Here is a 57671-nt window from a genome sequence, read left to right on the forward strand (position 1 = left end):
CGGTTCCCTTTTAATGTCAACGATTTAATTTATTTTTCTTTTCAATTAAATCTTGCTACATCCCGCACCAAATATACGTTTACCGTATAAGCAACAAATTAGGAAATCCTGTTTGTTGCGGTTGACCTAACTGGTCTCCCTTGAAGCGAGGGCGCATTATAGAGAGAACACATTCCTATGCAACCCCTAATTTGAAATTATCGGTTAAGTGTCTATTAAACAGTCAAAATTAATAAAAAGACTGTCTTAATCGAAAGATTTAACAAAAGGATCACTGATACTTACCCTTACTATTTGCGAAAACAATATAAATGAGTAACATAAGGATGCTTTTATTCTTATAACCATATAATTCTTTTAGGTAGAGCCATATGAATACATCTTTTATCACAAATATTTTTGCCACCGTTATTTTAGCTATTGTCCTTTATTTTTTCTTACCCATCTTAGCTTCTGATTTACCCAATCAATTGTCAGCAGCTGTTGGCGTTTTAGTGGGTGGCTTATTTGTACCAGCCTTGTTAAAGCTTTTTTCATCTGCTAATTCATCTAGCGATAATGATGGAACATCAGAAGTATCCACATTGTATGTTGGTAACCTTCCTTATCGTGCAGACGAGGAAGCAGTTCAAGAGCATTTTGAGCAACAAGGCAATGTTGTATCAGTTCGTCTTATGAAAGACCGACGCACCGGAAAAAGGAAAGGGTATGGTTTTGTTGAAATGCATCCTAAAGGCGCTGCTAAGGCAATCAAAAATCTGAACGATTCAACATTTCAAGAACGGACTTTAAAGGTTAGATTAGCCAAAGAAAAAATTGAAGAAGAGTGATATCAAATCGAACATAAAAAAGGCCAGCTAAAAGCTGGCCTTTTTTATTTGTTCAGCGCACTGTTATTATTGCTGGCTTTGAGGTCGATATCCTATGGGTAAATTATTAACAAGTTTTTGATTAAATTTATTAAAACGATTAATAGCAGAAATCAAATCTGGCGTTGCCACATCCTCACCTAATTTATTGATGAGTTCATTCACAACATTTTCATAAGAATTAGTGTCTTCTAGTCGAAGTCTTGCCCCATCAAGTACGTTTAACAGTTTATCAAGATAATCCGCAACTGGCTTGACAGCTTTTGCAGGATCACTGTCCACACTATCGCTATCAAATCTAGAAACAGTTTCATACGCTTTAATAACTGCAGTATTTTCAACTTTTTTTAGCTGTAAGGCAAAACTAGATATTTCTTGTTCGTCAAAACCCAATTCTAATGCTTGGTTAAAAGCAGTCTCTATATCACCGTTAAAAAACTCTTCAGCCAGTTCATTAGCATCCGCTACTAATTGGCCTATTGCTTTGAGTTCATCCTCATCTAACTTACCCTTAACTGCAAACGAAAAGGTGCTCTCTTGATAAAAAGTAGTATTCTGTTGAATTGAGTCAGTACTAGGTTGAGCCTTATACGTTTCATTAATGCTGACTTCTGAATCGTCTACATTAATATCAGCGGGTGTCGTAGTTTTAGAGCTTAAAACTGCAGCATTATTAACATCTATCGGAACATTAACCGGTTCGGTCACTGCAGCTTTTTTATCTTGTTCAGTCTGTTGCGCAAGTTGCTGCACCTGTCTTTGACTGAATTCAAATTGTTCAAGATCTTCAAAAGTAATATTTACTGCATCGCCATCTCGGGTTCGAATATTCAGTTCACCTGACTCCTGTTTTTCGAAAGATATACTGGTAAAATTTACTGAAGATGTAGCAGGATTTTCTAGGTTTAAAGCTTGCGGATTAAAAACATCACGCTTCAGCTTGGCAATGCCGTCTTCAATTAGGGTTTTACTTTGACTGATTCCATTAGTGATTTCCTCATTTAAGAAACCAGCTAAGTCTTGCTCTGCTAACTTAATGCCCTTAAGCACACCAGATGAAGCTTATTCAAACAAGTTATTTAACTTGTCTTCATCGGCACCCTTGTTTTGAGCATTTTTGATTGCCCCCCCCCCACAAACTTGAGTACATTCTTTGCTATCTTTTCGAAATCAAATAGTGATGACTCAGTTTTTTTGTATCAGGCGTAGAAAGTTCAGGCTTAAGTTTATTAACTTCCAACGTATTGTTTAATGCATTCGAATATATCCGGACGCCCAAAGAAGTACTGGAACTAAATTGCTCCACTCTATGTGATGTTTGACTGATTTCCCCAGCAATGGCTTGTTTTAAGCCAGTATCCCGCAATTGGTTTTGAATACTGTTTTTATTACCCAAATGTTGGGGATTATCGCCTAAAGAAGCTTTTAACTGACTAATGTTCATGGCAGATACCTCATTATCCTTAACTAATCGTATCGACCAATTCAATCTAATACTTTAGCTTTATTTGCACAATTTTTTTCAAGCATGAATATTTAACTTAATCCAAATATTGCAGAATGACCGAAAACACTTTAAGTTGCGCGTTTTTACGACTTTAACCATTGAGGCAAAACATGCGGCCAACAGAGATTCAAGCAGACAACTATGTCGCACAACTTGAAGTCAAAACAAATGTTCTTAAAGACAGTTTTGGCCAGCACTCTATGCCTGAATTGGAAGTATTTGCCTCAGAGCCATTGCATTATCGATTACGAGCCGAGTTTCGTCTGTGGCATGAAGGTGATGAACTGCATCATGTAATGTTCGACCAAGCGACAAAACAAAAGTACCAAATCCATCACTTCCCACCTGCCAGCCAACTGATTAATAATGTCATGGCAGATCTACTTTTGTTACTCAAACCAAACGACACTGCACGCAGAAAGCTGTTCCAAATTGATTACTTAGCCACAATCAGTGGGGAAATTATTGCATCTTTGCTTTATCACAAAGAATTAGATGAAGCATGGACCGATGAAATGAAGAAGATTAGATTTTTGTTAAGAAAAAAATACCGTATAGACATTATCGGTCGAGCAAAAAAGCAAAAGATCATCTTAGATAAAGATTATGTAACCGAAGAATTGATAATCAATCAACGCAAATTTACGTTTAAACAAATCGAAAATAGTTTTACCCAACCCAATGCACACGTCAATATTAAGATGATTGAATGGGCACTGGATATTACTCAAAATAGTCAAGGAGACTTACTTGAGCTGTATTGCGGTTCGGGAAATTTTTCCGTTCCCTTAGCCCAAAATTTTGAAAAAGTCTTGGCAACTGAGATATCCAAAACCTCGGTTGCAGCAGCGCAAGATAACATTGAGCAAAATAACATAGACAATCTAAAGATTGTTCGTATGTCGAGTGAAGAATTTGTCCAAGCACAACAGGGTGTGCGGAAATTTCGACGTTTAGAAGGCATTAACCTAACTGAATACCAATGCAAAACAGTATTAGTAGATCCACCCCGTTCTGGCTTAGACGAAAGCACGGTGAATATGATTAGTCAGTATGAAAACATTGTGTATATTTCATGTAATCCGGATACATTAAAACTTAATTTAGATACATTGTTGAAGACACACACAATTACTCGGTTTGCGTTATTTGACCAGTTTCCCTATACGCACCACACAGAATGTGGGGTTTATTTACAAAAAAGCGACTCACTCCTGGTTGCTGACAGTTAATTCGAAGTTTGTTCAGCTTTGGCCTGCAATGCGCCATTAACAACAAACCTTAATTGAAGTTTGACTCTTTCTGCAACATTGGCCTTTTGCTCATCGGACGCATCTAGTGCTTCCGCTCCAGCACTAAAAACCAATTTAACCATAGCTTCAGCTTGTAAGTTAGCAATGTTATATGGCAAGCCCGTATTAGATATAGTGTAGTCAGTGAGCTCTACATTAAAATGTTTAATTTCGCGCAGCACAGCCGCTCTAAAAGCCATTGACGTACCTGTATGCTCCCGTAATAACAAACGAAAAACATTATTATTGGCAGTTATAAACTCCATAAAAGTATCCACTGAGGTATTGATCACACCGCCACCAGAAGCAATTCTCACTCTGGCTTGACGCATTAGCTGACGTAAAGCTAAACCTGCTTCATCAACTAAAGTTAAACCTAATTCGTCGATATCTTTAAAGTGTCGGTAGAAAGAAGTGGGCGCTATACCCGCTTCTCGTGCCACTTCTCTGAGGCTAATACTTGATAAACTTCGCTGTTCATCTAAAAGTAAAAATGCTGCCTCAATAATAGAACGCCGAGTGCGTAATTTTTGTTCTTGACGGTTCAATAGCTAAACCTAACGTTGGTGACTAATTCAGTGTGAACAGGATTCTAACGTGAAAAAAGTAAAACACATACTGAAGAAATATCACTCTAGATAAATATAGGGCTTGCGAAACGTAAAAGGCAACGTAAAATAGCGTACACTTGTAAGCTGAACTTAATATTGCTAAATGAAAAAACCACGTCTACTGCTCACAAATATATTAATTTTTACCATAACTGGATTTATAGCTACTGTGTTAGTTCCCTTAGAGGCTTTAACAAATGGCTTTGATGCTTTTGAAATTATTGCATGTGTCGCTTTAATTTACTTTTCAGGTATGTCGATTACTGCCGGTTATCATCGTTTATGGTCACATAAAGCATTCGAAGCCAACATGTTAGTCAAAGTGGTGTTGGCGATAGGCGGAGCAATGTCACTGCAGAATAGCATTTTGCATTGGTGTTCAGATCATCGCATTCACCACAGACATGTTGACGACAACGAACATGATCCCTACTCAGCCAAAAAAGGCTTTTGGTATTCTCATATTGGTTGGATGTTAAGAGAATATCAAACTCATCGTTATACAGATTATAGCAACTGCCGTGATCTTCAAAAAGATGCGGTAGTGATGTGGCAACATAAACACTATTTAAAGATTATGCTTGGCGCAAACTTTGGTGTTCCAGTTTTACTAGGTTGGCTAAATGGGGATATTTTGGGCATGCTCCTATTAGCAGGTGTTTTCCGCCTAGTAGTTGTTCATCATGTCACTTTTTTCATAAATTCTCTGGCTCACATATGGGGCAAGCAGCCTTACACGGATAAAAATACTGCTCGGGATAACGATATCCTAGCTTTTTTCACTTTTGGGGAGGGTTATCATAATTTTCATCATATATTTGAATATGATTATAGAAATGGCATCAAGTGGTGGCAGTTTGATCCAACAAAATGGTTAATCAAAGGCTTATCTCTCATTGGCTGGACCAGTAACCTTCGTCGTTGCCCAGAAGAAAGAATTGAAAAAGCTAAGGTCGCCATGCAACTAAAGCTAGCTCAAGAAAAAGTATCTAATTTAGCCAATGCAGATGAGATATTAGCCAAAGTACAGATTGAATACGAACTCTTAGCACAGCGTATGACTGACTACTATGCTGCCAAGAAACAACTAATGGCGATGAAGAAGCAAAACTTTAAACGCAGCTATGAAAACCTTGAAGTTCATTACAAGTATAAAGAATTAAAACAAAGTTTGGCCATACAAAAACAAAAATGGTTACACATCAATCAATTTGACTTTTTACCTGCCATGGCCGAATAACCGGAAGATAATACAACTTTCAGGCCTCATTTTGAGGCCTTTTTCTTGCCTATAAACTGATTTTAAGAGTGCGATAATTAGCAAAGTGGACATTACCTCTAAGACTTGTCCTTTAACTGATTGCGCAGGGACGAAATTGGTTTATTACAAGTTCACCACTACGGGTGCTGGATTATGTAAATTGTTAACCCGAAAACAACAAACCATTCATACTAATTCGCTCAGGGAAGTATTAAATAGTATTTTTAATATCCACTAAATAATTTTTAGAATATGAATGCGGAAAATCACTAAATTCCATCACCAAATTCATGTAAACCACATTCTCTTTTTAATCCGAAGAAACGAGTATCTTGTTCATTCATACCTTCTTCCAAAGAGCGAGTACTGTGCCAATCACCTATGGATACATAACCTTTTTCCCACAAAGGATGGTACGGCAGATTATGTTTTTTTAAATATAAATGCACATCCTTGTTCGACCAATCAATAATAGGATAAATCTTATACTGATTTTTCAACTGCTGCACAACAGGTAAGGTTTCTCGCATGTCAGACTGACTGCGGCGCAATCCAGCAAACCAACTTTTTATTTGCAGGTCGTTTAACGCTTTTTGCATTGGCTCAACTTTATTCAATGCATTGTATCTTTCTATACCTTCTAAGCCATGCTCCCACAATTTCCCCATACGGGCTTCTTGCCATGCAGAGGAAGTATCCGAGCGATAAACCTTGAGGTTAAGGTTGAGACGTTCTGTTAACTTATCAACAAACTGATAAGTTTCAGAAAACAAATAACCTGTATCTGTTAGTACTACTGGTACACCAGGGTATTGCTGAGTAACCATATGTAACATCACAGCGGCTTGCGCACCAAAACTTGATGACAACATAAAGTTGTGAGGTAGGTGTTCTAAAGCCCAAGCAATACGTTGTGAAGCAGACTGTTTTTCTAAGGCGATATTAGTTTGCACCAATTCGTCGCCTGAAATACTTAGATCTGCACTGTCTGCACTTTCTGTACTTTCTGTACTTTCTGCACTTTCTGCACTGTCTGAACTGTCTGTACTTTCTGTACTGTCTGAACTGTCTGTACTGTCTATACTGTCTATACTGTCTGTAATGACTATATTGTTAGATTGAGTAGCTTGGGTCATCATAAAAGTCCTTGGCTGAGTCAAGAACAGGTTTAACCACTTGTGCTCTGATAACAAAATCACCAAAAGCTTCGTCAGCATCACGTTCTTTAGACCAGCGGGCTATTAAGCAGTCTAACTCGCGCATGATTTCTTTTTCATCGATATTTTCACGGTACATTCTAGGGATCCGTGTACCTTGACGGTCACCACCTAAATGGAAGTTGTATTTTCCAGGGCCTTTGCCCACTAAGCCAACTTCTGCCAACATAGACCGGCCACAACCATTAGGACAACCGGTCACACGGTAGATGATACTTTCATCCTGCATGCCATGCTTGGCTAATAGCCCTTCAATCTCTGTCACTGCATCAGGTAAATAACGTTCTGCTTCAGCCATCGCTAATGGGCATGTTGGCAAAGACACGCAGGCCATCGAATCTTTGCGCTGCAAACTCACATCATCAGCCATGAGCCCGTGCTCACGTGCTAGCTGTTCAATCTGCGATTTTTGCTCAGCGGGTACACCAGCCACTATCAAATTCTGATTTGCCGTTAGGCGAAAATCACCCATGTGTATTTTTGCAATTTCAGCACAACCGGTTTTCAGTGTTTTGCCCGGATAGTCTAAAATACGGCCGTTTTCGATAAACAAGGTAAGGTGGTGTTTGCCATCTAACCCTTCAACCCAACCAATGCGATCACCGCGTGAAGTAAATTCATACGGTCGACTTTTTGCAAAACTAATTTCTGAGCGTTTTTCTACTTCCGCTTTAAAATTTTCGACACCTACACGTTCTAAGGTATATTTAGTTTTCGCATTTTTGCGATTAACACGGTTCCCCCAGTCACGTTGAGTAGACACCACCGCTGCTGCTACCGCCAAAGTATGTTCTAAACTAATATAACCAAAGTCATCTGCTTTGCGTGGGAAAGTAGAAGTATCACCATGAGTCATGGCTAAGCCCCCACCAACCAAGACATTAAAACCAACCAACTTGCCATTTTCGGCAATAGCCACAAAATTTAAATCATTAGCGTGGACATCTACATCATTTTGCGGCGGAATAACCACTGTTGTCTTAAACTTACGAGGTAAGTAGTTATTACCTAGGATAGGCTCTACTTCAGTTGTTTCTGATTTTTCGCCATCAAGCCAGATTTCTGCATAGGCACGTGTTTTAGGCAGTAAATGTTCACTGATTTTTTTCGCCCACTCGTACGCTTCTTGATGTACTTCAGACTCTACCGGGTTAGATGTACACAACACATTACGGTTTACATCCCCAGCAGTCGCAATAGAATCAACACCAACCTGATTAAGCATTTGATGCATAGATTTCACATTAGGTTTTAATACCCCATGGAACTGAAAAGTTTGACGGGTAGTTAAACGAATACTGCCGTAGATACTTTTTTCTTCAGCAAACTTATCAATAGCCAGCCACTGCTGCGTACTAATAATGCCTCCAGGTAACCGAGCTCTTAACATTACATTTTGAAGTGGTTCTAACTTTTGCTTAGCACGCTCTGCACGAATATCGCGGTCGTCTTGCTGATACATACCATGGAAACGAATAAGCTGGAAGTTATCGCCAACAAAGGCACCGGTTAAATCATCAGTCAAATTTTCTGCGATGGTTCCACGCAACAAGTTACTTTGGTCTTTCAAACGTTCGTTATCAGCTAGCTTGCCTTCAACGACGAAATTTTTGTGGTCTTTACTCATTAGTAAACGTCCTTTTGATAACGTTTGGCACGACGCAAGTCAGAAATATACTGTTCGGCTTGTTCATCACTTTTTGCACCATGGGCAATCACAATTTGAACTAAAGCGTCTTGCACATCTTTGGCCATATGGTTGGCGTCGCCACATACATAAATGTGTGCACCTTGCTCAAGCCATTGATAAATCTCAGCGCCTTGTTCAAGCATTCTATGCTGCACATAAACTTTTTGCTCTTGATCTCTAGAAAATGCCAAGCTGACTTTATTTAATACCCCATCTTTAACAAAACGCTGCCATTCAGTTTGATACAAAAAGTCCTGCGTATAATTAGGATTACCAAAAAACAACCAGTTCTCACCACTTGCTTCTTCAGCTTCACGTTGTTGCATGAAAGCTCTAAAGGGTGCGATACCTGTGCCGGGCCCAATCATTATAACGGGTGTATTGCCATCATCTGGCAAGCGGAAATTGTCGTTTTTCTCAACAAACACATTGACTTCACCACCTTCATCTAAACGAGTAGATAAAAAGCTTGAGGCACCACCTTGATGGGCATACCCGTGGGCGTCGTACTCAACTAAAGCAACGGTTAAGTGCACTTCATCTTCCACTTCTGCTTGACTAGAAGCAATAGAGTAGAGTCGTGGTGTTATCATTCTTAAGGTATCAACAAACTCCTGAGCATTGAGCTTAGCTGGATACTGTCGAACAACATCGATTATTTGACGCTGAGACAGATATTCACGCAATACAGACTTATCATCCAACAGTGCATTGAGTTCAATATTGTTTGCGTATTTAGCATATTTTGTGACAAAAGTCGGATAGCTTTGAGTTAATTCTAATTTATTGATTAAAGCGTCGTTAAAATTGTAATCATCACCTGACCAATTTACTGAGGTATCACCTTGTAAACCAAGTAAAGTAGTTATCTCATCAACTAGGTTTATATCATTTTTAAACCACACACCTAACGCATCACCTGGGCGGTATTGAATACCAGAATTTTCAAGGGATATCTCAATATGACGGATATCCTTAACTGAATCTCGGCCAGTAATTTTTTGGCTTTCAAGCAGGGTTGCAGTATATGGCAATTTTTTAGTGTATTGACTGGCAACTGCAGCACTAGGGTGCATATTCAAGGATGGAATAACAGACTGGGAACTCTTTGCACTCAACTCATCTTTTACTTGATGTGTGATGGTGTCGAACCAAGCCGCTACATCTGCGTCGTAATCAACGTCACAATCAACCCGGTCAGTAATTCTGGTCGCGCCCAAGTCTTGTAAACGTTTGTCAAAGTCTTTCGCTGTTTGGCAGAAAAACTCGTAACTTGTGTCACCTAAGCCCAACACAGCAAAGTTTAAATCATTAAGTTTAGGCGCTTTTTTTCCAGCTAAAAAGCTGTGTAGTGCCACAGCATCATCTGGCGCTTCGCCAATACCGTGGGTACTGACAATAATGACTACATGACTTTCTGTTTTTAGTTGCTTCTGCTTATAGTCAGCCATGCTAACTATTGTAGCAGGGATATTTAGCGCATCTAATTTGGCTTTAAATTCCTGTGCCACAGATTTGGCGTTACCCGTTTGCGAACCATATAAGATAGTTAAAGACTTAGCATGGCTGCTATCGGGTTGAGCTAAAACAGTAGATTGGCCTGTTTGCGCCATCCCAGCTAAGTAGCCACTCAACCAAGTTAGTTGTTGTGGATTGAGTGAGGCCGTTGCCTGATGAATTTGAGTCCACTGGTTTTCATTTAAACCTGCGGCAAGCCCAGTGGCTTGATTTATTACTGAAGACATATAATCGCTAATCGTTGTGAATACAACTATAGATTAGCGACACATGTTCATAACCGGAAAGAATAAAAAATAATTTTTTATAACCAAATTAAATTAAATTAAAAATGCACCTCTAATCCAGCGTATATCCCCTTAAATTCAAGATCTGAATAAATGTCATCTAAATCATCTAAATCCAATGTTACAGCTCGATAACCAAGATGTAACGTCAAATCTATTGCAAGGTTGCCCATCAAGCTATAAGTTATCGCAGCTTGATAATCTGATATTGTATGATCGTCAATACTTAAGAAACTACCTTCTACAAATGCACCAAAACCAGTAAATGGAACACCAACAGCCAGCCTAGAATAAACCATAGGAACTGGTCCAGAAAACTCTTCTCTACCTGTTTCACCATCAACTGTGGCCAAAAACTCCCCATCAATATGTTTTGCATTGAGGCCAACATCGAAACTAACTAAATCATTATCAAACAATTCGTAATATAAAATGAAATCGGTAGTTGTTAATGATACATCTGTAAAAGCATTACCATTAGCAGCAAAAACTTTGTCACCCAATGTAAACTGAGCGTCCAATATGACATCACCTTGGGTATCCATAGCAGTTCTTTGCACTTTAACATTTGGGATCAGCGGAATAGGATGTTCAAAAGCCACATACAGATTTGTATTTGTTTGCTTTTCGAAATTAAACTCAGTATTACTTCCGTCATTTGAAAACCCGCCTGAAGTTTCCATATTCCAAGCTTGCGCACCGGCATATAGCCCAAGTAAAGTGTCAGCTTGGCTGGTAAAACTTACACATAATGCTAATAATCCTAGAGATAGTGTGTTTTTTTTCATTATTTAACCTTGATTCAACAATTCGCTTAATTCAATTAGAGCAGCATTTGCACGAGAAATATAGTTTGCCATCACCAACGAATGATTAGCTAACGTACCAAATCCACTGCCATTTAATATAATCGGGCTCCATAAAGATTCTTGCGTTGCCTCCAATTCACGAATTATTTGTTGCAGGCTAATCGTGGCATTTTTCTTCTCAAGTACATCTGCAAAATCCACTTCCACTGCTTTTAAAAAATGTATCAATGCCCAGCTGGCGCCCCTGGCTTCATAAAAATTATCGTCTAACTGCCACCAGCTGGTTTTTTCAGTCAGTCTATTTGCCGTTGGCGTAGACTGAATAGCTTGAGCATCACCTGCTAGGCTTGTATCAAGACGCTCTTGACCAACACTGGCACTCAATCGTTGTGAAAAACTACCTAAACGTTTCTCCAGCTGTTTCAGCCAATCTCTTAAATTATCGGCCCGAGCATAGAATTGTCCCTGTTGTTGGCGGCTATCAGACAAGCTACTTCTGTAAGCATATAAATTATCAATGCCTTCTTGATACTTGGACTCAGCTGAAGGCAATAACCAGCTTAAACTGTCTATATTGAACTGAGGTTGGGCTTTGGTTAAAAAAGGATTTTCTAACGATTGACTCTGTGAACGACTAAAATCTTGACGCATCGCTAGGGCCAAATCTCGCGTCATTTCTAAAGCACCAAACTCCCAGCTAGGCATATTGTCCATCATGACACTAGGTGGCAACACATCATTTGACAAATATCCACCAGACTTGTTTAGCAAGGTCTCGCTGACTTTAATTAAACTAGTAGTAATGGTGTAACCAGCGACAACAGACTCATTTCTCTGGCTAGCTTGCTGCTGGGCAAGTAGCTCAGGTTCAAATAAATCAGGCTCAAAGCTCCAAAATACTGACAAAATCCATAACAAGAAAATAAATAGTACGGCGGTGCTAAATAGCCATTTTGGTGCAAGGTATTGTTTCATGTTTTTCCCTAATGATGTTTGTGCACAGACGGCCCGGCGACCTTGGCCGAGATGATAATGGACTCACCGTCTTTGGTCTGTAAACTGATGGCTACAGACTCTCCTTCTGATAAGGGTTGTTTCAGCCCAAATAACATAATGTGTAGGCCACCGGGAGCAAACTGCACGGTCTGACCTGATTTAATAACGACCTCTGACTGTTGCTCCATTCGCATCATGTCATTCACCATTATATGATTATGAATTTCTGCTTTAGTAGCAAAATCCGCCGAAGCACCAATCAAAATTTGGGTGGTGTCCGAGCTGTTTTGAATAGAAAAATATGCCGCTGTGTTAGGTACACCAGGAGGCAGTAGTCTGACAGTTGCGTCTGTGACTATTACTTCAGCGTGAATAACACCCGTTACTAAACTACACAGCAATACAAATAATCGAAACATAAATCACCCACGTATAAAAATTGTCTCTGATTATTCAGTAATTTTAATTAAGATACCATCCATTAAGCACAAAAGTTTGACCTAGGTCGTTGATAACATTAATGGGCAGATGTCTGCTTGTCTCTCACTAAAAGAAAAATCACTAAGGTAAATAAGATAACCGGCCAAAATACACTTAGACCGGCAACAAACAAACCAATTCCTGCGGTAATAAAGGCGAAAGCAATAGCAGTAAAAAGGCTAAATGCGATGATAAAACCCACTACAACCAATATAGCTAGCACGCCTGTTAGTGCGATAATGGAAGTGATAGGTTCAACATCATGCTTTGCAAAGGAAATATGCAAATCTAACCACTAGGTTACTAAGTGACCCAGGCTGTACGTCAATACCATCGATATCAACACAGCTAGGGTTATGTTTTTAAACATGATGCATCCCTTATTTGTTTGGGATCAGGATTGTGGCAGTAATATAAGCGATAGCAGTGATGGTAGGCAGTGCGATTAAACAGACTACAGCCGCTACGCGAACTAACAACCTAGGTACGCTCCAATGTTTCGCTAAACCGGCACATACACCTGACACTTTTCGATGTATTGAATCTTTGTATAATCTATTTACTTCAAAATAACGACTCATGTTTTTCTCCTATGACTTCAAGTTTCTGCAGCTAGCGACAGTGGTGGTGCGCCACTAGCGAATGGGCAAATCAACACTAAGCAACCTTTGAACGCAATGCTTCTAGCTCTTGCTCAATTTGACTCTCAGATTCAAGTTGATTGAACTGTGCATGTAAGCCTGTTGACTCATCCACTAAATCATAAGCGTCAACTTGTGACTCTAGATCATCAATTCGGCGCTCATATTGCTCAAACCGGATAATTGCATCATCAATCTTCACTGAATGAGCTTTATTCTTAATGGTCATGCGCACGGCTACCGAACGCTCTCTAATAATCAGAGATTTTTGTTTAGCTCGGGCTTCCACTAGTTTGTCTTGCAATTTGCCCATGTCAGCTTGTAATTTAGATAGCGATTCTTCAACCACATTTAGCTCATCAGTTAAAGCTGATAATTTTTGCTGACTATGGTGCTTTTCAACCAATGCGGCTCTAGCCAAATCTTCACGATCTTTCTCTACCGCCAAGGCCGCCTTTGCCTGCCATGCATTGATCTGTTGTTGCAATTTGTCCACTTGGCGCTGTACCTGCTTTTTTTCAGCTAGGTGAGTGGCCGCCACTGAGCGTAACTCCACTAAGGTTTCTTCCATTTCTTGGATCAGTAACTTAATCACTTTTGCAGGCTCTTCTGCCTTATCTAAGATGGCATTGATATTGGCTTGTATTATGTCTGACACTCTCGAAAACATACCCATGTTGATTTCTCCAATAAAATTAATAAATTTCCTGCTGGGCTATTCCAGCACTACCAGTACTAACAACGCTATTACAAGTGTTGTGCCAATTTAACAAGATAGGGTAAGCAATTGATTAAATTGAGTTTTTAATTAATTATGCAATACTTAACTATTTGAAAATCTCGAGCTAACTTAACAATTTAGTCAAAAAGACTAAGTAGTTAGCGAAAATCACAATTGATATTTAATAGACTGTGAGCCCACAACTTACGACAAAGAAAAAGTGGTTAATAGAAACTAGTCACGATACCCAATATGTTTAGGCTGTTCTGATCATTCTGTGGATTTCTTGGTATAGAGCATCACCGCAATATGTTGAATGACGCCTATAAACGATAAACAGTCCTACTATAAACATATGCCAGCAGTCCGCATCACGGCAAAAAGGGCCGTACGCGGTTGAAAATTTTGGGATGATTTTATCTCATAAATATAAAATTAGGCGAGGAACGGTCATTCGAGTAGTCGAAACCAGGTGTCTGCTTAGCCCAAGAAAGCGGACGTAGCTATTTATGGTGTTTTAGTCCCTTTGGAGCGAATAGCGGATCTTCAGCTTTATTGCTTTGATGGACGGATTCACGCGCAAAACGGTCATCGAACTCGCTCATAACTATATCTCAATATGGCACATGGCGCATTACAGAACATCCCTATTTAACTTTAAATTAGTGGCCATATTCACCAAGCCACTAGTGTATATAATATTGACATATGGGTGAATTTTTAGCGTGATTTTTTATGTATTGAAAGTATATCTTCAATAACAGCGTATCCTGTTTCCAAGCGCCCAGCACCTGGACCAATTAAGGTAATATCACCTAGTAATTCTGTTGAATAAGTAATAGCATTTGTCGCGCCTTTAATTGATGCGAATGGATGTTCACTCGATACCATCTCAGGTTTAACTGATGCTAAGAACCCATAGTTATGCTTTTCAATTGTTCCAATTAATTTCCAATGCTTCTTTAAAGAAGTGGCGTTAAAAATATCATTCTTTGTGATATGGCAAATGCCTTGACGCTCTATATCATCTAATGTAAGCGATAAATCCATTAAAAGATTCCCCAGAATAACTACTTTTGCAGCGGCATCATAACCCTCAACATCCCCTGTAGGATCTGCTTCAGCATAACCAAGTTCTTGTGCTTGTTTGAGTGCATTTTCATACCCTGCTCCTGAAGACATCTCATCTAATATATAATTTGTCGTGCCATTAAGAATCCCTTGGATTTTTGTTATTCCGGCAGCTAACACCATCTCATTACCTAAGTTTATTGCAGGAGTTCCGCTCATTACAGTGCCTTCAATGCCAATTTGAACATTATTGCTTAATGCTATTTTACGAAGTTCAGGAAAATGTAAAGCCACCGGTCCTTTATTAGTCATAGAAACATGCATACCATTATTTAATGCCTGTTTAATATGACTTACTGCGGGTTCACCTGTTTGTAGATCAGTAAAAGCAAGCTCTACTAAAATATCAGCTCCACTTTTATCAATCGTTTCAGTCGCATTCCAGCCAGTGATGGGAGCCGAAGTACTTTTTAGATCTCCATGCTTTTCTAGATCAGATAATAATACTTCAGGGTCCAAACCCTTAGGGTTATAAAGACTTCCTTTATACAAGTCACATATCGCTACGATGCTTAAATGAATACCAAACTTTTCTATTAACAGTTGTTTTTTATCACTAATAATTTTAGTTAGGCCTTGACCAACATTCCCAAAACCGATTATTGCTAATGTGTATGTTTTCATTATGTTCTTCCTAAGTTAACTCTTTAAAATGTTGAATGATTGTTCGATGGCGTTACTTTCGTAAATTAAAACAATAAGTTTTTATGTCGGTCATTTCTTTAACAGCATTCATAACACCTTCTCGGCCAACACCTGATCCTTTGACTCCACCAAATGGCATTGCATCAATGCGATAATCACTGCTGTCATTTATCATGACGCCACCACAATCCATTGAATCTGCAAGTTCAAACGCTAACTCAAGATCATTGGTAAATATTCCAGCTTGTAAGCCAAATTCAACATCATTTGCTTGAGCTATTGCCTCTTTTTTATCAGAAAATCGATACAACACAGTGATAGGTCCAAACACTTCTTCTTTGGCAATTAAGCAGTCACTGCTTACATTTGCAAAAACAGTAGGTTGAAAAAAATTTCCCTGTCTTTTCCCACCACACAGTAATGTGGAATTTTTCTCTAGGGCATCTTTTACCATCGCTTCAACTTTAAGAGCAGCACGATTATTAATCATTGGACCCATCTGCGAAGATTCAGATAGTTTGTCGCCCATAGATATTTTGCTTGCACGCAAACAAAACTCTGAGGAAAACTGATCATATAGTTCATCTTGAATATAAATTCTTTGAACATGTAAACAGTTTTGGCCTGCTGCCCAGAAAGCACCACTGACACATGCTTCCATTGCCATCTCAATATTTGCATCATTCATGACTATTACTGGACAGTTACTGCCAAGCTCCATTGATACTTTCTTTAAACCTACGTGACTTAGAATTCTTTCTCCGACACATTTTCCTCCAGTAAATGAAACCATATTAATGCGAGGATCTGATACGATCTTATCGCCTATATCTATTCCATATCCTGTAACCAAATTTAAGATACCTTTAGGTAAATTTGTTTTATTAAATAGCTCTACAAGCAGTTTTGCGACAAGAGGCGTCTCATGGTGAGGCAGGAGGATTATTGAATTTCCTGCTGCTATAGCGGGACCAATTTTATGAGCGACTAAATTTAAAGGGTCATTGAAGGGAGTAATAGCTGCAACAACGCCAATAGGTATCCGACGATAATACCCAAACCTATTTTCAGAGCCGGGAGCTTGATCAAAAGCAATAGTTTCTCCCGTTAAACGCCTCGCTTCTTCCGCGCTTATTCGTATGGTTTCCACACATCTAGAAACTTCTTTACGCGCTTCATTAATGGTTTTAATACCTTCACGAGCAATCATTTGAGCGAAGAATTCTTTTTGATTTCTTAAATTATCAGCAACGTCATTAAGTACAGACATTCGTAAATGTGAAGACAGTTTTTTAGCTTTTTGGGCGCCTATCACTGCGGTCTCAATAATAGCGTCCACTTCACTTAAAGAGTTGTTCACAACTGTTCCGACTAAACTGCCGTCTTCAGGGTTGAATACTTGTATCTGTGGTTGTGAGCTTTTTACATCTATAGCAGCGGAAGCAGACAAATTTTGTATTGCAGACATGGTGATATTCCTTTGTTATCTCTTTAGTGAATTATGGATAGTCTACCTAGCAGTAACGGTATACATCAGTCCTTATATAAAGATAAGTGATTATTAATTCATTGTTTTTGTAAAATATTGATAGAATCACATCAGTAATTGCGAGGGAGTATTGAGTTGTGAAATTAAGTAAGCAAGATCTAAAAATATTGGAATTATTACAAATAGATGTAAAAACTTCTGTTGAGCGCCTTTCCGAAGAAGTAGGGTTATCGGCTGCAAGTATACAGCGACACTTAAAGCGCTTAAGAGATAATAAAGTTATCGCTCAGGAAGTAGCAATAATATCGCCTGACTCTGTAAATCAATCAATGACCTTTATCATATCTGTACAACTAAATAGAAGTTATAACGATTGTTTTAATTATTTTAAAAACAAAGTAAAAAATAATAATAATATCCAGCAGTGTTACTACATAACGGGTGAGGCGGATTTCGTTCTGGTAGTGACAGCAAAAGATATGGAAAATTTTGAAGAGTTTACTCAATTATTTTTTTTTAGTGACATTGCTGTGCTTCACTTCAAAACATCTGTTGTTATGGGCAGAACAAAAGTTAGTTTAGCATTACCCCTGAATTGTGTAGATATATGAAGCATGTTTCTAACATCATGATAATAAAAAGAATATAGTTTCTTCTGGTGAGATTATGACAGACACAGATCTTGCTGCGAGTTGGTCTGCACTGATGTGACGGTCGCCTTATAAACCCAAGTTTGGAGTTTGTATAACAAAGGGCGTTAGCGAGTTAGTTTTCTAAGACGTAAAGGAGGTGATAGCACCTTAGGACTAATGCTCTAATTCATCAGGATTTTTAAAAAGGCCAATGACCGCTCTGGTGGCTAACTTGCCGTAAAAAAATCAGAAAACATGGATTTTGTATGCCCGCTTATGGCACAAACTTCCCCATCAGGGTAAACGCTCGACCGTCTGCTATTAGGCTCACAGCGGCCTGATTCAATTCCCAAATGACTGCTTAGCCTAAGTAAACGGACTGTGGTGAAATACAATTTTTTGGTAATCTATCGCAGTAATATGGACATTAACGCTGCGCTCACCGGCAAGCTTTAAGCGCAGCGAGGAGCTTGTCCGAGTGAAGCGCCTTGTTAAATTTTCCATGACCCTTTATAAACTCATACATGACAATCTCTTCGGCTAAATATTGTCGAAGTTGTTTTTCGAGTTCATGGTCTAAAGAAGTAGAAAACTTAGGTGATATATTTTCATGTGGTATCTCGATTTCTCGCCCTATTTTTTTAGATAGAAAGTCAGCGACTAAGTCTAGCCTATTCATTGGCATTATATGATCTACGCCAATCTCACCATTAGTCATAGTTAGGAAGTCGTATTGACTTGCCAAATTTGCAAATGGCTTCCTTTTTCCTTCAGAAATATATTCTTTGATATATTCATTGTAACTCATGCCACCGGTGTAATTTCGATGATTTGGATGATTCGGGTTTTTAATTTCATCTCTAGTTTTATAGCGATACCTGCTTTCCATCCTTTCTAAAGGATCTCTTATCAAACTGAAAGATTCTATCTCTACATTTGGAAGCAGTTTCTTGTGCGCAGAAAATATTGTTTCAGAGAATAATTGAGCATTAATGTGTTTTAATTTGGGATGTCCCGAAAAATTTATATTGCAAAATGGTTGTATAGCCTTTTCAATAGATGTTGATGCACACTTCGGCATGCACAAAAAAGCAATACCATACTTAGTAGACATCTGCATAACACGTATCCTGTAATTTAACGCTTATTATCGAGCATGTCGTATATGTAACTTCTCGATTTGATTTTTATTTTCGTCAATTTCAGTACTTACCTATTAATTTTTATGTGATATTTTTCACTTTCATGCCAGCAAGACCGCAAAGAATTGAAAAGCAAAAGGAGACCTGACTTTAACGCGACTTTTCTGCTTCCTATTAAAAACTATGTGAATAATATTTTCCATAATTAAATGAATAACTTAGCGTATTTTTGAAAAACAAAACGAGACCTAAGGAATTTACATAATAGGAAGCAATCTTGGCATTATTTTAAAATATGCATTATATCTGTATATAAAAAACAGTATGATTTGCAGAGGGTAATATTATGTCAAAGTCACCTTTTATAGAATATGTTCGAACTATTTTGCGAACCAAAAGGTATAGCATAAAAACTGAAAAGGCCTACCTTCATTGGATTAGGCGATTTATTTATTTCAACGGCAAGCGTCACCCTAAAGATATCGGTGAACTAGAGGTTGAACAGTTTTTATCACATCTTGCCATAGCGCTAAAAGTCTCGCCAACGACTCAAAATCAAGCCTTGTGCGCCATCATTTTTATGTATCGTCATGTGCTTAATATGGACTTGACTAATATGTCCTTTAAATTTGCTAAGACGCCTGTCCGTGTACCTGAAGTATTAAGTCATAATGATGCGATTGCTGTAATCGATAAATTACGAGGGGTTCATCATACTATTGGGACATTAATGTATGGCGCGGGATTTCGTATATCTGAGGTGCTGAAGCTGCGCGTAAAGGATTTTGATTTTGAACGAAATACTATTTTTATTTTTCATTCAAAAGGCCAAAAAGACCGTGTAACCATGTTTCCAGAATTGACTAAGACCGAGATTACTAAACAAATTCAAAAAGTGGAGTGTATTCACCAAAAGGACATTGATGAAGAGTATGGACTGTCATCACTACCACCTGCTCTAATTCGTAAATATGGGAAAGCCGCTACTAACTTATCTTGGCAATATATATTTCCTTCAACTACACGATGTGTCCCCCTTACGATGGCTATGTATGCCGGCATCACCTTCACCAAACTGGGTTTCGAAAGGCCTTAAAGAAAGCAGTGCAAGAAGCAGGCATTTTAAAACGGGTTACATCACATACCTTTCGTAAGCGTCCGGTGATCCACGCCTAGCAGTCATCCATTATTCATTCGAAAATACTTCCTCACTGTAATGGGAGGTATTATGAAGCATAAAACACTAGATGAATGGCAGAAATTGATAAGCCAACAACAAACGAGTGGGTTAGCCATTGTTGATTTCTGTAAAGAGCACAGAGTTAGCACATCAAGTTTTTATAAATTTCGTGGGCGATTACAACAGCAAGTTAACCCGCCTCGTTTTGTAAAAGCTAGCAAGTCTGCTATCGACGCGACTATTCAACCATCAGTATCTGTCAGATTGGGCGAGGTTTCGTTATCTTTTTCGACGTCTTGCGAGCCTGTTTGGTTGGCAAGTTTCGTTAAGGCACTGCAATCATGAGAATGTTCGTTGAGCCAGATGACATTTATTTGCACCTTGAGCATGTTGATTTTAGAAAGTCGATTAATGGCTTGCTGGCGATTATCGAAAGTGAATTAACATTAAACGCATTCTCCGGTGCATTATTTATCTTCTGTAACAAAAAACAAGACAAACTCAAACTCTTATACTGGGATAAAACCGGGTTTGCATTATGGTACAAACGGTTGGAGAAACAACGCTTCAAATGGCCTAAGTGTGGCCAACTCAAACACACTAATTTGAGTGAGCAGCAGTTAACATGGTTGCTCGGTGGCTATGATGTCGTTGGACATCGCAGCTTGGATTACACGGCCTCTGGGTTATAACGTACGATCATAAGTAGCATTTAACGATCACGTTTTAATCTAATTGAAAACAGTCACTTAGGGTTATAATAAGTGACATGAATAAAGCCCAACTACGCCAACAAATAGCCGAGCTTAGCAAGCAAGTTGAACGATTAGAAAGTCGCAATCAGTTTCTTGAAGAGCAGTTTCGTCTTGCCCAACAAAAACAATTTGGGGCGAGTAGCGAAGGTCACCCTGGTCAAGGTGAATTGTTTAATGAAGCAGAAGAGCTGGTTGCTGAAACACCTGTCGAAAAAGAAGACATCAGCTACACACGCAATAAACCTAAGCGTAAACCATTACCAAAAACATTACCTCGTGAAGTGGTTATCCATGATATTGCACAGGAAGATAAAGTCTGTGCTTGCTGTAACAATGAATTGCACAAGATAGGTGAAGACAAGACTGAAAAGCTTGAATTCATCCCTGCTCAAGTTAAAGTGATAGAGCATGTTCGTCCTAAGTATGCGTGTCGTGTATGTGAAAAGGACGGCATTAGCAATCACATCAAACAAGCACCGGTGCCACCTTCAGTTATCCCTAAAGGTTATGCGACACCAAGCTTACTTAGTCAGGTAATCACCAGTAAATATCAATTTGGGTTGCCACTGTATCGTCAAGAAGCGATGTTCAAACAATACGGTATTGAACTGAGCCGCAAAACTATGGCCGATTGGATGTTGAGGTGCGCTGACTTGCTCACACCGCTATATGACCATTTACACGAATTGATACTTAAGCAAGGCGTCATTGCCGCTGATGAAACCACCTTAAAAGTCGTCAGCGAAGATAAAGCGAAATGCTATATGTGGGTGTATACCTCAGGCGCCGACTCACCTGAAGGGAAATTACCCAATACTGACATCCCAAATATCGTGCTGTACGACTATCAATCGAGTCGCGCGGGTCAATGTGCCGTGGATTATTTACAGGGTTACAACGGGTATCTACAAGTGGATGGCTATGCGGGTTACCACAAAACCCAAGCGACACTCGCAGGCTGTTGGGCCCATGCGAGACGTAAATTCGTTGAAGCCAAAACCGCACAGGGCAAAAAATCTAGCGGCAGAGCCGATTGGGCACTTAACCATATTCAAAAGCTGTATCGTATTGAAACGCAAATAAAAGCGAGTGCACCTGATAACAGGCGGAAAGTAAGGCAGGAAAAGAGCACTATATTGCTCAAACAGTTCGAAGCGTGGCTGATAAAATCAGAGTCGCAGGTATTGGCAAAAAGCAAATTAGGCGAAGCCATCACCTACTGCTTAAATCAGTGGAGTAAACTCAACACTTACACCCAATATGGTCACCTGAACATCGATAATAACCGCGCTGAGCGCGCGATAAAACCCTTCGTCATAGGCAGAAAGAACTGGTTGTTTAGTCAAACGGCCAAAGGCGCTAAGGCCAGTGCCATACTGTACAGCATTATAGAAACTGCAAAGGCAAACGGACTAACGCCGTTCGACTATATGATGCATTTACTTGAACAAGTCTCGGTTCAAAACACCGATATCGAGCCACTGCTACCATGGCGATTTGCTAAAGACTAGGTGGGATTGCCGGACGCTTACTACCTTTCGGCATAGTTTCGCAACAAGATTGCTTGAAACAGGACATGACATCAGAGTCGTGCAAGAATTACTGGGGCATGATGATGTAAAAACCACGCAAATTTACACCCACGTTTTAGGTAAGCATAAATCTGGAGCAATAAGTCCGACGGATGTGAGATGAAAGACTTAAAATATTAGCACACCTATTAGCCAGACTCTTAGACCGCCTGATTTTAGGCTCACAGCGGCCTGTCAGAGAACTTCTTTCTCAACGAATGCAGCACATTCGAGCCAGTCAGTTCTTGCTCATTAACTCAATAACAACTCTCTTTTTTCACCTACTTTATCTCTGTGCTATTCGTGTCCTCGCCATTTGTAACTGTCATCGTTTTTGTGTCCCTGACATAGACCGTTTCGCGCAGCAATGCTGTGCGACCGATACAAGTCCCATGGCCGGGTGCAACGGGATTGTCCTGCATATATTTGATGAATACTTTGTCTGCGTGGCGACTTGCAACGACGTGATACTTGCCGTCTGACGTATCCAACAACGCCATAAAAGCATATTGCGGTTTGCAAATACGCGCAGCGACATTCAGGACTTCGTCCAGAACCGGGTTGAGTTCATGCGGGGATCGCGAAATAACGGCAAGGACATCAGATGTAGCAGTCTGATATGCTAGTGCTTCTTGTGTTTCGTGCAAAAACCGTGAATTTGCGATGGCAATGCTGGCTTGCTCGGCAAAAGTCTGGATCAACGCGATATGAGAGTGCAGCGGAGTATCAGCTTCCGGCCAGGCCCTAATGATCGAACCCCAGACTTTGCCATCGCTAAGTATCGGAACACCTACCATTTGGCTAAATCCAAATCTCCGAGCCGTCGCGTGATCAAGGTAAACTTCGGATTGTGCATCCAGAACACGAACCACTTTGCCAGTTTTGATCAGAACGGCCGAAATCGACTTTTCCAGTGTCGGCTGAGCCGGTCGCGACGTATGAAATTGATTGTATTCTTCGGTGAACCCGTAGCTGGAACAATAGTGATCCAAATCACTTTCATAGCGCCAGACCACACTAAATTGCTAACTACAAAGCTCAGTTGCGCTTTTTGCAATTGTGTCAAACACCTGCTGGATGTCGTTGGTTGACCTTTCGATGACGTGCAAAATTTCGACCATAGCCGCGGCTTGCGCGCGTTGGCTTGGCAGCTCAAGTTTCAGGTTTTTCACTTCCTGAATGAGTTTGATGATTGCCTTAGACTGTTTAATGGGGTCTGATTGCATCGCCTAAAATCATTCAAAAAATGAACCAGCGCGCGCCAAAACTGCTCCGTTTTACATTCATGAGAACTGTAGCGATGAAACCTGTTATAGCAATCAGTTTTTCCTGAGGCTTCCATAATGAAAGCACTGGAACTCTTGTTTCCAAGTGCTGACTGATCATTTTTGTGCGATAGAGAAATCCACTGGTTTACTGCCATTTCCTACGGAAGGTAACGTAGACCATCATGTGGGTCAGAACGATTTTTGGGCGCGGATGTGATGCGGGCAATGTTCACCGGTCTCCAAAGGCAGGATCATGGCGGCCCAAAGCTCTTCCATTTCTTGCATGTAACTGGCCCCATGGGCACGATCAAATGCGTCCCGTTCTTTTCCCGTCATCAACAGAAATTCGTTCTTGGCCACCTCAAAATACCACGGATTGCGATTGCGCAGACCAAATTGGGTAAAGCCTGCGTACGAAAATGCACTTTCATAGCGAGTCGGGGAAGCCATCGCAAAGTCCAAATCTTCAAGTTTGATGTAAGCCTGCATTTCGGGAGACGGGGTGTTGTCATGCGAAATCAGCCAATCAGATGCCACAAACCAACCCCCCGGCACCAAAACACGAAAAACTTCCACGGCCAGAAATTCCTTGTCCGGAATGTGAATGATTGCGTCCTTTGAAAACACGATATCAAAGGTAGCGTCAGTGAAATCAAGCGGTCCGGGTTCAACCTGCCGGATGGTGATGTTCTTGCCAAAACCGGATTGATCGGCACGGGCACGCGCTGCGGTACAGACGGGTTCTTCGACATCAATGCCTGTTACATGCGCCGCACTATGGTCGCGCAAAAGGGTGACAGCTATTGCCCCTGTGCCGCAGCCAATGTCCAGAACCCGTTTGCCTTTCAGATCCAAACCTTCAACAACGCGCGCAACTTTTTCAGGGCCGCCGGGCGACAAATAACCTTCGCCCCAGATCGCTTCGAGAAAAGAAGTAAGTTCGCTATCATAATGCAATTCGATATCAGCCATTTCAGATGTCCTCTATTTGTAGGGAATTGATATAGGCTTCGACAAAACGTTGCGCATAAACTTCCATCGACACAAAGGAATATAGGTAAAATAAAACGTCATTTTTCCTAAAATTAAATTACATGATGCCTTATATTTTCCATATTGACATCTATTTCATATTCTTAAGGGAGTGAAATTCGGCTATTTTTCGTTTATTAATCAACTGTTTCTACGTAATTCAGAATTCAAGACAAGCGCTTCCCGCTGTTGTGCAAACCAGCTCTGAATACTGCTTATGATGATGAACGGCTTTTATTCAAACAGACTTATCTGAGGCGGTGCTCGACTTTGTGGGGGCAATAATTCAACGACTTCGTCATTTTTTGTATTCAGGTGACTGAGTATCTTTTGGATCACCAATGGATGTGCAAATCGGCTTTACTGCCGATTTGTCAATGCTCGCTATAACCTTAACTGCACCAGCGCGATGCTCACAGGTTTCAATGTCGATGTTAAAAACCCGTTTAAGTCTTTGCGCCTAGGTCATCGATTAGTGTTTTGTGCCCGTGTTTTTTCCTGCCCTGTCGGCAAGGCTTGTTTAGTCTTATTTCGTAAAGACGGCGTTATTGTCACGCGGTGCCGACTGTTTGGTGGAGGGCCACCCCGTGGAGGGCCACCCCGTGGAGGGCCACCCCGCACAAATACGCCATGTACTAATTCATCAGGAATGAATTAAGCCAACCAGAGGTTGCCCGTAGGGTGAGAAACAGGAACGTTTCACATCTAAGCGCCTCAGATTAACGCGGGGTCTGGGTACCAAGGCCGCTAAACGGGCAATAAATTCCAGCGGCTCAAAGTGCACATGACTGTGCCGGTCACCGGTGGTGCCGTCACGGTAGGGTGTTTTTAGTTTGGAACGCACCTTAGGGTAAGTCGTTATTGCCAACCTTTTTTATGATACCCCAGAGCGGGACTCTCTTCACAATAAGCAACGGCACAGCCTTTCGAGTTTACCCCTATCCTGTGAGTTGCTCATGACACCTGCATGGAGACTGAAGCCTGCCACATTTGCGGCACAGCCTGACGCAAGCCCCTGCTCTGCCATAGGTGCAATGTTTTTTTCGTCCTTGCTGTTTGCCTGTAGCGATGCGATAAGTAATGGATTACCGCTATAGCGTTTTTTTTATTTTCTTGTCGACAGCAATAAATGAAAAATTTATACACATCTCATCATTACTACCAAAACCTCCGTAAATTGGGTATTCCCAGGGATTGGTATATTCGCATTCAATGCTGATCTTGTAATCTTTTAAATCTTTTTCAGGTAAGACTTTGGGTTTGTGAAAGGTGAAATTCCTTTGCCAGTTTAAATCCCAATTATTGATTGTTAGTAATCTTTCACGGTTACCCAATGGATCATCAAGAAATACTTTTCCGGCCTTTCCGTAGCTGTGCATATGTATATTTGCAGAGTGTAGTTCCAGGTTTTTTATTTCTTTGGATTTTATTTTAAGTATTGACAGAACCCGCCGTTGAATTTTCCTAAAATTTTCTGTTATTGAATAACTTGCTTCTTGTTTAGAGGGAATTACCATGGTTTTATTTCCCTTGCTATTTAACCATTTTCTATTTGTAATTGTTACAAAGAACCCGGGTTTTTTAACCTCTTTCTTCGTTATGAAGTGCATTGCGCTGTTTTTATCTGATTCGCCTGGAGCAAACGCTGAGTAATAATGCATTTGTGCGATGATTAATGCACCAGGTTCAATTGGAATGCCTGTGTCTTTAGGAAATTGAATGCCATTCATTCCTGGAGCCCAGTGTGAAAGAAAATTGATTCCACTATTTATTTTTCTGCTTAATCCATCTTCAAGTTTGTCTAATGCTGCACGCACACTGGGGTTGCCTAAGCGATCAGGTGCTCCCCCCCCGAAACATTCATAACCTGATCCTTCTTCCTCTGATTCCATTTTTCTTAAATGAGGAGCAATCTCGGGGGTAGCAGTAAATAATATTAAGTGGTGTATGACTTTTGCGTTTCCCGGTATGGCTCTTAACCCCGTAATATAAGTCTTCTCTTTCTCTGGCCATTCCATCAAGAAGCAGTGATAGTCGTCTTTTTTATTCTGATTAGGTAAATAACTGTTGCCATTGTTAACAATAACTTCTTTATCTGATTTAAATGTTGAATTCTGGGCGGTATAACTGAGTATATTTTTAACTTTTATTAAAGCATTGTTTCGTGCGTAATTGTTTTCTCCCCATTGTGTGAAAGTACGTATCTCTTCTTTATTGAGAGAGTAGTCATCCTCATATTGTATATGACTTGGCTCTGCCAGCCAGGGCGGCATTCGGCGCTCTTCTACAGCCGATACCATGGCCGGTCCAAATTTGTAAGCTGTCTCAGGATTTTCAAATGAAAATGATATGCCTGATTCGGAATGACACAGTAGACAATGATTTTGAAGTATTGGGGTAATATGTTCTTCAAAGGTAATGTCGGCAGTGGCTTTTAGGCATATCAGCGCCGCTGTTGTAATGACTAAGAGTGATTTGGTGATTCTCAACCTATCTGGCTTCCACTTGTTGCATAGCATTTATTAACTGACTTTTTGATTCAGAGTTGAGGTGAGATGCGTAACGAAAAACGACTTTACCTTCTTTGTTGACCAATAAAATCAATGGTACAGCAGATACATTTAGTTCTGTTAGCAGGTTAGAGCTTGCTTCTGTATAAAAGGCATGTTGATATTTTGAGTAGAGCGTGTGTTTTTGAATATAAGTTCTGGCATTTTCATCATTGTTATCATTGTTATCATTGTTATCATTGTTATCAATGTTAATTGATGCAAAGTTTATCAGTGGAAATTGATCTAAAATCGGATCTAAATCCCATATGATACCCGCGCAGCTATGGCACCAGGGTGCCCAAAATTGAATTAGTGTAGGGCTTTGAGGCAATTGACTTTGTTTACCCTCCACGATAGTTTTGAGACTGTGATTTTTGGGTATTCGTTGTTCAGAGATTTGGTTTTTAGAAGAGTGTTCTTGATGCAACGGGTTTGATGGTTCTTTGGCCGCAAAGGTATTTTGAATCACAAGGGTGCTGGCAGTAATTGCCATAAACATGACTAAAGTAACTGGTACAGGCTTAAGTTTTTTCTTGGGAGTTCGTTGAGTTGTCATATCGTGTACGATTTATATGCTTGGGTTGAGTAATTGTTAGGATAATTATTATACAGAAGATGTAGCATTAGTCTTTACCTACGTAAATTGTTTGTGGGGTCTATATTCATTATTGTTGAAATAGACTTATTTATAAGACTATCTAATGCTGCTAATCAATGGAAAAAGTATAGCTTGAAAAGGTGGGAGACGTATCCTTACACTACGGTAGAAGCTACGGTAAAGGGCAGCTATTCCATACTTGCAGATTGTCGTATTAAAGGAAATTGGGCTAGCCTAGGTAAAACAAAGGGAAATTAATGGGTCCGTTGTAAGCGCTGGGGAGTTTTATCTTATTATGTAAAATACATTTACCAACTGCTCATAGCATTTTTTTGCTGAAAAGATTATTGAAAATTAGACTTGAGTCTTAGTTCCGGACCACCTTGAAATTTTCTGGACCCACTCTAGTTAGCCTATAAGTCGGTCCTACAGGAAAATCGCCTTTGATGACTTGAGTTTCACCGGTAGATCATTTCACTTCAATAGTGGATACGTTGCCAAACTCAGCCAGGCCAAAGTGAAGAGTTGGTGCATCAAATGATAGGTAGCCACCGCTGGTTTTGAGTTCTCGAATTTGCTTAAGTGAATCTTCAGGTCCGTAATGAATAATCACTTTGGTACCAATACCAAAGTGATTCCCTATATAGTCTCACAGTTCAATATCAATGCTGTTGCCAGAGTCCATTTGATTGAGATGAAAAATTGGCAAGACGTCAAAGGGGACTGTGATAATGTCCTGATCACCATCGCTATCTATATCGAGGAACGAGAATGCTCCTGCGGTTAGATGGCTGGTTAAACCAGCTTTTTCGGTTTGGTCAACAAAATGTTGGCCCTCTATATTGCGTAAGAATTTATTGGATGCCCATTCTTTTTTAATATTCACGCCATTAACTACATAGACATCCTGGCATTGATCGTTGTCGAGATCAGCAAAGCGTGAGCTCCAGGACCAACCGGTAACGTCCAAACCCCAATCGACAGAGTTTTCTGTAAAGCGCCCATCGGTTTCACAAGTAAACAGTAGATTTAGTCTTTTTACTACTTCGACATACGGAGTTTTTGGTTTTTCACTTTCCTTTACACGCTTCTCAAGGGTTGGCAAAGTTGGGCAAGTTCTTCCCATCGTGTTGAAAACAACGTGCAATATTTATTTTCCTCAGCCCCTTTCAATTAAGGTCGAGCCTTGAGACGGAATAGATTAGTGGTAATGCAATCTTTTTGGTCCAGGGGGTTGCAAGGTTCAGGCTGGCAAATGGCGTGGGTGCTTATACAGCTTAATGCAAGTTGGCTCTGAGCTCACAATGTTGTCGCCATTTGTTGCTGCTAATCTCCTTGCAGGCCTTTTCATTGGGTTTGAGGTTTAAGCGTGCTCGCTGACTGGGTTTGTTGCCTGTGGTCTGGGTGAGGAAAAGCTCCAGAGACAAGTCATTATTGATGTCAGCTGAGTCGTAACTCATGCTGGTGGAGCCGGATTTAAGTGATAGATTGTGTTCGCGCATAACCAGATTCAGTTCGCCAGAACCGTTACCAAAAAACAGACTATCCGGCACGCCAAAATCATTTGCAAAAATGATGTCCATATCACCATCCATATTCAGATCCGAAAATAATATCAAGAGTTTTGCTCCAGGCGGATCCGGTAAGAGTTCAGCTTGGTAACCAAGAAAACTTGGACGTAATAGTACGTTTCTGGATCGGTCGGTCGTGCGTCTATGTTCTTGCGTAACATAATTGCCGAGAGCGATTTCCAGCAGTCCATCCTTGTCGAGATCTCCAAAACCGACAGATAGTGCGAAGTCAGCCTCAACTTTGGGTAAAACGTGTAACTGGGTTGGTGGGAAATGACCTTGCTGGTTATACAATACAAAATTGCCTTTTTTAAATGCAGAAAAGAACACATCCAGCCATCATTGTTAAGGTCAACCCGCGCAGTAGTGAATATGGTTGTGTCCTCGAACCCATCAAACCCGAGACTGTGTTCGACGTAGTATTGCACCACATCCATTGCATATAAGCGAAGCTCGTTGTTGACTTTGATTAATAAATCGGTGCGCCCATCGTTATATACATCTCCGGTGGCGATGCCAGCTATTTATATAAACGGTAACAAACCGTGATGCATCGATGGACGCGGTAGGTAACCATCTATCCCCATTTGCACGCTGTCTGTGCGTCCGAAAGTTAATTCGTTGCCGCCCTGGCGATCATTATAGGGGCGGTGTTGTACCTGCAATTGTGGAGTGCTTAGAGATGGTAAATCTTGAAAGGCTAAGGCTGTAGTCTTTAGATCATTAATTAATTTGTCATCACTTGAGCGGTAGGGAGTGTTTCGCTCGATCATTGTAATCTCGGTGCCGTTGTCTTCGGAAAAGGCTTCATAAAATAATTTCAGATTACGTGCTTGCACATATTTACCAACATAGCTCGCTGTGAATCCATCAGCAGCACCCATACCGACTAACACAACAGCAATCGTGGCAGAAACTCTCCAGGAGATTGCATTGCCAATAATTGAAAACGAATACACACTGAAAATTCCCAGGGTAAATAACAGCACCATCACATAGCTGGCAGGTAAGCCCGCAGCATATAAAGCCGCACTTATGGCTACGCCAGAGGCGATAGGTACCGGCAAAAATAAACCGAACATGGCCGTCAGCCTAATGAATAGCAATTTCTTCCAACGTTTCACGTATTCGATATTTGCAGTAATGGTTTCCCAGGGCAACACACTGACCAGCAATGCTCCCAGCAGGCCTGCCAGCATCATCAGGGGAATGATTACTCTTATGATAAACCACAGATTATTGGCATAGGCTTTTGGATACCACAGTGAAGTATGCAGCCAGCTATCTTCTTGTTCGATGTTGATGCCAGCGGGATTGATATCGATTTCACACTGGTCTTCATGGTTTTCCTGGGCAATGGGCCAGCGTGAAAACAAATATTGGCTCAACAGTGGGATAAGAAGTAAGATGAAGCCAGTGCAAAAATTAGTTTCTGAACCACAAAGCGCAGTGGTAATAAAGTGAACATCATGATTAACATAATCACATTTAATGTGGGCGAGCTAATCATTGTCGCCAATGTTGTCTCGATGCGTGTCCCCGCATCATGCATACCACGAGCAATAGGCGCAAACACCCAGAGGTGCCCCAATAGCGCCCCAAAAAAAGTTATTGGCAAAATGCCCTTTAAAGTAACGTACGCGAAATAGAGGAATTAATGTTAAAAAAGCGGCTCCCAATAACACCCCAAAAATCATTCCTTGCTGATTGGTATGAGCCCAGTTAATGTTGGTGCAGGTTACCTTTTTCCATAACGGGAAGTGCGGCTTAACAGGAAATACAGCTTCGAAGCTCAATGGATCCTCAAAGCGTAGGTCAGCTATCATAGCAGTCTTTTCATTTAAAGCTGGATAGCGAGAGCCGCTCCAGAATAGGCCCATCAAAATCATGATGACCAGTAATGACAGGGTTAATTGCTTGTTATTGTTTATGACGCTCAACATGCTCTCAGGTATCGATTAGTATTATGCAAGGACATGAGTAACGGCTAAATGGTATTTTGTTTATGTGTATCTTATAAAGTAGCTGATTAGGTCCAGCTACTTTCATACCAAACATACAAAAGCTTAAACTTATATTGAACTATACCAATAACATCATTTGTTAATAATGCCGACATGAATTTAGTAGGAATCCTAGAAAATTCAACAATTCTGTCCCGTTTGCTATTATTTGCCCTGATTTAGCATTTAATTTATTAGTGAAAGGAATATGACAGCCAATAACAACAACGGCAGTAATCTTCAGTGGATTTTACCCTTTGTATTACTTACCGCCTTGTTGCTAGTAGAGTTACTGGTTGTGGGCCTGCGGGTGGATGCGCAAACTCTCGCAAGTAAGGACGGTGTGCTGGCATTGGTGCTGTCGAATATGGGCCACCTTCACGATTTATACTTGTCTTTGTGGTGGCCTTTCTTAATTTATTGACACCTCGTTTTAAGGTTCACATCCAGCTATTTTGGCGAGCCAGGGCCAGCGTAAAAAGTGGTATTGGTTGCTGTTGCAATGCATTGCTTTTATTTTCTCACCATTGAAATATTTGCAGGCAGTGCTGTAACGAGCGATTCGGCTTTGCTGATTGCTCTGGGATGGTTTTCGCGGCTGCTGTTATCGCCGTGTGCTCCCTTTTATATTGGGGCCGCTCAGTTTTTGGAATATTTTTTTAGCAAAAGAAAAATCAGCTTTGCTTGTAGCGGCCGCTATTGGTGTATTGACTTTTTTTGTCGCCAATTCTAACAGTTTTGGTATCCTTTGGACAAGATGACCTCCACAGTTTCTCAATGGTTTTTGGAGCTGATGTTTGATCGGGTTCATGTTGATAAAGTTAATTTAGCCCTTAGCGCGGAAGATTTTATCGTCATCATTGCGCCAAGTTGTCCCGGGTATGAGGGCATAGGATTAATCTCCATATTTACAGGCCTTTATCCTTGGGTATTTAAGCGGGAATTCCATTTCCCCCAAGCCTTCTTACTGTTTCCCATTGGCATTATTTCGGTCTGGGTATTAAACGCGCTGAGAATTCATCACTGATTGCGATGGGCGCTACCTTTTCGCCTAAAATTGCCTTGGAGTGTTTTCATGCACCGGCAGGGTGGATCTTCTTTACTGCGAAGGCTGTTGGCTTATTCTTGCTATCTCAATGTATCAAATATTTCTCTAATGAACACGTCGTTAAGGACATGCATTCTGATGATGTTGAACTGTCAACGAATTTGAGTATAGGTAAAATAAAACGTCATTTTTCCTAAAATTAAATTCCATGATGCCTTATATTTTCCATATTGACATCTATTTCATATTCTTAAGGGAGTGAAATTCGGCTATTTTTCGTTTATTAATCAACTGTTTCTACTTAATTCAGAATTCAAGACAAGCGCTTCCCGCTGTTGTGCAAACCAGCTCTGAATACTGCTTATGATGATGAACGGCTTTTATTCAAACAGACTTATCTGAGGCGGTGCTCGACTTTGTGAGGGTAATAATTAAACGACTTCGTCATTTTTTGTATTCAGGTGACTGAGTATCTTTTGGATCACCAATGGATGTGCAAATCGGCTTTACTGCCGATTTGTCAATGCTCGCTATAACCTTAACTGCACCAGCGCGATGCTCACAGGTTTCAATGTCGATGTTAAAAACCCGTTTAAGTCTTTGCGCCTAGGTCATCGATTAGTGCTTTTGTGCCCGTGTTTTTTCCTGCCCTGTCGGCAAGGCTTGTTTAGTCTTATTTCGTAAAGACGGCGTTATTGTCACGCGGTGCCGACTGTTTGGTGGAGGGCCACCCCGTGGAGGGCCACCCCGTGGAGGGCCACCCCGTGGAGGGCCACCCCGCACAAATACACCATGACTAATTCATCGGGAATGAATTAAGCCAACCTGTTGTGGTTGAATTAACCGGACACTTCAATAAAGGATTATAATCCTGTTAATTGAGGTGAATATGACTAAACGAACAAATAAACATTATCCCGCAGAATTTAAACAAGAAGCGGTCGCTCTGGTAATAGAGCAAGACTATCCAATCGTACAAGCTGCTGCATCTTTAGGTGTGACAGACAAACTACTTTACAACTGGGTAGCTAAGCATAAGAAACAGGCACTAGGTGATGCATTATCTGGTGATGAACGGGCAGAGTTAATTCAGCTCAGGAAAGATAGTAAACGTCTACAAATGGAGCGTGAAATCCTAAAAAAGGCCAGTGCCTTCTTCGCGAAAGAAATGAAGTAAGATATTCTTTTATAAGTGAGCTTGATGCGAAGTATCCGGTGTCAGTTGCTTGTAAAGTGATGGAAGTGAGTTCGTCAGCATACTACGCATGGCTAAAAAAACCTGGTGAACTCATTAGCGCTCAAATGCTAAGACTGTATCGACGAGCCAAAGCATTATTCAAGGCAAGTCGAAACAGTTTAGGCAGCAGAGAGCTTGCTAAAGCACTACGCAAAGAAGGCTTTGAAATAACGCGGTATCGCGCCATTAAGTTAATGGAACGGCTTAAATTAGTTGTGACTCAGCGAATAGCTTATAAAGTGACAACCAAGCGCAAACACAGTGATGCTGTGGCTGACAACTTGCTAAATATGAATTTCAATCCTGTTGGACCCAATCAAATTTGGGCGGGTGATGTGTCCTATTTAAAGACTGGTGAGGGCTGGTTGTACTTAGCCATTGTCATGGATTTGTATTCACGCCGGATTGTAGGTTGGCATATATCAAAACGCATGACGCGTGATTTGGTCGAGCAAGCACTGACAAAGGCTCATAATTTACGCAAACCACCAAAAGGTTTGGTGTTTCACAGTGACAGAGGCTCTCAGTACACGAGTAAAGGCTTTAGAAATCTACTGTCGCGATTAGAGTGTCGAGCTAGTATGGGAGATGTTGGAGCTTGCTGGGATAATGCTGTTGTGGAGCGCTTCTTTGGAAGTTTAAAGCATGATTGGTTGTTTAAAGTACCGCAGCCCACTCGAACACATATGCGAGAAGATGTTGCTAGGTACATGAAATATTATAATGTTGAGCGACTACATTCAGCTAATTTGGATCAATCGCCAATTGAATTTGAAAACTCCTTTAGAAAAGTGTCCGGTTGGACTTGACCAGAACAAACTTATTCAAAATGTTACTGCAAAATAAAAAATCAGAAGCTTTTTACAACCGAACAGTTTCTTTACCAATGTCACTAATTTAGCCACTGGCGTATGTATTCGATGGAATTTATACACCATTCACTGATACCATTTGGTGTTTTTACAGCAACAATGTCGTTGACTTCCTTTTTCAATAAGGGCCCTAGCCATGGGGGAGTCGATAGAAATATACCCAATAGCATCACCATAAATTTCCCTCTGGGCCGACAATTCGAAATTTTTTTACTTCGCCCATATCATTTTTAATCTCAACCCAAGCCCCAAAAAACACTTTTCCTTCCTGTTCCTTTGAATAACTGATGATTTTTAGCTCAGGTAGCAGTTTTCTAAGAAATTGAATACGCCGATCAATTTCCCTTAATTTTCTTTTTATTATATTGATAATCTGCGTTTTCACTCCTGTCTCCAAGGCTTGCAGCCCAAGTTACAATTTTGGTGATTTCTGGTCTTTGTTTAAGCCATATTTCTTCATGCTCGTCATGAAGCTTTTTATACCCTTCAGGTGTTATCAGTTTTGTTTTCAAGCCTGAACCTTTCTTAAAATATTTGGGTTAAATTGTAGATGTAACATTGTTCTAACTGGAATGACAAGCAATTCAGTGGGTAAGATTCTTTGCTTAATTTTAGATGAATGCTTTCTCACTCACAATTTTTCTTATTATTTAATAACATTATGAGACAACAAATCAGTAGCGATTTATCCTTATCTTTAGTAACTATTAGCGAAGTGATAACGATGAAGTAAAAGCTTTAACACCGAGTGAAAATATAGTTATCGACTATGCTTAATATTAATCAAAGTGAAGTAGGGTTATTATCAATGGGCACTCCAAAGCCTCATGCGAAAACACTTTGAGGAGCCTAGCGTAAAAAAGTGTTGCCCATTTTTACGCCTTTATTGAATCAACTGAAATTAAGAGAGTTAGTCATACTACCTTTAACACGGCAACATATTATTTGAGGTAAATATCGACATCCAAATATACAAAGTTGAAACAGCATTTAGTCAAAAAGACAATATATTACAATCTAAATTACCTGGTTAAGTCAGGATAAAAAGCTCTTTGAAGGGCTGCAGAGTAAGGGGATAAGGTTCAGCACAGAAAATAGCTGATTATTAAAATGATAAAGTTAAGCCGGCCGCGATAACGTGTTCGTCTTTATATTAGATGTTTGTAAATAGAGTATTCACTATTGAATTAAAGCTTAGGCTCTCTAGTTCCAGGTTTACCTGGATGAATGATTTGAAGTAATTCCACTTCAAATATTAAGGTTGAATGGCTTGTTATTTTACCAGTCGAGCGGGCTCCATATGCTAAATCTGAAGGCACATAAAACTTGTATTTTGCTCCCACATTCATTAATTGAACCCCTTCAGTCCAGCCTTTAATTACACGATTGAGCGGAAAGCTTGCAGGCTTATTACGTGAATAAGACGAATCAAATTCTGTGCCGTCTAACAGTGTGCCAAGGTAGTTTACTTTTACTGTATCTGTAGCTTTAGGTTTGCTGCCTTCACTATTTTTTAGTACCTCGTACTGTAAACCTGAATCAGTAACAATGATGCCAGCACGCTTTGCATTATTGGTTAAAAATTCTAAACCTAATACTTTATTTTCATTACCTATTAGAGCCTTAAGCTCAACTTTTTTTTCTCGTACAAAGCCTTCAACCGCGCGATTGATTGATTGAATTTCGTCTTTGTCTAATTGTGATTGGCCTTGTAAAGCTGCTATAAATCCTTTTACTAACAAGTATCGATTGTATTCAACACCAGCTTCTTTTTGGTTAGCTATTTTACTTTCTATAATTTGACCAATGCTAGCGCCCATAGCATAAGATTGTTTCTGTTGTTCTGTATCAAGGACTACGGTTTCTACTTTCATAAATTCAACCGTTTGTGGCTGACAAGCACTTAAGGTTAAAGCAGAGGCAATCAAAATAGTGACTAGGGCCTTTTTCATTATAATTCTCCAACTAGCAGTATGTGATTGGTAAGCAAAAGCATATACTAAACTCCATAAGGTAAAAGAGAAACCCATTGAATAAACCTATTAAAGTTATCTATTTTGTAATGTCATTAAGTGCATTGACACTCATGGGCTGTGATGATTTAAGTGATGCTCATATAAGTTCATTTCGTCATGCTGCGGGGGGGGCACATGCCTCCCACATTTCTGCAGACAATACGATTGCTGTTGTTTCTTCTATTGAAAGTGGCATTACTGTTTGGGATTTGACTACTAACGCACAGCGTTACGTGTGGCGTCATCAAGAAGATGGTAGTAATTTAGTGTCTAATATACATATTGCCTTTGATAATTCATATGTTGTGACATCTGACAGAGAGGCATTTGCGCTTTGGAATATAGAGGTTGGTGAGCCAGAGGGATTTTGGCGAATTGACGAGGCAAGTATTCGAGATATAGCTGTTTCAAATCAAGGTCGAGGTATTTTGGTGGGGCGCGGTAATGGTAAAGTGATGTTCTTTGAGCCTAAGACAGGAAGGCGATTAGAGTTTTTAGGCCACTAAGAAAAAGTTAATAGTGTGGATCTTTCACCTAATGGTTTTTTTGCATTAACAGGTGGCAACGATTACTTAGCCTATCTGTGGGATACACGCACTGGGCAAGTGATCCATAAGTTTGACCATTCCAGTAGGGTTACTAAAGTGTCACTAGATGATCAAGGACGTTACGCATTTACCGCTGACAGTAAGCGTGATGCAAGAGTCTGGGACTTGGTTACGGGTAAAGATGTTAGTAACTTACAATATTCGGCAAGGCAACGAATATTCACTACAGCCGTATTTTCGGATGATGGTAAGTACCTGCTAACAGGTTCGCCATCAAGAAGAATAAATCGCTGGGACGTCAAAACAGGAGCAGAACTAAACGAATGGTTTGTTTTAGCTCGTAAAGGAAGCAAACCTGCTTCGGCTGTTGTGTATGACGTAGGTTTTATTGGTGATAGCGAAATAGTTTCGGAAAGTAGCAATGGTTTACTAGAAAAGTGGAAGATAAAAAATTAATGAGCACAGCACAGACAGATATCGAACAATTACAAATGAAAATGGCCTTTCAAGAAGACACCATAGAAAGCCTCAATCAAGCACTCATTTTACAGCAAAAACAGATGGACGACTTACAATTTCAACTCAAACAACTGGTTTCAAAAATGAGTGCCATCGAGCCGAGTAATATGGCCTCCGAAAAAGAGGAAATGCCACCCCCTCATTATTGATTCAGTTAGTGAGTTCAAACATACGAAGTGATTTATTAATAATGAGCTGAGGGATCCTTGAATTCACTTTTTAATTGGGTTATTTGTAAAACAGTGGATGGTATTAGTTTATGGCTAATATTGATTATGCAATTAGCAAAAAATAAGCAGATTGACACCATGCACTATTAAAAAAAACTACTCTGGTTTAAACACGCCAATCACACTTCCACCAGAGCGCGACGCTTTGGCCACTTTTTTATCCGTCTGGGACTCTGAATAATGACACTTCACACACTGCAATTTTTCAACGTTATTTTCAAAATAAAGCATAATGGTGTCTAGTGCTCGGCACTTTGGGCAGTTTGCTCCTGCGACAAATCGTTTTTTTATTTTATTAACCATGGTTTAAGAAATTTATTCGGTTCATCATCTTGGTATGATACTACCATTCAAATTTGAGTGTTATCCCGTTTTAGTTTAAGTGCAACTAACAACACACTAAACGCTTGGGATAGCTAAAAAGTTCATAACAGGTTTTCATGATCCAATTTTCAAATGTTTCGTTAATGCGTGGCAGTAAAGTATTGCTACGAGATGCTAATGCTGTTGTCTACCCCGGTCATAAAGCAGGACTGATTGGTGCCAATGGGTGTGGTAAGTCTACTTTGTTTGCTTTGATAAGGGGGGAGTTACATACCGAGCAAGGGGATTTTCATATTCCTAAAAATTGGCAAATCGTCTCGGTCGCACAAGAAACGCCTGCCGTTGAGCGCTCAGCTTTGGATTATGTGATTGACGGTGATAAACAATACAGAAAGCTACAATCACAACTAGCTGTGGCGGAACAAGCCCACAACGGCGAACAAATTGCTCATTTACATGGTTCATTGGAACAAGTGGGTGCTTATGATATTGATGCCCGCGCGGCGATTATCTTAGCTGGCCTAGGTTTTGCGAACGGCGTAATGAAAAACTCAGTCTCTTCCTTTTCTGGTGGTTGGCGAATGCGTTTAAATCTAGCTCAGGCGCTACTTTGCCACTCCGATTTGTTGTTATTAGATGAACCCACTAACCACCTCGATCTAGATGCAGTTATTTGGTTAGAAAAATGGCTGCAGCGCTATACTGGTACTTTGATGCTGATCTCTCACGACAAGTCTTTTTTGGACAGTACAGTGAATGAAATTATCAGCGTTGAATCGCAGCAACTTATTAGTTATACCGGTAATTACGATGCTTATGAAAAACAACGTGCAGAACGTTTACGGTTACAAAGTTTGCAGTATTCAAAGCAACAAGATCAAATTGCACACCTCGAATCTTTCATTAATCGATTTGGGGCAAAAGCAAGTAAGGCTAAACAAGCACAAAGCCGTGTAAAACAATTGGCAAAAATGGAAACCTTGCTGCCGGTTATGGCGGCCTCTGAATTTAGCTTTGAATTTTTTACTCCGCCTAAATTACCTAATCCTCTAATAAAAATGGAGCAGGTAAAAGTAGGGTATGGCGATACTATTGTTTTAGAGAAGCTTCATTTAAACCTAGTGCCAGGAAGTCGCATAGGTTTATTAGGTAAAAACGGCGCGGGTAAGTCTACCTTAATCAAATTGTTAGCAGGCGAAAAGTCACCCATGGAAGGCTTGTACGAAACATCATCCGGGTTACGTATAGGTTATTTTGCGCAACATCAATTAGAATTTTTGCGTGGCGATGATTCGCCAATAGCCCATATACAAAGGCTAGATAAAAAAGCCACCGAGCAAAGCCTCAGAGATTACTTGGGTGGTTTTGGTTTTCGTGGTGATAATGCGTTAAGCAAAGTCGCACCTATGTCTGGAGGTGAAAAAGCCCGTTTAGTTTTGGCCTTAACTGTTTATCAAAAGCCAAACTTGCTATTACTAGATGAGCCCACTAACCATCTAGACTTAGACATGCGACATGCACTGAATATTGCGTTGCAAGGATTTGAAGGCGCCATGGTCTTGGTTTCGCACGACAGGTTTTTGCTCACATCGGTTTGTGATGACTTTTATTTAGTAGACTCCAAGCAGGTGCAAGCCTTTGATGGTGACCTAGATGACTACAAAGATTGGATCCTTAAAGGCGATAATAGCGGTGATAAAGGCACTAACACAGAAGGCGACAAATCCAATGTTAAGCCAGATCGTAAAAACATTAAACGCTTAGAAGCAAAATTTAGGCAAGCCACCAAGCCACTGAGAAAAGCCATTGAGCAATACGAAAAAAGCATGGCAGATGCCCATAAAAAATTACAAATCGTAGAGGGGCAGCTCAGCGATACTGAAATTTACAGTGCTGAAAACAAACCTCAACTTAAACAAATATTAGCAGAACAAGCTAAGTTGAAATCCTGCCTAGAAGAGTCAGAAATGCAATGGTTAGAGGTGCAAGAGCAGATGGAAATAAAACAGCAAGAATTTGAGCAAGAAATTATCGATTAACAAACTAGGTGCAGGTACCTTTAAATATGAATAGCCCCATTACTGGTTATCACAAGGACGAAGAAAACGACTGGGTGGCTGAACTTGCATGTGGTCACTTTCAACATGTAAGACATAACCCACCTTAGGTCAGTCGTCCTTGGGTCATCACATCAGATGGCCGAAAGTTAATGTTAGGTCATAAACTATCATCCAAAAAATGTGATTTGCTAGCCACAAATTCTTAATGTTTTTATGTTTTAGTCTTAATTCTGGCTTTAAAGATTAAAATCGCGGGTTAGATATAGATTAACAACACGCTCAATTGATGTATTCTATGCCTATGATAATTCATATCTCTATTCTTAATGTTCTCCGAGCCCCAAACCAATCAAAATGTCCGTTATGGTGAAATAGTTGAAAGTGTTTTTAGCCCACCCTGGTGGGCTAAAAACAGACACATACAAACTATTTTCCCGCGTTTTATTCAAAAACGCGCCAAGCTTGATTACCGAAAAGAAAAGTTGCCCTTACCTGATGGTGATTTCGTTAATTTAATTTGGGCGGGTGATGTACAAAAATCATCTGGTTTAATTGCTATGTTCCATGGTTTAGAGGGCTCAATTCGCTCTCATTATACTAACGACATGGCAGCAAACTTTGTTAAGCAGGGGTATGCAGTGGTGTTGATGCATTTTCGTGGCTGTGGCGGTGAACAAAACACAACACCTAGAGCGTATCATTCAGGTGAAACTGAGGATGCATGGTACTTCTTGAATTGGCTTGAGCAGAAATTTCCTGACACACGCAAAGTGGCGATGGGTTTCTCTCTTGGCGCTAACATGTTGCTAAAACTCTTGAGTGAACAACCAAAACAGAGGATTATTAAGGCGGCCATGGCCGTGTCTACTCCCTTTAATTTAGCTCTTTGTGCCAATAGTATTAGTCAAGGATTTTCAAAGGTTTACCAAGCCTACTTATTAAAAAGCATGGTAAATAATTTGTTGATTAAGATGCGTAATATGGATTATGGTCAATTGTTAAAAGTAACAGAGTCCCAGATAAAGCAGTTTAAAAGCTTTAGAGAATTTGATGAACATATCACTGCACCATTACACGGTTTTGAGGGAGCAGACGATTATTACCAAAAGTGCAGCGCACAAAATTTCCTTAAGGCCATCGCCACGCCTACTTTAGTGGTTCACGCCAAGGATGATCCTTTTATGCACAGCAGTATCGTGCCTGATGTCAAAACGTTATCACCAAAAGTGTGTCTTGAATTGAGTGAAAAGGGTGGGCATGTAGGTTTTATGCAAGGTACACCATGGCGTCCTGAAATTTGGATTCAGCAAAGAGCCAATGATTTTTTTCAGCCCTTTATTGATGACAATGGTAATCTCTTATCTACAGGTATCCTGCAATGATTATCTCTATTGAAGACTTAACCGAAGAGACCTTATTGAATATTATTGAAGGCTTTGTATTACGTGAAGGTACCGAGTATGGCGAAGCTGACGTTTCACTCGAAGAAAAAGTGCTGCAAGTGCTGGCGCAGCTAAAGTTAGGTGACGTGCTTTTAGTCTATTCTGAATTACATGAAACAGTGAATATCATCCCCAAGCAACAGCTCGGGGAATGTGAATTACCAGAGAGTCAACAGTAATAGAGTGACAGCGGGTTTAGTGAGCCACAAAAACTAAGTTAAAGTTGACTGGTACTGTTAGTCCAATGCCACTTAATCCCGCCAATTTTTGCAATATTTCAATCCCGGAAGTTAAACCAAAATCTGTAGCCGATATTAAGATTGGTCGGGTGCTGGTAGCTACAATGCCATTATCAGCTTTGCGTGTGACCTGTATTGTTGTGCTAATGGTTTTGCTGATACCCATAATGTTTAACTCGGCTGGTAGCGTCAATAATATCGAATTGCCCTTTGCAAGACGCAAGACACTCTCAGGTAATTGCGCAGTTAAATTAGCCGAAGGAAACTTGTCCACTAAAAACAGTTTTTCTCGCATACGGGTATCGCGGATTTTGATGCCTGAGTCTATACTAGCGAGGTCAATTTCAATCTGTAATTCCCCTTCAGGATTAAATTCACCTTTTAGTGATGTGAACTGTTGAATTTCACTAATATGTTCATTTTTAGTTGATACAAAACTTAAGCTAGATTCGTCCTTAACTAACATCCAGTGGGCGCGAGCTGATGAACTGAGTAAAAAAATACAGATAAAAATAATGCTTGATAATAAAACTTTCAAAGAGAACTCCATTAGTTAGAAATAATGCTGCTATATGGATTGATTGTCGTTGCCAAATTCACATTTAACTATGTTTTGCCAATCAACATTTTGATCACCCATAATAAAAAAATCAGGATTGATAACGCTTGTCCGCAAGTTGTAGCTCAGGGGAGCGAAATCATGTGCTAATATTTTGCCTCCGGCTTCGACCACTATGCATTGAGATGCACCCGTATCCCATTCCCCCGTTACGCCAAATCGTAAGAATACATCCGCTTTACCTTCAGCAATAAAACAGGCTTTGAGAGAACAACTTCCTGCAGGCAAGGTTTGATAAACACGGTCTTCATTTAGGCTGGATATCACTTTTTCGCGAGGTTGCCTGCGGCTGATTGCAATAATCAGTGGGTCCTCGTTTGGTGCTTCTAAATTACGCACGAAAATTTGTTTGTTCTCTACTGGGCATTCTTTAAATGCGCCATGACCTTTCAAAGCAGAATACAACGTTTCACCTGTGGGCCAGTAAATGACACCCATAATAGGTACATTATTTTCTATCAAAGCAATGTTAACAGCAAAATCACCACTTCGGGCGATGAACTCTTGAGTGCCATCAATAGGGTCGATAAGCCAATACCGTTCCCAAGTTTTACGAAGTGTTAGTGAGCCAATTTCAGTCTCTTCAGACATAATTGGAATGTCTGGTGTTTCCTTTTTTAACATATCCATAATGACTTCGTTGGCTTTGTAGTCTGCTGTAGTGACAGGAGAATCATCTTCTTTTTGAAAACTGGTAAAATCACCACTGTCGTATATTTCTAATACTACTTTACCTGCTTTGACTGCCGTCCTTTTGGCTATATCAAAAAGCTGTTGTGCATTTTCTGTTGGCATTAACGGGACCTCTTCCATTTTTCAGCAAGTAACAATGCCGCGATACATCTAGCCTCTACAAAATCATCTCTGGCTAATAATGCATCTATGTTATGAATCGACCATTTAACTACTTCTAGCGGTTCAGGCTCATCACCGGGTAGTACTTCAGGATATAAATTTTCTGCAATAAAAATGGTCATTTTGGCATCAAAAAATGCTGGGGCCATATTCACGCTATGCAATGGATGTAATATGTTTGTCCCAAAACCTATTTCTTCTTTTAATTCTCTGTTGGCGGCTACTTCTGCTGACTCACCGGGGTCTATTAACCCTTTGGGGAAGCCTAATTCGTAAGTATGAGTGCCTGCAGCATATTCTCTTACTAACAAAAATTCATCATCATTGATAAAAGGCACCACCATTACAGCGCCTCTGCCACTGCCAGCCATGCGTTCAAAAATGCGAGTTTCGCCGTTTGAAAATTCTAAATCGACCTGCTCGATCTTAAACAGCCCGCTTTTGGCAACTATCTTACGAGAGTGAATTTGTGGAAGTGATTTTTTATTGTTTGTGTTGCTCATGAATTTTTCACGTTAATATAGTCGCTGATTTCGTCTGTTACAAAAGTAAATTGAATTTTAAATCGATGAATTATTTAGTATTTTAAATATACCTGTTAAATAGAGGACATGCCACTTGTCAAAGCTTGCTTGGAAAGATATTCACACTGTGTTGCTTGATATGGACGGCACCTTACTCGACTTGCACTTCGATAATCATTTTTGGCTAGAACATATGCCCAAAAAATTAATGGAGAAACATGGCATGTCGTTATTAGCGGCCAAAGAGATGATGGCCATTGAGACTGAACAGGTCATGGGAACTTTGAGTTGGTATTGCTTAGATTTTTGGGCAGACAAACTTGATGTCGATATTATGGGGGCTAAACGCGAGATGGAACACCTTATTAGTATACGTGAAGACAGCTTACCTTTTATTAATGCCTTAAAAACTTCAGGGCGAGACGTAATATTGGTCACTAATGCCCATCCTGACAGCTTATCATTAAAGGTAGAGCATACTCGACTAGACAACCATATCGACCAATTAATATCGACTCACGAGTTCGCCGTCACCAAAGAATCGCAAGTTTTATGGCAAAAGCTTCAGGTAAAACTTGGTTTTAATCCGCAACACACACTATTTGTTGATGACAGTTTGGGCATACTAAAAGCGTAAGCGTCCGGTGATCCACGCCTAGCAGTCATCCATTATTCATTCGAAAATACTTCCTCACTGTAATGGGAGGTATTATGAAGCATAAAACACTAGATGAATGGCAGAAATTGATAAGCCAACAACAAACGAGTGGGTTAGCCATTGTTGATTTCTGTAAAGAGCACAGAGTTAGCACATCAAGTTTTTATAAATTTCGTGGGCGATTACAACAGCAAGTTAACCCGCCTCGTTTTGTAAAAGCTAGCAAGTCTGCTATCGACGCGACTATTCAACCATCAGTATCTGTCAGATTGGGCGAGGTTTCGTTATCTTTTTCGACGTCTTGCGAGCCTGTTTGGTTGGCAAGTTTCGTTAAGGCACTGCAATCATGAGAATGTTCGTTGAGCCAGATGACATTTATTTGCACCTTGAGCATGTTGATTTTAGAAAGTCGATTAATGGCTTGCTGGCGATTATCGAAAGTGAATTAACATTAAACGCATTCTCCGGTGCATTATTTATCTTCTGTAACAAAAAACAAGACAAACTCAAACTCTTATACTGGGATAAAACCGGGTTTGCATTATGGTACAAACGGTTGGAGAAACAACGCTTCAAATGGCCTAAGTGTGGCCAACTCAAACACACTAATTTGAGTGAGCAGCAGTTAACATGGTTGCTCGGTGGCTATGATGTCGTTGGACATCGCAGCTTGGATTACACGGCCTCTGGGTTATAACGTACGATCATAAGTAGCATTTAACGATCACGTTTTAATCTAATTGAAAACAGTCACTTAGGGTTATAATAAGTGACATGAATAAAGCCCAACTACGCCAACAAATAGCCGAGCTTAGCAAGCAAGTTGAACGATTAGAAAGTCGCAATCAGTTTCTTGAAGAGCAGTTTCGTCTTGCCCAACAAAAACAATTTGGGGCGAGTAGCGAAGGTCACCCTGGTCAAGGTGAATTGTTTAATGAAGCAGAAGAGCTGGTTGCTGAAACACCTGTCGAAAAAGAAGACATCAGCTACACACGCAATAAACCTAAGCGTAAACCATTACCAAAAACATTACCTCGTGAAGTGGTTATCCATGATATTGCACAGGAAGATAAAGTCTGTGCTTGCTGTAACAATGAATTGCACAAGATAGGTGAAGACAAGACTGAAAAGCTTGAATTCATCCCTGCTCAAGTTAAAGTGATAGAGCATGTTCGTCCTAAGTATGCGTGTCGTGTATGTGAAAAGGACGGCATTAGCAATCACATCAAACAAGCACCGGTGCCACCTTCAGTTATCCCTAAAGGTTATGCGACACCAAGCTTACTTAGTCAGGTAATCACCAGTAAATATCAATTTGGGTTGCCACTGTATCGTCAAGAAGCGATGTTCAAACAATACGGTATTGAACTGAGCCGCAAAACTATGGCCGATTGGATGTTGAGGTGCGCTGACTTGCTCACACCGCTATATGACCATTTACACGAATTGATACTTAAGCAAGGCGTCATTGCCGCTGATGAAACCACCTTAAAAGTCGTCAGCGAAGATAAAGCGAAATGCTATATGTGGGTGTATACCTCAGGCGCCGACTCACCTGAAGGGAAATTACCCAATACTGACATCCCAAATATCGTGCTGTACGACTATCAATCGAGTCGCGCGGGTCAATGTGCCGTGGATTATTTACAGGGTTACAACGGGTATCTACAAGTGGATGGCTATGCGGGTTACCACAAAACCCAAGCGACACTCGCAGGCTGTTGGGCCCATGCGAGACGTAAATTCGTTGAAGCCAAAACCGCACAGGGCAAAAAATCTAGCGGCAGAGCCGATTGGGCACTTAACCATATTCAAAAGCTGTATCGTATTGAAACGCAAATAAAAGCGAGTGCACCTGATAACAGGCGGAAAGTAAGGCAGGAAAAGAGCACTATATTGCTCAAACAGTTCGAAGCGTGGCTGATAAAATCAGAGTCGCAGGTATTGGCAAAAAGCAAATTAGGCGAAGCCATCACCTACTGCTTAAATCAGTGGAGTAAACTCAACACTTACACCCAATATGGTCACCTGAACATCGATAATAACCGCGCTGAGCGCGCGATAAAACCCTTCGTCATAGGCAGAAAGAACTGGTTGTTTAGTCAAACGGCCAAAGGCGCTAAGGCCAGTGCCATACTGTACAGCATTATAGAAACTGCAAAGGCAAACGGACTAACGCCGTTCGACTATATGATGCATTTACTTGAACAAGTCTCGGTTCAAAACACCGATATCGAGCCACTGCTACCATGGCGATTTGCTAAAGACTAGGTGGGATTGCCGGACGCTTACCTAAAAGCGGCTCAGGACTTCGGTATTAAACACCTTCTGGCTGTTAGCAACCCTGATAGTCAGCAACCTGTTAGAGAGATCAGCGAGTTTCCATCAATACAGGACTATCGTTATTTGCTGGACGATATAGAAGCGAACCCGTTTATTAATTGAATTGGGATTAGGACAAATTAATTAAACGCTCAATAACCATAAATCATAGTGATTGTAAAACTGTCTTAACTGTTTTAAAACTGAATCGGATAATATCCATCAGCATCAGCTTTACCAAAAAACTGTGCGGCCTGATGTACTTCTTTTGGTAAGCTGGCTTCGGGTTTAAAGCGTCCTATAATTTTAAAGTTCATGTTGGCTGGAATAATTGTTTTAGCCGTCAAACCAAAACGGTTAGGTGGTTTAACATCGACCACTACACTGCCATTTTCACAGCTTAAGTTAGCATTAAAGTTACCTAAGTCAATCACGCCAGTGATGCCAGTAAAGTTAGCGTTTAACCATTGGCCTTTACCTGTAAATTTTTGACATCCAGCCTCATAGTCGACTTCATCTAGCTGCACCTTGAAACGTCCGTCAGCTTGCACGGGAATAGGTAATGGTAACAAACTGATCACTAAGTCGGTGGGTATGTAAGCCAGTAAGTTTTCTACTTCTAGATGCTGGCCTTTAAAACTAATATATCCGTTTGCTGATATTTGTTCGACATCACGTATATTGCCGACTTTTAGCTGTGCGCTTATCTCGCCTAATAACAATGGGAAAAAAGAAAGTGTCCAGTTGACATCAGACACCGGCAAGCTATTTATTTGTGCTCTTTGCGCATGACCATTCCAAATGGTGCCCGATATGCCACCCACACTAATTCCTTTGGCCAGCTGAATTTTCGATAAAATATGGACTGCAGGTAAGTTAACAATTAAAAATACAAAATAAACCACAAGGCATAAGCTGCCCCATTTCAAAACTGACTTCATGATTTCCCTAGTTTTAAACGACGAATTTTAACTTGCCCAGGCAAATCAGATGCTGTGATATCAATGTCTAATATGCTGACTCCCGTTTTTTCCATGGACTGTAACCAACTCAGTATGTCATTAAAGGGGGCTTGATCAATCCAAACTTGTAATTCGTCACCTTGAGGTTGCATCCGAGAAATAGCAATTTTCATGCGGCTAGCTGATTGATTTACTGCTTGAGGCAAGGAACCAGAAAAGCGCGTGTTGTTGTCACCACTACTGCGCAGTTGAGCAGCTCGATTAGCATTTTTCTGTACCCATGCAAGTAATTCTGTTTGATTGTTAACGGCGGATTGACCTCGCTCTAGTGAAGTATTTAATGGCGACCAAATACCCCAGTAAAATATCGCTACTATTACTAACACCGCTGAAATAATCACTAAGCGTTGTTCACGCTCACTTAGTTGTAAAAATGTACTTTTTAGCTTGTCCATATTAACTCCTAATCGACAACGAGCCGATTACCTGATTGTCTTTTTGATTAATAGAGCCTTGCTCAACGGTAAACCCTTGGGCTTCTGCTTGACGCTTAAACTTGTCTAAGGCATCAAAATTATTGGCAACAACTTGAATACGCAATTCTGCCCGACTACTGTCAAAGCGTATAGTTTGAGGTTTAACCTGAGATGCTGAAAATGCGGGCTCGAGTTGACTCAACATAATTAACATCGATGCACCACCACCACTTTGCTCTAAGGTTTTCATTTGGCGCGTCATGGTGGTTCTGAGATCGCGATATGCCCCTGCCTTAGGAAATGCACGTTTGTATTCGCTACTAACCTGTGCCTTTAAAGTGGCTAGTTGCTCATTCAGTCGATTTTGCTCTAGGCTTTTATCAATCAAAGTGGTGAACAATGCAACCACTGCCAAAACCGCGGCTAAACGCCATTTTTTCCATTGACCGCCAACTTTGTTGCTTATTTTGTATTCGCCTTGCAACAAGTTGAATGTCGCTGATTTCACCCCTTGTGCTAGCACCTTCATGGGTAATTCAAGAGGCATAACCGACACATCAAGATTCTTTATATTAGTCAAATTTGTAGCAGAATAGTCATTAACTAAAAGTGCTTGTTCGGTGTGTTTAGCGTGTTGTCGAGCCAGATGGTTAATGGCTTGGATTAGCCAGTCTCTCTCACCCTGTAAGCCTGCCCAATCATCTTTGCGGACCAACAGCTGCTCACCCAACGCTAAGATAGACCACGCATTTTTATCTGCTAATGGCAAAGCTAAAACGTCGGGTATGAGTTGATCGCAGGCTAATCCAGCCTGTTCAATTATACTCAGCCAACTTATTAGTTTTTCTTTGTTTACTACGGCGACTGCCTGCTTATTTCCATCTTTTGGGCCAAAGGCAAAAAATTGCTGAGAAATATCGCCACTTATTTCTTCTTCTAAGATAAACGGAATAGCGGCTAAGGCTTTACGTCCAGCTTTAGGGGGTAACTCCACCCATTTAAGTAAAATGTCGCTGGTGGGCACTAAGGCACAAATCGGTCTTCTACCCGCCCTGTCTGCTAAAGTGGCCAATTGAGCCGCATCTGGCAATTCACCAGAGGCAATAATGTCGTTTTGTTGGCTAGACCACACAATCCAATGAATCGGTTCATCTGGATTGGCACCTAGGCGCACTACTAACTGTTCCATAAGGTCTATATACCTTGTTGCTTATAATGGATTAAAAAAGCTATTTTGTTAAAAGCCAGCTCGTTAAAAACTAGTCTGTTAAAAGCCACTAAAGTCACGCCTGATGATACTGACATTATTACTTGGGTCGACCTTAAACAAGGTTTGCATAGCAAAAGTAGCATCATTGTACTGGGCCTTAGTGTGTAAAATAAAATGGAATGTTTTTACTTTTAAGCGTTTTTGTTTATCACTGCTCAGTTTCAAGGCTTGGATACTGGGTAAAGCCAAAAAGCTTGCGACATCTTTAAACCCCTCAGGATCTCGACTGGCCAGTACGGAATTAGTGTCAGATAAACTGAGTCCAGTCGCGGCAGCAAGAACGGCAGCGTTTTCTTCGCTTACCGTGTTGACGTTAATTTCAAATAAATTATTATTGGGTAGCACACACGCTAATTCTAATAATTCTCTCAGCCAAGTCATTTCTACTCCGTTAATCAAACGCAATTCTGACTTATCAACCATATAGTTATTAGCTGCAATATAGGGGAATTGACGACTTTCGTATTCGCTGTCTTCGGCTCCAACATCCTGCGGGTTGTTGTCTGTGTCTAACCAATCAACAAGTGAGTCTCGCACTAAATCACGGTTATAACTAGGGATCTCTGGTTCAATATTATCTAATAAGTCCATAAAAGCCTCTTTCCGAGCAGCCAGCAAAGATGTACCGCCTTCCCCAGAAGTAGCAACCTTTAACGCATTCAGATTAAAACAGCTTTGCATATCAATTAGCTGTGCTTGAATGCCTCCACCTTCAATAGGGTAGATAAACTCTTGATTCCATGGCTGTTCAAGGTGAATAACCTCACCATCTTCTTCCATCAGTTTTTGAATGGATTTTCGCGCATATTGCTCAGCGCCCATGGCATACCAATAGGCCTGATTGTTGTCTTTTATGTTGGAGGAACGTTTAATTTGTAACTGTAAACGGCCACCCATTTCTGTCGCCAGTACACTTACAATAGCCACAATTAATAACACTATGATTAAGGCAACCCCTTGCTGCTTGGGTTTAATATATATCATATGCCATTGGCCAAGATAAATTCACGACGAATTTCACCAAAGGTTTTGCTGACTAAGGTAATAGAAATCGCAATAGGTATGTTTGCATTAGAGTAGCTTTCTTCCCATTCTTCAGGCTTTTCTAATTGCTCAACCTCAGTTAAAAAACTGACTCGAAAATCTTCAATATCTGACAACAGGATTTTTATTTTAGGCTCGTAGCCAATCACGTTGTCTACATAATTGCCGTACAAACGTTGCAGTTGTTCTTCCTGTAAACGATAACCAATAGCTTGCAGTGTGCTGCGAGGTAACAACATTTGTGGGTTATGCCAGCCTGCTCGCACAAATCCAAGGCCGTCAGCATCACTGTTTAGTACATCTTCGCCACCGGATATTACTGCACTTACTGGCTCGCCATTAACACGTAAAGCACGAGGCACAATCTGCAATATATCTCGTTCAATAGTCAGCATGGCTCTTTGTAATTCTTCCAATTTAGCGAAGCGCTCAGAAGACAGTTGGTCGCTGTTAATTACCGAGTTAAGCACACCGGTACTCGCCAAGCCGATAAGTGTAAAAATCGCCATAGCCACCATTATTTCTATTAGGGTAAACCCGCGTCTATGACTATTTGGCATACTAATCATTTTGTTGTTTGCTTAGCGATAAAGGTACTTGCCGAGGTCACAGTGCCTTGGTATTGCTCGTCCAAGCCAACAGACACAAGCACTTGCACCATGTCATTATCGTTGGTTTTAGTGACTCGCTGTTGCCAGTACCATTTTTGGCCACCCATTTCTTGCTCGCCTTTCTGATTGTTTTTGACCGGCCAAGTCGTATCTATGTGAAGTTGTGTAAGGCGATTGTTGGCAACCCAAGTGGCAAAGGTAATATCTTCAATTTGTGCAACCCCTGTCAGATGATCGCTTGCTGCCTTCATGATAGCAGTGCCTGTTAGCGCAAAAATGAACATCGCTATCAAGACTTCAAGCAAGGTCATCCCAGATAGGTATTTGACTTTTTTTGTATGTAGACTGTTAGGGCGCATCCAATGGCCCTTCGCTTGTCACAGGGGTGCTATCTTGGCCATCAATACGATAATAGGCAGCTAGCTCATTACCAAATTCAGGCTCGTAGGCTAGAGTGATTGAAAACGGTGTGATTTCGCCACTAGAAAAAATAAATATTTGTGGCGGATCGAGTTTTTTTTCTTCTTCTTCTTCACTACCTATTTCTACCCCGTCATTAGATACAGAAAGCTCCTCATCAAATACGTCGCTACTGAATAAACTGTCTTCGGTTTCCCAAGGTAGGTCTGTTAAAGACAACTCCAAGCTGAATAAGTCGGGTAATCTGTGCTCAGCAAAAGTGTCATCCTGTTCCAGCTTTTGCCATTCCTGCTCTTCATCTAGATACATAAAATAATAGCTGTTGTCATCATCTTCGACCCGCAAACCCAATTGCCTTTGGTTTAGCACCGCGAAGTCTGACGCCATGTTAAATACTACTTGTAAGCGTTGAGTTTGTTTTTTGAGCAATTCCTGTCCATTTTCGCCAGAATAACCTAGTACCACTGCGCCTGTTGCCAACCCCATGATAAGCAACACCAACATCACCTCTAGTAGTGTAAAACCAGCATGTTTTGCAAAAGGTGTAGGGCGAAATTTCATGTTAGCTGGTAGTCAATTTAATTAATTCAAGTAGTCGTTTAGATTCCAGTTACCAATATCATCTTCGGTGCCGGGCTCGCCGTCTGGGCCGTTAGAAAATATGTCAATCTGGCCTAGTTCACCTGGGCTAAGCAATTGGTACGGGTTGTTCCAAGGATCATTAGGTAGGCGCGTGATATAGCCATTTGCTCGGTAGTTACGAGGGATTGGGTCGACAGTTGGTTCGCTGACTAAGGCTTCTAAACCCTGCTCTGATGTGGGGAACACATTGTTGCTTAATTTATATTGGGTTAACGCATTTTCTAAACTTTGGATATCAATGGCAGCGGTTTTAATTTGCGCTTCTTCTTGGTTGCCCAATATTTGCGGTGCAATCATGCCCGCCATAATACCGATAATCAGCAATACCACCATGACTTCAATTAGGGTGAAGCCTTTGTTCTTTCGTTTGTTCTTGTTTAAAGAGTCAAGTTGTTTCATTAGATATTCACCATAGAGTTTAATGCCATAATAGGTTGTAGGATCGCCAGTACAATAAACAGGACTACTGTTGCCATAGTCACAATTAAAATAGGCTCGAATACTTTGAGTGATACACCTACCAAAGATTCAAATTGTCTGTCTTGATTATCTGCTGCACGTCCCAGCATTTGTTGTAATTCACCACTTCGTTCACCTGATGCGATCATATGCATCATCATAGGTGGAAACATTTTGGTTTGTTCTAGCGATGCTCGCAAGCTCGAGCCTTCTTTTACAAAACCTGCAGCCGTGTTGACCGCAGCCCTTATCTGTAAGTTCTCAAGTACCTCACTAGCAATGCGCATACTTTCTAATAGTGGCACCGCACTTGAAGTCAAAATACTTAATGTACGAGCAAACCTTGCGGTATTTAAGCCTTTTGATAATTTGCCAATAAAGGGTAAACCCAGAATAAATTTGTGATAGCGCTTTTTCATGACGGGTTGCTGTAACACTCTATTGACGATCACTATTAAAATCACCAACACTATGCCCAGTGCTAAGCCATAAGCTTGTAAAAATTCACTTACATCAATCAGTATTTGCGTAATGGAAGGCAAGTCTTGACCCATATTTTGAAACTGTCCAACAATTTTCGGAACCACTACCGTTAACAGCAATAAAACGATAGCAAAGGCAAAAAACATCATGATGCTTGGATACACCATAGCCTGCGTAATTTGGCTTTTTGTTTGTTGACGTTTTTCGGTGTAATCGGCCAAACGATTAAGTACGGTATCGAGATGTCCTGATTTTTCACCTGCGGCAACCATCGCTCGAAATAAATCATCAAATACGTGGGGAAATTCTGCCATAGCATCAGCTAACGTATGGCCTTCAACGACTTTACTGCGCACAGCCATCATCATATTTTTTTGACGGGGTTTTTCACATTGCTCGGCAACGGCTAACAAGGCCTCTTCAATAGGTAAAGACGCCTCCACTAAGGTGGATAGTTGGCGGGTAAGTAGAGATAAATCAGCTGCAGATATAGTGTTTTTAAATAAGCTGAACCCTGCTTGTGACTTGCGTTCTTTTTCAGCCACTTGATCAACTTGCATGGGTATTAACCCTTTTTCACGCAATTGTTGACGTATTTGTCTTGGGTTATCCCCTTCTAAAACCCCATTTTTGGTTTTGCCACTTTTATCCATGGCTTGATATGCATAAGCAGCCATTTAATCTTCCCTTGTGACTCGCAGCACTTCTTCAAGTGAGGTAAAACCTAACAATACTTTGCCACAACCATCATCACGAATACTGGGTGTGTTTTGGCGAATATATTTTTCAATCGCTTGTTCACCATGGCCATTATGGATCAGTTCTCGTATCCCTTCGTCTACTACTAACAACTCATGAATGCCTGTTCTGCCACGATAGCCTGTTTGATTACACGCTGCGCAGCCTTTAGGTGAATGAATGGCATGATTAGAGGCATCTGTAAGTTTTATGCCTAAAATATCACACTCTTGTTCGCTAGGACTATGTGGGGTTTTACAATCGGGGCATAGAGTACGCACCAAGCGTTGGGATAAAACGGCCAGCAAACTAGAGGATAATAAGAAGGGCTCAATACCCATATCTTCTAAACGCGTGATCGCCCCAGCAGCGGTGTTGGTATGTAAAGTCGACATCACTAAGTGACCGGTCAAACTGGCCTGTACACTGATTTGTGCGGTTTCCAAGTCGCGAATTTCTCCGACCATTACAACATCGGGATCTTGACGCAATATGGCTCTTAATCCGCGAGCAAAAGTCATATCCACTTTTGCATTTACTTGGGTTTGGCCAATGCCTTGTAAATCAAACTCTATGGGATCTTCAACCGTTAGGATATTACGGTCTTTAGAATTAATTTCACTTAACCCTGCATACAAAGTGGTGGATTTACCTGACCCAGTAGGACCTGTGACCAAAATAATGCCGTGGGGTTTACGTACTAAGTTAGAAAAGAAATCACGGTTGGTTTGAGTCATACCTAAATCTTGCAGGTTTAGGCGCACGTTGTTTTTATCGAGTAAACGTAATACTACACGTTCGCCATGACTAGATGGCATAGTCGATACACGCACATCAACGGCTCTACCTGCAATACGCAAGGTGATACGACCATCCTGTGGAACACGTTTTTCGGCAATGTCCATTTTCGACATCACTTTGATACGGGATACCAACATCGAGGCCATTTTACGATTTGGACGTAAAATTTCTCGTAATACCCCATCTACTCTAAACCGCACTAAAAGCTGGGTTTCGAAGGTTTCAATATGAATATCTGACGCACCTTCCTTGATCGCTTCACCTAGCATGGCGTTGATGAGTTTGATAATGGGGGCGTCATCTTCGCTTTCTAATAAATCTTCGGTGTTGGGTAAATCTTCAGCGAGACTAAACAAATCACTTTCATTGCCAATGTCTTCCATTAATTGTTTGGCCGCGGATGAATCACGTTGGAAAGCATTGGTTAAGAGAGACTCAAACTTATCAAGTTCAATTTCTTTAAGACGAAATTCAGCACCTAAAAAGCGTCTAACTTCGGCAAATACCTGAAATTCAGTATCTTGGGTATGATACAAAATTGCAGGCTTTTCACCTGTATCAAGCAATACTTGATGACGCTTGGCAAAACTAAACGCCAATTGTTTGTGCTCAGGCTCGTCAACAGGCATATCGAGATCAGTGCCTGACTCTAGCAATGCCTGCTCCTCGGCATCAGTAGCGCTTAAGTGGCCGGCCGGCATAACTAGTTGTTACCCTTTTCTTTGTCTTTGTTCATAATATAATCTTCAAATGACGGCGGTAAACTGAGTTTGTCATTCCACTCTGGTAAGGTCGGGCCTTCAGTATTTGGCATCAATGGAATACCTTGTGATTGGCGTTTCAATTGCTCAGCACGAATATACTGGTATTTTTTATGACTAATTTCATTCATGGTGACGCCATCACGTATAATGGTTGGGCGAATAAATACCATCAAATTACGTTTGCTTACACTAGTAGACGTCGATTTAAACAAGTTGCCAAGGATGGGGATATCTCCTAATAATGGGACTTTAGAGACACTTTCTTGTACCGCATCATCGATTAATCCCCCCAGTACTATTGTACCGCCATCATCTACTATGACAGAGGTTTTAATCTCACGCTTATTAATAATAACGTCAACTGACGTTGCACCGCTGACGCTAGACACTTCTTGCTCAATTAACAGTTGTACCGCGTCACCTTCGTTAATTTGTGGGGTCACTTTTAACTTGATACCCACTTCTTGACGGTCGACAGACTGAAATGGGTTGGCGTTATTTGAGCCTGTTGTCGAACCTGTAATAATAGGCACTTCTTGACCGACTATAAAAAATGCTTCTTCGTTATCCATAGTGGTAAGGTGGGGAGTAGCCAGAAGGTTCGAATTAGTATCAGTACTCACTGCTTGAAGAACCGCGCCCCATCCATCTTTTACGCCTCCGAGTAACAAGCCATTTACGCCGCCAAGTAAAGAGGCTAAACCGGATAAGTCTCCGAGTTGAGATTTTTCTGTAGGTACAACTACCGTATCACCGTTAGAGGTTGTGGTAATGGAATCTACAAGTATTTTGTCTTGTGCTTGATTAACGCCAACAGCGAGAGAACCTATGCCCACCACTCCATTATTAAATTGTGTGCCACCACCTTTTTCATTAGCCCATTGCACGCCTAACGTAGTGCCGTCACCTTCAAATACTTCGACAATAATAGCCTCCACTAGTACTTGCGCGCGGCGCACATCTAGTTGACGTATTACGTCTTCCAGTGAACGCATCATATCTGGCTCAGCCGTTATCACTAGTGCGTTTGAGTCTTTATGAGAATCAATACTAACATCGCGATTAGTGCTTTGGCGGCCCTTAGTTGAGCTTTTCTCTTCAGCTTGGATACTGGCACTGACACCCTGTAACACTTTGACTAAATCTTCCGATTTAGCGTAATTCAAAAAGATGACACGGGTATTACCACTGGTTTCTAATTCAGAGTCCATTCGCTCAACTAAATTAATTAAACGTTTACGGGCTTTGACGTCACCACTGACAATAATACTATTAGTTCTATCATCGGCTACGACTCTTGGATCAGATTTACCGCCTGAGTTCGACTTGCCTTGAGATTTATTAACACTATCGATAATACGCACCAAATCGGTGGCAGACGCATATTTTAATTTGATGATTTCGACTTCTTCGTCGCCTGCTTTGTCGACACGTTCAATTATTTCCACTAAGCGATTAACCACGGCAGCACGGCCAGTGAGCATCATCACGTTGGATGCATCGTGACTGACCACATTACCGCCGCCAGCTGTATCGTTCAGTTGGCGCAATAGTGGTGCAAGTTCTCGAACAGGTACGTTATATACAGGCATAACTCGGGTGATCATTTCATCACCATCAAAAGGACTGCCTTCCACTACCGGTATATTCGAGGATTTTGCATCTTTGGAGCGTATAACTTTGATCACACCACTGGACATTGTGACCGCTGAATAACCGTAAACTTGCAGCACGTTTAAGAAAAACTGGTAATATTGATTTTCATTAAGCAAGTCATAACTGCGCACGGTTATTTTCCCCCGCACATTAGGATCAACAATAATGGTTTTCTTGAGGTTTTTACCCACAATATTAATAAATTCACTGATTTCAGTGTTTTTAAAATTTGGAGAATAGTCCGCTGCGGCCACTAGGCTCGAAACAGCAAATAACGCACTGCCAACAATTAGGAGTAATCCTTTAAATAGTCTAGGGCGACTGCTAACAAGCAAGCGATTGCGTAAGGTACACATCATATTTCT

At 40.7% G+C, this 57671-nt stretch carries 60 protein-coding genes and 7 pseudogenes (1 of these 67 running past the window's edge); 23 read left to right on the forward strand and 44 right to left on the reverse strand.

Annotated elements, in window-relative coordinates; translation table 11 throughout:
* The first annotated feature begins 371 nt into the window (after positions 1–371).
* Positions 372–830, forward strand: coding sequence for an RNA-binding protein (locus Q0Y52_RS11615; protein ID WP_297821727.1), 459 nt, complete (start codon positions 372–374; stop codon positions 828–830).
* A gap of 66 nt (positions 831–896) precedes the next feature.
* On the opposite strand, the gene Q0Y52_RS11620 is transcribed toward Q0Y52_RS11615, so the two are convergent.
* Positions 897–1919 carry a hypothetical protein gene (locus Q0Y52_RS11620; protein WP_297821729.1) on the reverse strand — a complete coding sequence of 341 codons (1023 nt, stop codon included), beginning with the start codon at positions 1917–1919 and terminating at the stop codon, positions 897–899.
* A 106-nt stretch (positions 1920–2025) separates the two neighbouring features.
* Positions 2026–2358, reverse strand: coding sequence for a hypothetical protein (locus tag Q0Y52_RS11625; RefSeq protein WP_297821731.1), 333 nt, complete (start codon positions 2356–2358; stop codon positions 2026–2028).
* A gap of 128 nt (positions 2359–2486) precedes the next feature.
* Between Q0Y52_RS11625 and trmA the strand changes: the two genes are divergently transcribed.
* Positions 2487–3608 (forward strand): tRNA (uridine(54)-C5)-methyltransferase TrmA, encoded by a 1122-nt coding sequence (gene trmA, locus Q0Y52_RS11630; protein ID WP_297821733.1) that lies wholly within the window; start codon positions 2487–2489, stop codon positions 3606–3608.
* On the opposite strand, the gene fabR is transcribed toward trmA, so the two are convergent.
* Positions 3605–4216, reverse strand: coding sequence for an HTH-type transcriptional repressor FabR (gene fabR / locus Q0Y52_RS11635; RefSeq protein ID WP_297821735.1), 612 nt, complete (start codon positions 4214–4216; stop codon positions 3605–3607). The two genes, trmA and fabR, sit on opposite strands and share 4 nt — an antisense overlap.
* Before the next feature lie 166 nt (positions 4217–4382).
* Between fabR and Q0Y52_RS11640 the strand changes: the two genes are divergently transcribed.
* Positions 4383–5519, forward strand: coding sequence for a fatty acid desaturase (locus Q0Y52_RS11640; protein WP_297821737.1), 1137 nt, complete (start codon positions 4383–4385; stop codon positions 5517–5519).
* Positions 5520–5809: 290 nt separating this feature from the next.
* Here the strand turns inward: Q0Y52_RS11640 and Q0Y52_RS11645 are convergent, their stop codons facing one another.
* The 11 genes from Q0Y52_RS11645 to Q0Y52_RS11695 all read right to left on the reverse strand — a co-directional run bounded on the left by Q0Y52_RS11645 (position 5810) and on the right by Q0Y52_RS11695 (position 17143).
* Complete coding sequence (locus tag Q0Y52_RS11645) at positions 5810–6679, reverse strand: phosphoadenylyl-sulfate reductase (protein ID WP_297821739.1); 870 nt, start codon at positions 6677–6679, stop codon at positions 5810–5812.
* The gene (gene cysI, locus Q0Y52_RS11650; protein WP_297821741.1) at positions 6654–8384 is read right to left on the reverse strand and encodes an assimilatory sulfite reductase (NADPH) hemoprotein subunit; all 1731 of its coding nucleotides are present in this window, start codon (positions 8382–8384) and stop codon (positions 6654–6656) included. Before cysI ends, Q0Y52_RS11645 begins: the two co-directional genes overlap by 26 nt.
* Positions 8384–10192, reverse strand: a complete 1809-nt coding sequence (locus Q0Y52_RS11655; protein ID WP_297821743.1) for an assimilatory sulfite reductase (NADPH) flavoprotein subunit — start codon at positions 10190–10192, stop codon at positions 8384–8386. Before Q0Y52_RS11655 ends, cysI begins: the two co-directional genes overlap by 1 nt.
* A 98-nt stretch (positions 10193–10290) precedes the next feature.
* Positions 10291–11040, reverse strand: coding sequence for a TIGR04219 family outer membrane beta-barrel protein (locus Q0Y52_RS11660; protein ID WP_297821744.1), 750 nt, complete (start codon positions 11038–11040; stop codon positions 10291–10293).
* A 3-nt stretch (positions 11041–11043) separates the two neighbouring features.
* Complete coding sequence (locus tag Q0Y52_RS11665) at positions 11044–12036, reverse strand: DUF2333 family protein (RefSeq protein ID WP_297821746.1); 993 nt, start codon at positions 12034–12036, stop codon at positions 11044–11046.
* 8 nt (positions 12037–12044) lie between these two features.
* Entirely contained in the window at positions 12045–12476 is a 432-nt protein-coding gene (locus Q0Y52_RS11670) for a copper chaperone PCu(A)C (RefSeq protein WP_297821748.1), read from the reverse strand.
* A 98-nt stretch (positions 12477–12574) separates the two neighbouring features.
* A complete protein-coding gene (locus Q0Y52_RS11675) occupies positions 12575–12823 on the reverse strand; it encodes a hypothetical protein (RefSeq protein ID WP_297821750.1) in 249 nt (82 codons plus the stop codon).
* A gap of 94 nt (positions 12824–12917) precedes the next feature.
* On the reverse strand, positions 12918–13118 hold the full coding sequence (locus Q0Y52_RS11680; RefSeq protein ID WP_297821752.1) for a PspC domain-containing protein: 201 nt from the start codon (positions 13116–13118) through the stop codon (positions 12918–12920).
* A 76-nt stretch (positions 13119–13194) separates the two neighbouring features.
* The gene (pspA, locus tag Q0Y52_RS11685; protein WP_297821755.1) at positions 13195–13854 is read right to left on the reverse strand and encodes a phage shock protein PspA; all 660 of its coding nucleotides are present in this window, start codon (positions 13852–13854) and stop codon (positions 13195–13197) included.
* A 765-nt stretch (positions 13855–14619) separates the two neighbouring features.
* Positions 14620–15654, reverse strand: a complete 1035-nt coding sequence (locus Q0Y52_RS11690) for a homoserine dehydrogenase (protein ID WP_297821757.1) — start codon at positions 15652–15654, stop codon at positions 14620–14622.
* Positions 15655–15706: 52 nt separating this feature from the next.
* Positions 15707–17143 (reverse strand): aldehyde dehydrogenase family protein, encoded by a 1437-nt coding sequence (locus Q0Y52_RS11695; RefSeq protein WP_297821759.1) that lies wholly within the window; start codon positions 17141–17143, stop codon positions 15707–15709.
* A 158-nt stretch (positions 17144–17301) separates the two neighbouring features.
* Between Q0Y52_RS11695 and Q0Y52_RS11700 the strand changes: the two genes are divergently transcribed.
* Positions 17302–17775: an Lrp/AsnC family transcriptional regulator gene (locus tag Q0Y52_RS11700; protein WP_297821761.1), complete on the forward strand. Its 474-nt coding sequence runs from the start codon at positions 17302–17304 to the stop codon at positions 17773–17775.
* 460 nt (positions 17776–18235) lie between these two features.
* Here the strand turns inward: Q0Y52_RS11700 and Q0Y52_RS11705 are convergent, their stop codons facing one another.
* Positions 18236–18916 carry a sulfotransferase family 2 domain-containing protein gene (locus Q0Y52_RS11705; RefSeq protein WP_297821763.1) on the reverse strand — a complete coding sequence of 227 codons (681 nt, stop codon included), beginning with the start codon at positions 18914–18916 and terminating at the stop codon, positions 18236–18238.
* 368 nt (positions 18917–19284) lie between these two features.
* Between Q0Y52_RS11705 and Q0Y52_RS11710 the strand changes: the two genes are divergently transcribed.
* The 5 genes and pseudogenes from Q0Y52_RS11710 to Q0Y52_RS11730 form a co-directional block, all read left to right on the forward strand.
* A complete protein-coding gene (locus tag Q0Y52_RS11710; RefSeq protein WP_297821766.1) occupies positions 19285–20034 on the forward strand; it encodes a phage integrase N-terminal SAM-like domain-containing protein in 750 nt (249 codons plus the stop codon).
* A gap of 132 nt (positions 20035–20166) precedes the next feature.
* A complete protein-coding gene (locus Q0Y52_RS11715; protein WP_297816924.1) occupies positions 20167–20463 on the forward strand; it encodes a hypothetical protein in 297 nt (98 codons plus the stop codon).
* Positions 20460–20810 (forward strand): IS66 family insertion sequence element accessory protein TnpB, encoded by a 351-nt coding sequence (gene tnpB / locus Q0Y52_RS11720; RefSeq protein ID WP_297816922.1) that lies wholly within the window; start codon positions 20460–20462, stop codon positions 20808–20810. The genes Q0Y52_RS11715 and tnpB (Q0Y52_RS11720) overlap by 4 nt, the downstream gene beginning before the upstream one ends.
* A gap of 77 nt (positions 20811–20887) precedes the next feature.
* On the forward strand, positions 20888–22384 hold the full coding sequence (locus Q0Y52_RS11725) for an IS66 family transposase (RefSeq protein WP_297816919.1): 1497 nt from the start codon (positions 20888–20890) through the stop codon (positions 22382–22384).
* A 22-nt stretch (positions 22385–22406) separates the two neighbouring features.
* Positions 22407–22568 (forward strand): annotated as a pseudogene (locus tag Q0Y52_RS11730) (tyrosine-type recombinase/integrase); the annotation flags it as partial.
* A gap of 157 nt (positions 22569–22725) precedes the next feature.
* Here the strand turns inward: Q0Y52_RS11730 and Q0Y52_RS11735 are convergent.
* The 11 genes and pseudogenes from Q0Y52_RS11735 to Q0Y52_RS11785 form a co-directional block, all read right to left on the reverse strand.
* A complete protein-coding gene (locus tag Q0Y52_RS11735; protein WP_297821768.1) occupies positions 22726–23460 on the reverse strand; it encodes a GAF domain-containing protein in 735 nt (244 codons plus the stop codon).
* Positions 23461–23469: 9 nt separating this feature from the next.
* Entirely contained in the window at positions 23470–23670 is a 201-nt protein-coding gene (locus Q0Y52_RS11740) for a hypothetical protein (protein WP_297821770.1), read from the reverse strand.
* 231 nt (positions 23671–23901) lie between these two features.
* Positions 23902–24684 (reverse strand): class I SAM-dependent methyltransferase, encoded by a 783-nt coding sequence (locus tag Q0Y52_RS11745; protein WP_297821772.1) that lies wholly within the window; start codon positions 24682–24684, stop codon positions 23902–23904.
* A 769-nt stretch (positions 24685–25453) separates the two neighbouring features.
* A pseudogene (locus Q0Y52_RS11750) lies at positions 25454–25829 on the reverse strand (transposase); the annotation flags it as partial.
* A gap of 6 nt (positions 25830–25835) precedes the next feature.
* Positions 25836–27233: a hypothetical protein gene (locus tag Q0Y52_RS11755; RefSeq protein ID WP_297821774.1), complete on the reverse strand. Its 1398-nt coding sequence runs from the start codon at positions 27231–27233 to the stop codon at positions 25836–25838.
* Between the two features lies 1 nt (position 27234).
* Positions 27235–27852, reverse strand: coding sequence for a thioredoxin-like domain-containing protein (locus tag Q0Y52_RS11760; protein WP_297821776.1), 618 nt, complete (start codon positions 27850–27852; stop codon positions 27235–27237).
* Between the two features lie 511 nt (positions 27853–28363).
* Positions 28364–28537, reverse strand: a complete 174-nt coding sequence (locus Q0Y52_RS11765; protein ID WP_366939288.1) for an ASPIC/UnbV domain-containing protein — start codon at positions 28535–28537, stop codon at positions 28364–28366.
* A gap of 6 nt (positions 28538–28543) precedes the next feature.
* Positions 28544–29041, reverse strand: a complete 498-nt coding sequence (locus Q0Y52_RS11770) for a VCBS repeat-containing protein (protein ID WP_297821779.1) — start codon at positions 29039–29041, stop codon at positions 28544–28546.
* Between the two features lie 130 nt (positions 29042–29171).
* Positions 29172–29795 carry a VCBS repeat-containing protein gene (locus Q0Y52_RS11775; RefSeq protein ID WP_297821781.1) on the reverse strand — a complete coding sequence of 208 codons (624 nt, stop codon included), beginning with the start codon at positions 29793–29795 and terminating at the stop codon, positions 29172–29174.
* Positions 29796–29989: 194 nt separating this feature from the next.
* A complete protein-coding gene (locus Q0Y52_RS11780) occupies positions 29990–30841 on the reverse strand; it encodes a hypothetical protein (protein WP_297821783.1) in 852 nt (283 codons plus the stop codon).
* A gap of 168 nt (positions 30842–31009) precedes the next feature.
* Entirely contained in the window at positions 31010–31408 is a 399-nt protein-coding gene (locus tag Q0Y52_RS11785) for a hypothetical protein (protein ID WP_297821785.1), read from the reverse strand.
* Positions 31409–31676: 268 nt separating this feature from the next.
* On the opposite strand from Q0Y52_RS11785, the gene Q0Y52_RS11790 reads away from it, so the two are divergent.
* From Q0Y52_RS11790 to Q0Y52_RS11800, 3 genes are all read left to right on the forward strand, one after another.
* Positions 31677–31892: a hypothetical protein gene (locus Q0Y52_RS11790; protein WP_297821786.1), complete on the forward strand. Its 216-nt coding sequence runs from the start codon at positions 31677–31679 to the stop codon at positions 31890–31892.
* Positions 31893–32261: 369 nt separating this feature from the next.
* Positions 32262–32495 (forward strand): hypothetical protein, encoded by a 234-nt coding sequence (locus tag Q0Y52_RS11795; protein ID WP_297821788.1) that lies wholly within the window; start codon positions 32262–32264, stop codon positions 32493–32495.
* Positions 32496–33405: 910 nt separating this feature from the next.
* A protein-coding gene (locus Q0Y52_RS11800; protein WP_297816341.1) for an IS3 family transposase occupies positions 33406–34562 on the forward strand; the annotation gives its coding sequence in 2 pieces (ribosomal slippage) (positions 33406–33652 and positions 33652–34562; 1158 coding nt in all).
* 83 nt (positions 34563–34645) lie between these two features.
* On the opposite strand, the pseudogene greB reads toward Q0Y52_RS11800, so the two are convergent.
* Positions 34646–35137 (reverse strand): annotated as a pseudogene (gene greB / locus Q0Y52_RS11805) (transcription elongation factor GreB).
* 675 nt (positions 35138–35812) lie between these two features.
* Positions 35813–36577 carry an FKBP-type peptidyl-prolyl cis-trans isomerase gene (locus Q0Y52_RS11810; RefSeq protein ID WP_297821790.1) on the reverse strand — a complete coding sequence of 255 codons (765 nt, stop codon included), beginning with the start codon at positions 36575–36577 and terminating at the stop codon, positions 35813–35815.
* 134 nt (positions 36578–36711) lie between these two features.
* On the opposite strand from Q0Y52_RS11810, the pseudogene Q0Y52_RS11815 reads away from it, so the two are divergent.
* Together Q0Y52_RS11815 and Q0Y52_RS11820 are read left to right on the forward strand one after the other, a co-directional pair.
* Positions 36712–37644, forward strand: a pseudogene (locus Q0Y52_RS11815) (hypothetical protein).
* Positions 37644–37856: a SlyX family protein gene (locus Q0Y52_RS11820; RefSeq protein WP_297821791.1), complete on the forward strand. Its 213-nt coding sequence runs from the start codon at positions 37644–37646 to the stop codon at positions 37854–37856. The pseudogene Q0Y52_RS11815 and the gene Q0Y52_RS11820 overlap by 1 nt, the downstream one beginning before the upstream one ends.
* A gap of 177 nt (positions 37857–38033) precedes the next feature.
* Here the strand turns inward: Q0Y52_RS11820 and Q0Y52_RS11825 are convergent, their stop codons facing one another.
* Positions 38034–38240 (reverse strand): YheV family putative zinc ribbon protein, encoded by a 207-nt coding sequence (locus Q0Y52_RS11825; protein WP_297821793.1) that lies wholly within the window; start codon positions 38238–38240, stop codon positions 38034–38036.
* 137 nt (positions 38241–38377) lie between these two features.
* On the opposite strand from Q0Y52_RS11825, the gene Q0Y52_RS11830 reads away from it, so the two are divergent.
* The 4 genes and pseudogenes from Q0Y52_RS11830 to Q0Y52_RS11845 all read left to right on the forward strand — a co-directional run bounded on the left by Q0Y52_RS11830 (position 38378) and on the right by Q0Y52_RS11845 (position 41942).
* The gene (locus Q0Y52_RS11830) at positions 38378–40300 is read left to right on the forward strand and encodes an ATP-binding cassette domain-containing protein (protein ID WP_297821795.1); all 1923 of its coding nucleotides are present in this window, start codon (positions 38378–38380) and stop codon (positions 40298–40300) included.
* A 26-nt stretch (positions 40301–40326) separates the two neighbouring features.
* Positions 40327–40527: pseudogene (locus Q0Y52_RS11835) on the forward strand (DUF3565 domain-containing protein).
* A 120-nt stretch (positions 40528–40647) separates the two neighbouring features.
* Entirely contained in the window at positions 40648–41703 is a 1056-nt protein-coding gene (locus tag Q0Y52_RS11840; RefSeq protein WP_297821797.1) for a hydrolase, read from the forward strand.
* Positions 41700–41942, forward strand: a complete 243-nt coding sequence (locus Q0Y52_RS11845) for a YheU family protein (protein ID WP_297821799.1) — start codon at positions 41700–41702, stop codon at positions 41940–41942. Before Q0Y52_RS11840 ends, Q0Y52_RS11845 begins: the two co-directional genes overlap by 4 nt.
* Before the next feature lie 16 nt (positions 41943–41958).
* On the opposite strand, the gene Q0Y52_RS11850 is transcribed toward Q0Y52_RS11845, so the two are convergent.
* The 3 genes from Q0Y52_RS11850 to nudE are packed head-to-tail and all read right to left on the reverse strand — an operon-like array spanning position 41959 to position 43979.
* Positions 41959–42540, reverse strand: coding sequence for a YceI family protein (locus tag Q0Y52_RS11850; protein WP_297821801.1), 582 nt, complete (start codon positions 42538–42540; stop codon positions 41959–41961).
* 30 nt (positions 42541–42570) lie between these two features.
* Complete coding sequence (gene cysQ, locus Q0Y52_RS11855; RefSeq protein WP_297821803.1) at positions 42571–43416, reverse strand: 3'(2'),5'-bisphosphate nucleotidase CysQ; 846 nt, start codon at positions 43414–43416, stop codon at positions 42571–42573.
* Positions 43416–43979 carry an ADP compounds hydrolase NudE gene (gene nudE / locus Q0Y52_RS11860; RefSeq protein WP_297821805.1) on the reverse strand — a complete coding sequence of 188 codons (564 nt, stop codon included), beginning with the start codon at positions 43977–43979 and terminating at the stop codon, positions 43416–43418. The genes cysQ and nudE overlap by 1 nt, the downstream gene beginning before the upstream one ends.
* A gap of 115 nt (positions 43980–44094) precedes the next feature.
* Between nudE and yrfG the strand changes: the two are divergent.
* From yrfG to Q0Y52_RS11885, 5 genes and pseudogenes are all read left to right on the forward strand, one after another.
* Positions 44095–44631: pseudogene (yrfG, locus tag Q0Y52_RS11865) on the forward strand (GMP/IMP nucleotidase); the annotation flags it as partial.
* Between the two features lie 80 nt (positions 44632–44711).
* Entirely contained in the window at positions 44712–45008 is a 297-nt protein-coding gene (locus Q0Y52_RS11870; RefSeq protein WP_297816924.1) for a hypothetical protein, read from the forward strand.
* Complete coding sequence (tnpB, locus tag Q0Y52_RS11875) at positions 45005–45355, forward strand: IS66 family insertion sequence element accessory protein TnpB (protein WP_297816922.1); 351 nt, start codon at positions 45005–45007, stop codon at positions 45353–45355. Before Q0Y52_RS11870 ends, tnpB (Q0Y52_RS11875) begins: the two co-directional genes overlap by 4 nt.
* 77 nt (positions 45356–45432) lie before the next feature.
* Positions 45433–46929 (forward strand): IS66 family transposase, encoded by a 1497-nt coding sequence (locus Q0Y52_RS11880; RefSeq protein WP_297816919.1) that lies wholly within the window; start codon positions 45433–45435, stop codon positions 46927–46929.
* 21 nt (positions 46930–46950) lie between these two features.
* Positions 46951–47103 (forward strand): annotated as a pseudogene (locus Q0Y52_RS11885) (HAD family hydrolase); the annotation flags it as partial.
* Between the two features lie 74 nt (positions 47104–47177).
* Here the strand turns inward: Q0Y52_RS11885 and Q0Y52_RS11890 are convergent.
* The 12 genes from Q0Y52_RS11890 to gspC form a co-directional block, all read right to left on the reverse strand.
* Positions 47178–47921: a type II secretion system protein N gene (locus tag Q0Y52_RS11890; protein WP_297821808.1), complete on the reverse strand. Its 744-nt coding sequence runs from the start codon at positions 47919–47921 to the stop codon at positions 47178–47180.
* Complete coding sequence (locus tag Q0Y52_RS11895) at positions 47918–48397, reverse strand: type II secretion system protein M (RefSeq protein ID WP_297821810.1); 480 nt, start codon at positions 48395–48397, stop codon at positions 47918–47920. The genes Q0Y52_RS11890 and Q0Y52_RS11895 overlap by 4 nt, the downstream gene beginning before the upstream one ends.
* 1 nt (position 48398) lies before the next feature.
* On the reverse strand, positions 48399–49607 hold the full coding sequence (gene gspL / locus Q0Y52_RS11900; protein WP_297821812.1) for a type II secretion system protein GspL: 1209 nt from the start codon (positions 49605–49607) through the stop codon (positions 48399–48401).
* A 78-nt stretch (positions 49608–49685) separates the two neighbouring features.
* Positions 49686–50672 (reverse strand): type II secretion system minor pseudopilin GspK, encoded by a 987-nt coding sequence (gene gspK / locus Q0Y52_RS11905; RefSeq protein ID WP_297821814.1) that lies wholly within the window; start codon positions 50670–50672, stop codon positions 49686–49688.
* Positions 50669–51301, reverse strand: a complete 633-nt coding sequence (gene gspJ / locus Q0Y52_RS11910) for a type II secretion system minor pseudopilin GspJ (RefSeq protein ID WP_297821816.1) — start codon at positions 51299–51301, stop codon at positions 50669–50671. The genes gspK and gspJ overlap by 4 nt, the downstream gene beginning before the upstream one ends.
* Positions 51298–51702, reverse strand: coding sequence for a type II secretion system minor pseudopilin GspI (gene gspI, locus Q0Y52_RS11915; RefSeq protein ID WP_297821818.1), 405 nt, complete (start codon positions 51700–51702; stop codon positions 51298–51300). Before gspI ends, gspJ begins: the two co-directional genes overlap by 4 nt.
* Positions 51692–52324: a type II secretion system minor pseudopilin GspH gene (gene gspH, locus Q0Y52_RS11920; RefSeq protein WP_297821820.1), complete on the reverse strand. Its 633-nt coding sequence runs from the start codon at positions 52322–52324 to the stop codon at positions 51692–51694. The genes gspI and gspH overlap by 11 nt, the downstream gene beginning before the upstream one ends.
* A gap of 21 nt (positions 52325–52345) precedes the next feature.
* Entirely contained in the window at positions 52346–52804 is a 459-nt protein-coding gene (gene gspG / locus Q0Y52_RS11925) for a type II secretion system major pseudopilin GspG (protein ID WP_297821822.1), read from the reverse strand.
* Positions 52804–54024, reverse strand: coding sequence for a type II secretion system inner membrane protein GspF (gene gspF / locus Q0Y52_RS11930; protein ID WP_297821824.1), 1221 nt, complete (start codon positions 54022–54024; stop codon positions 52804–52806). Before gspF ends, gspG begins: the two co-directional genes overlap by 1 nt.
* A complete protein-coding gene (gspE, locus tag Q0Y52_RS11935) occupies positions 54025–55515 on the reverse strand; it encodes a type II secretion system ATPase GspE (protein ID WP_297821867.1) in 1491 nt (496 codons plus the stop codon).
* A gap of 74 nt (positions 55516–55589) precedes the next feature.
* On the reverse strand, positions 55590–57665 hold the full coding sequence (gspD, locus tag Q0Y52_RS11940) for a type II secretion system secretin GspD (protein ID WP_297821826.1): 2076 nt from the start codon (positions 57663–57665) through the stop codon (positions 55590–55592).
* Positions 57662–57671, reverse strand: partial view of a type II secretion system protein GspC gene (gspC, locus tag Q0Y52_RS11945; protein ID WP_297821829.1) — the end only. Its footprint extends 938 nt past the window's final position; the window shows 10 of its 948 coding nt (coding positions 939–948); its start codon lies off the right edge, out of view; the stop codon is at positions 57662–57664. Before gspC ends, gspD begins: the two co-directional genes overlap by 4 nt.

Origin of the sequence: uncultured Paraglaciecola sp. (genome assembly GCF_943787955.1) — a bacterium.
Taxonomy (GTDB): domain Bacteria; phylum Pseudomonadota; class Gammaproteobacteria; order Enterobacterales; family Alteromonadaceae; genus Paraglaciecola.

Bases quoted from the DNA above. Each gene is read 5' to 3' on its own strand.
- Q0Y52_RS11615 (WP_297821727.1), top strand. From the start codon at position 372: ATGAATACATCTTTTATCACAAATATTTTTGCCACCGTTATTTTAGCT.
- trmA (WP_297821733.1), top strand. From the start codon at position 2,487: ATGCGGCCAACAGAGATTCAAGCAGACAACTATGTCGCACAACTTGAA.
- Q0Y52_RS11640 (WP_297821737.1), top strand. From the start codon at position 4,383: ATGAAAAAACCACGTCTACTGCTCACAAATATATTAATTTTTACCATA.
- Q0Y52_RS11645 (WP_297821739.1), bottom strand. From the start codon at position 6,679: ATGATGACCCAAGCTACTCAATCTAACAATATAGTCATTACAGACAGT.
- cysI (WP_297821741.1), bottom strand. From the start codon at position 8,384: ATGAGTAAAGACCACAAAAATTTCGTCGTTGAAGGCAAGCTAGCTGAT.
- Q0Y52_RS11655 (WP_297821743.1), bottom strand. From the start codon at position 10,192: ATGTCTTCAGTAATAAATCAAGCCACTGGGCTTGCCGCAGGTTTAAAT.
- Q0Y52_RS11660 (WP_297821744.1), bottom strand. From the start codon at position 11,040: ATGAAAAAAAACACACTATCTCTAGGATTATTAGCATTATGTGTAAGT.
- Q0Y52_RS11665 (WP_297821746.1), bottom strand. From the start codon at position 12,036: ATGAAACAATACCTTGCACCAAAATGGCTATTTAGCACCGCCGTACTA.
- Q0Y52_RS11670 (WP_297821748.1), bottom strand. From the start codon at position 12,476: ATGTTTCGATTATTTGTATTGCTGTGTAGTTTAGTAACGGGTGTTATT.
- Q0Y52_RS11680 (WP_297821752.1), bottom strand. From the start codon at position 13,118: ATGAGTCGTTATTTTGAAGTAAATAGATTATACAAAGATTCAATACAT.
- pspA (WP_297821755.1), bottom strand. From the start codon at position 13,854: ATGGGTATGTTTTCGAGAGTGTCAGACATAATACAAGCCAATATCAAT.
- Q0Y52_RS11690 (WP_297821757.1), bottom strand. From the start codon at position 15,654: ATGAAAACATACACATTAGCAATAATCGGTTTTGGGAATGTTGGTCAA.
- Q0Y52_RS11695 (WP_297821759.1), bottom strand. From the start codon at position 17,143: ATGTCTGCAATACAAAATTTGTCTGCTTCCGCTGCTATAGATGTAAAA.
- Q0Y52_RS11705 (WP_297821763.1), bottom strand. From the start codon at position 18,916: ATGCAGATGTCTACTAAGTATGGTATTGCTTTTTTGTGCATGCCGAAG.
- Q0Y52_RS11710 (WP_297821766.1), top strand. From the start codon at position 19,285: ATGTCAAAGTCACCTTTTATAGAATATGTTCGAACTATTTTGCGAACC.
- Q0Y52_RS11715 (WP_297816924.1), top strand. From the start codon at position 20,167: ATGAAGCATAAAACACTAGATGAATGGCAGAAATTGATAAGCCAACAA.
- tnpB (WP_297816922.1), top strand. From the start codon at position 20,460: ATGAGAATGTTCGTTGAGCCAGATGACATTTATTTGCACCTTGAGCAT.
- Q0Y52_RS11725 (WP_297816919.1), top strand. From the start codon at position 20,888: ATGAATAAAGCCCAACTACGCCAACAAATAGCCGAGCTTAGCAAGCAA.
- Q0Y52_RS11740 (WP_297821770.1), bottom strand. From the start codon at position 23,670: ATGCAATCAGACCCCATTAAACAGTCTAAGGCAATCATCAAACTCATT.
- Q0Y52_RS11745 (WP_297821772.1), bottom strand. From the start codon at position 24,684: ATGGCTGATATCGAATTGCATTATGATAGCGAACTTACTTCTTTTCTC.
- Q0Y52_RS11760 (WP_297821776.1), bottom strand. From the start codon at position 27,852: ATGACAACTCAACGAACTCCCAAGAAAAAACTTAAGCCTGTACCAGTT.
- Q0Y52_RS11785 (WP_297821785.1), bottom strand. From the start codon at position 31,408: ATGTTGAGCGTCATAAACAATAACAAGCAATTAACCCTGTCATTACTG.
- Q0Y52_RS11790 (WP_297821786.1), top strand. From the start codon at position 31,677: ATGACAGCCAATAACAACAACGGCAGTAATCTTCAGTGGATTTTACCC.
- Q0Y52_RS11795 (WP_297821788.1), top strand. From the start codon at position 32,262: ATGTTTGATCGGGTTCATGTTGATAAAGTTAATTTAGCCCTTAGCGCG.
- Q0Y52_RS11810 (WP_297821790.1), bottom strand. From the start codon at position 36,577: ATGAAAAAGGCCCTAGTCACTATTTTGATTGCCTCTGCTTTAACCTTA.
- Q0Y52_RS11820 (WP_297821791.1), top strand. From the start codon at position 37,644: ATGAGCACAGCACAGACAGATATCGAACAATTACAAATGAAAATGGCC.
- Q0Y52_RS11825 (WP_297821793.1), bottom strand. From the start codon at position 38,240: ATGGTTAATAAAATAAAAAAACGATTTGTCGCAGGAGCAAACTGCCCA.
- Q0Y52_RS11830 (WP_297821795.1), top strand. From the start codon at position 38,378: ATGATCCAATTTTCAAATGTTTCGTTAATGCGTGGCAGTAAAGTATTG.
- Q0Y52_RS11840 (WP_297821797.1), top strand. From the start codon at position 40,648: ATGTTCTCCGAGCCCCAAACCAATCAAAATGTCCGTTATGGTGAAATA.
- Q0Y52_RS11845 (WP_297821799.1), top strand. From the start codon at position 41,700: ATGATTATCTCTATTGAAGACTTAACCGAAGAGACCTTATTGAATATT.
- cysQ (WP_297821803.1), bottom strand. From the start codon at position 43,416: ATGCCAACAGAAAATGCACAACAGCTTTTTGATATAGCCAAAAGGACG.
- nudE (WP_297821805.1), bottom strand. From the start codon at position 43,979: ATGAGCAACACAAACAATAAAAAATCACTTCCACAAATTCACTCTCGT.
- Q0Y52_RS11870 (WP_297816924.1), top strand. From the start codon at position 44,712: ATGAAGCATAAAACACTAGATGAATGGCAGAAATTGATAAGCCAACAA.
- tnpB (WP_297816922.1), top strand. From the start codon at position 45,005: ATGAGAATGTTCGTTGAGCCAGATGACATTTATTTGCACCTTGAGCAT.
- Q0Y52_RS11880 (WP_297816919.1), top strand. From the start codon at position 45,433: ATGAATAAAGCCCAACTACGCCAACAAATAGCCGAGCTTAGCAAGCAA.
- Q0Y52_RS11890 (WP_297821808.1), bottom strand. From the start codon at position 47,921: ATGAAGTCAGTTTTGAAATGGGGCAGCTTATGCCTTGTGGTTTATTTT.
- Q0Y52_RS11895 (WP_297821810.1), bottom strand. From the start codon at position 48,397: ATGGACAAGCTAAAAAGTACATTTTTACAACTAAGTGAGCGTGAACAA.
- gspL (WP_297821812.1), bottom strand. From the start codon at position 49,607: ATGGAACAGTTAGTAGTGCGCCTAGGTGCCAATCCAGATGAACCGATT.
- gspK (WP_297821814.1), bottom strand. From the start codon at position 50,672: ATGATATATATTAAACCCAAGCAGCAAGGGGTTGCCTTAATCATAGTG.
- gspJ (WP_297821816.1), bottom strand. From the start codon at position 51,301: ATGATTAGTATGCCAAATAGTCATAGACGCGGGTTTACCCTAATAGAA.
- gspI (WP_297821818.1), bottom strand. From the start codon at position 51,702: ATGCGCCCTAACAGTCTACATACAAAAAAAGTCAAATACCTATCTGGG.
- gspH (WP_297821820.1), bottom strand. From the start codon at position 52,324: ATGAAATTTCGCCCTACACCTTTTGCAAAACATGCTGGTTTTACACTA.
- gspG (WP_297821822.1), bottom strand. From the start codon at position 52,804: ATGAAACAACTTGACTCTTTAAACAAGAACAAACGAAAGAACAAAGGC.
- gspF (WP_297821824.1), bottom strand. From the start codon at position 54,024: ATGGCTGCTTATGCATATCAAGCCATGGATAAAAGTGGCAAAACCAAA.
- gspE (WP_297821867.1), bottom strand. From the start codon at position 55,515: ATGCCTGTTGACGAGCCTGAGCACAAACAATTGGCGTTTAGTTTTGCC.
- gspD (WP_297821826.1), bottom strand. From the start codon at position 57,665: ATGATGTGTACCTTACGCAATCGCTTGCTTGTTAGCAGTCGCCCTAGA.